General features: G+C 44.9%; 48 protein-coding genes and 1 pseudogene (1 of these 49 only partly in view). 8 read left to right on the forward strand and 41 right to left on the reverse strand.

The annotated features are described in order from the left end of the window. Positions 1–160 precede the first annotated feature (160 nt). The 11 genes and pseudogenes from MHH86_RS22340 to MHH86_RS22390 form a co-directional block, all read right to left on the reverse strand. Entirely contained in the window at positions 161–1,633 is a 1,473-nt protein-coding gene (locus MHH86_RS22340) for an amidase family protein (RefSeq protein WP_076148247.1), read from the reverse strand. Positions 1,634–1,661: 28 nt separating this feature from the next. Beyond that, positions 1,662–2,120, reverse strand: a complete 459-nt coding sequence (locus tag MHH86_RS22345; protein ID WP_036683075.1) for a GNAT family N-acetyltransferase — start codon at positions 2,118–2,120, stop codon at positions 1,662–1,664. 155 nt (positions 2,121–2,275) lie between these two features. Beyond that, on the reverse strand, positions 2,276–3,385 hold the full coding sequence (locus tag MHH86_RS22350) for a hypothetical protein (protein WP_038572617.1): 1,110 nt from the start codon (positions 3,383–3,385) through the stop codon (positions 2,276–2,278). Between the two features lie 114 nt (positions 3,386–3,499). Beyond that, positions 3,500–3,991 carry a serine hydrolase gene (locus tag MHH86_RS22355; RefSeq protein WP_340892309.1) on the reverse strand — a complete coding sequence of 164 codons (492 nt, stop codon included), beginning with the start codon at positions 3,989–3,991 and terminating at the stop codon, positions 3,500–3,502. A 35-nt stretch (positions 3,992–4,026) separates the two neighbouring features. After that, positions 4,027–4,563: pseudogene (locus MHH86_RS22360) on the reverse strand (serine hydrolase domain-containing protein); the annotation flags it as partial. Between the two features lie 202 nt (positions 4,564–4,765). Next, positions 4,766–5,950, reverse strand: a complete 1,185-nt coding sequence (locus MHH86_RS22365; RefSeq protein WP_076317224.1) for a glycosyltransferase — start codon at positions 5,948–5,950, stop codon at positions 4,766–4,768. 308 nt (positions 5,951–6,258) lie between these two features. Further along, the gene (locus MHH86_RS22370; RefSeq protein WP_051491267.1) at positions 6,259–6,699 is read right to left on the reverse strand and encodes a DUF6678 family protein; all 441 of its coding nucleotides are present in this window, start codon (positions 6,697–6,699) and stop codon (positions 6,259–6,261) included. Positions 6,700–6,821: 122 nt separating this feature from the next. Then, positions 6,822–7,265 carry a GNAT family N-acetyltransferase gene (locus MHH86_RS22375; RefSeq protein ID WP_036683081.1) on the reverse strand — a complete coding sequence of 148 codons (444 nt, stop codon included), beginning with the start codon at positions 7,263–7,265 and terminating at the stop codon, positions 6,822–6,824. A gap of 178 nt (positions 7,266–7,443) precedes the next feature. Beyond that, a complete protein-coding gene (locus MHH86_RS22380; RefSeq protein ID WP_076223596.1) occupies positions 7,444–8,298 on the reverse strand; it encodes a hypothetical protein in 855 nt (284 codons plus the stop codon). Between the two features lie 405 nt (positions 8,299–8,703). Beyond that, positions 8,704–9,486 (reverse strand): SDR family oxidoreductase, encoded by a 783-nt coding sequence (locus MHH86_RS22385; RefSeq protein WP_076296293.1) that lies wholly within the window; start codon positions 9,484–9,486, stop codon positions 8,704–8,706. Positions 9,487–9,772: 286 nt separating this feature from the next. Beyond that, positions 9,773–10,540 carry a nucleotidyltransferase domain-containing protein gene (locus MHH86_RS22390; RefSeq protein ID WP_076317223.1) on the reverse strand — a complete coding sequence of 256 codons (768 nt, stop codon included), beginning with the start codon at positions 10,538–10,540 and terminating at the stop codon, positions 9,773–9,775. 350 nt (positions 10,541–10,890) lie between these two features. Between MHH86_RS22390 and MHH86_RS22395 the strand changes: the two genes are divergently transcribed. Together MHH86_RS22395 and MHH86_RS22400 are read left to right on the forward strand one after the other, a co-directional pair. Further along, entirely contained in the window at positions 10,891–12,093 is a 1,203-nt protein-coding gene (locus tag MHH86_RS22395) for an IS110 family transposase (RefSeq protein ID WP_076121959.1), read from the forward strand. Positions 12,094–12,414: 321 nt separating this feature from the next. Continuing rightward, positions 12,415–13,680 carry an IS110 family transposase gene (locus tag MHH86_RS22400; protein ID WP_036684113.1) on the forward strand — a complete coding sequence of 422 codons (1,266 nt, stop codon included), beginning with the start codon at positions 12,415–12,417 and terminating at the stop codon, positions 13,678–13,680. A gap of 414 nt (positions 13,681–14,094) precedes the next feature. Here MHH86_RS22400 and MHH86_RS22405 read toward each other — a convergent pair whose 3' ends face one another. Next, positions 14,095–15,018, reverse strand: a complete 924-nt coding sequence (locus MHH86_RS22405; protein WP_076317236.1) for a helix-turn-helix transcriptional regulator — start codon at positions 15,016–15,018, stop codon at positions 14,095–14,097. A 318-nt stretch (positions 15,019–15,336) separates the two neighbouring features. Beyond that, positions 15,337–16,038 carry a type II CAAX endopeptidase family protein gene (locus tag MHH86_RS22410; RefSeq protein ID WP_339809626.1) on the reverse strand — a complete coding sequence of 234 codons (702 nt, stop codon included), beginning with the start codon at positions 16,036–16,038 and terminating at the stop codon, positions 15,337–15,339. A gap of 91 nt (positions 16,039–16,129) precedes the next feature. Between MHH86_RS22410 and MHH86_RS22415 the strand changes: the two genes are divergently transcribed. After that, on the forward strand, positions 16,130–16,873 hold the full coding sequence (locus MHH86_RS22415) for a MerR family transcriptional regulator (protein ID WP_038572641.1): 744 nt from the start codon (positions 16,130–16,132) through the stop codon (positions 16,871–16,873). A 49-nt stretch (positions 16,874–16,922) separates the two neighbouring features. On the opposite strand, the gene MHH86_RS22420 is transcribed toward MHH86_RS22415, so the two are convergent. Then, positions 16,923–18,095 (reverse strand): MFS transporter, encoded by a 1,173-nt coding sequence (locus MHH86_RS22420; RefSeq protein ID WP_036683107.1) that lies wholly within the window; start codon positions 18,093–18,095, stop codon positions 16,923–16,925. A gap of 183 nt (positions 18,096–18,278) precedes the next feature. Between MHH86_RS22420 and MHH86_RS22425 the strand changes: the two genes are divergently transcribed. After that, complete coding sequence (locus tag MHH86_RS22425; protein WP_339809623.1) at positions 18,279–19,139, forward strand: LysR family transcriptional regulator; 861 nt, start codon at positions 18,279–18,281, stop codon at positions 19,137–19,139. An 84-nt stretch (positions 19,140–19,223) separates the two neighbouring features. Continuing rightward, on the forward strand, positions 19,224–19,625 hold the full coding sequence (locus tag MHH86_RS22430) for a VOC family protein (RefSeq protein WP_036683113.1): 402 nt from the start codon (positions 19,224–19,226) through the stop codon (positions 19,623–19,625). A gap of 737 nt (positions 19,626–20,362) precedes the next feature. On the opposite strand, the gene MHH86_RS22435 is transcribed toward MHH86_RS22430, so the two are convergent. From MHH86_RS22435 to MHH86_RS22445, 3 genes are all read right to left on the reverse strand, one after another. After that, the gene (locus MHH86_RS22435) at positions 20,363–21,064 is read right to left on the reverse strand and encodes a YetF domain-containing protein (protein WP_036683116.1); all 702 of its coding nucleotides are present in this window, start codon (positions 21,062–21,064) and stop codon (positions 20,363–20,365) included. A 242-nt stretch (positions 21,065–21,306) separates the two neighbouring features. Then, positions 21,307–21,660 carry a VOC family protein gene (locus MHH86_RS22440; RefSeq protein ID WP_036683117.1) on the reverse strand — a complete coding sequence of 118 codons (354 nt, stop codon included), beginning with the start codon at positions 21,658–21,660 and terminating at the stop codon, positions 21,307–21,309. Positions 21,661–21,809: 149 nt separating this feature from the next. Next, positions 21,810–22,421 (reverse strand): DedA family protein, encoded by a 612-nt coding sequence (locus MHH86_RS22445; protein WP_076272182.1) that lies wholly within the window; start codon positions 22,419–22,421, stop codon positions 21,810–21,812. 54 nt (positions 22,422–22,475) lie between these two features. On the opposite strand from MHH86_RS22445, the gene MHH86_RS22450 reads away from it, so the two are divergent. Then, the gene (locus MHH86_RS22450; protein WP_339809621.1) at positions 22,476–23,921 is read left to right on the forward strand and encodes a hypothetical protein; all 1,446 of its coding nucleotides are present in this window, start codon (positions 22,476–22,478) and stop codon (positions 23,919–23,921) included. A gap of 246 nt (positions 23,922–24,167) precedes the next feature. Beyond that, positions 24,168–24,380 carry a hypothetical protein gene (locus tag MHH86_RS22455; protein WP_038572647.1) on the forward strand — a complete coding sequence of 71 codons (213 nt, stop codon included), beginning with the start codon at positions 24,168–24,170 and terminating at the stop codon, positions 24,378–24,380. A gap of 83 nt (positions 24,381–24,463) precedes the next feature. Here the strand turns inward: MHH86_RS22455 and MHH86_RS22460 are convergent, their stop codons facing one another. The 22 genes from MHH86_RS22460 to MHH86_RS22565 all read right to left on the reverse strand — a co-directional run bounded on the left by MHH86_RS22460 (position 24,464) and on the right by MHH86_RS22565 (position 52,591). Next, positions 24,464–24,775, reverse strand: coding sequence for a hypothetical protein (locus MHH86_RS22460; protein WP_036683223.1), 312 nt, complete (start codon positions 24,773–24,775; stop codon positions 24,464–24,466). 120 nt (positions 24,776–24,895) lie between these two features. Continuing rightward, positions 24,896–25,771, reverse strand: a complete 876-nt coding sequence (locus tag MHH86_RS22465; RefSeq protein ID WP_036683125.1) for a cysteine ABC transporter substrate-binding protein — start codon at positions 25,769–25,771, stop codon at positions 24,896–24,898. A gap of 19 nt (positions 25,772–25,790) precedes the next feature. Next, positions 25,791–26,546 (reverse strand): amino acid ABC transporter ATP-binding protein, encoded by a 756-nt coding sequence (locus MHH86_RS22470; protein WP_038572651.1) that lies wholly within the window; start codon positions 26,544–26,546, stop codon positions 25,791–25,793. 22 nt (positions 26,547–26,568) lie between these two features. Beyond that, positions 26,569–27,246, reverse strand: a complete 678-nt coding sequence (locus MHH86_RS22475; RefSeq protein ID WP_036683130.1) for an amino acid ABC transporter permease — start codon at positions 27,244–27,246, stop codon at positions 26,569–26,571. Next, positions 27,227–27,892, reverse strand: a complete 666-nt coding sequence (locus MHH86_RS22480; protein WP_339809618.1) for an amino acid ABC transporter permease — start codon at positions 27,890–27,892, stop codon at positions 27,227–27,229. Before MHH86_RS22480 ends, MHH86_RS22475 begins: the two co-directional genes overlap by 20 nt. A gap of 222 nt (positions 27,893–28,114) precedes the next feature. Next, positions 28,115–29,230, reverse strand: a complete 1,116-nt coding sequence (locus MHH86_RS22485) for a glycoside hydrolase family 88 protein (protein ID WP_076272186.1) — start codon at positions 29,228–29,230, stop codon at positions 28,115–28,117. Beyond that, on the reverse strand, positions 29,220–31,085 hold the full coding sequence (locus MHH86_RS22490) for a DUF2264 domain-containing protein (RefSeq protein WP_339809615.1): 1,866 nt from the start codon (positions 31,083–31,085) through the stop codon (positions 29,220–29,222). The genes MHH86_RS22485 and MHH86_RS22490 overlap by 11 nt, the downstream gene beginning before the upstream one ends. 24 nt (positions 31,086–31,109) lie before the next feature. Next, on the reverse strand, positions 31,110–32,708 hold the full coding sequence (locus MHH86_RS22495; protein ID WP_339809612.1) for a helix-turn-helix domain-containing protein: 1,599 nt from the start codon (positions 32,706–32,708) through the stop codon (positions 31,110–31,112). Then, positions 32,683–34,482 carry a sensor histidine kinase gene (locus MHH86_RS22500; protein WP_339809610.1) on the reverse strand — a complete coding sequence of 600 codons (1,800 nt, stop codon included), beginning with the start codon at positions 34,480–34,482 and terminating at the stop codon, positions 32,683–32,685. The genes MHH86_RS22495 and MHH86_RS22500 overlap by 26 nt, the downstream gene beginning before the upstream one ends. 104 nt (positions 34,483–34,586) lie before the next feature. Next, positions 34,587–35,951: an extracellular solute-binding protein gene (locus MHH86_RS22505; RefSeq protein ID WP_339809607.1), complete on the reverse strand. Its 1,365-nt coding sequence runs from the start codon at positions 35,949–35,951 to the stop codon at positions 34,587–34,589. A gap of 140 nt (positions 35,952–36,091) precedes the next feature. Continuing rightward, on the reverse strand, positions 36,092–36,874 hold the full coding sequence (locus tag MHH86_RS22510) for a carbohydrate ABC transporter permease (protein WP_052097522.1): 783 nt from the start codon (positions 36,872–36,874) through the stop codon (positions 36,092–36,094). A 63-nt stretch (positions 36,875–36,937) separates the two neighbouring features. Beyond that, positions 36,938–37,843, reverse strand: a complete 906-nt coding sequence (locus tag MHH86_RS22515; protein WP_036683142.1) for a sugar ABC transporter permease — start codon at positions 37,841–37,843, stop codon at positions 36,938–36,940. Between the two features lie 193 nt (positions 37,844–38,036). Next, on the reverse strand, positions 38,037–39,419 hold the full coding sequence (locus tag MHH86_RS22520) for an MATE family efflux transporter (RefSeq protein WP_339809603.1): 1,383 nt from the start codon (positions 39,417–39,419) through the stop codon (positions 38,037–38,039). An 18-nt stretch (positions 39,420–39,437) separates the two neighbouring features. Then, on the reverse strand, positions 39,438–39,869 hold the full coding sequence (locus MHH86_RS22525) for a MarR family transcriptional regulator (protein WP_339809600.1): 432 nt from the start codon (positions 39,867–39,869) through the stop codon (positions 39,438–39,440). 156 nt (positions 39,870–40,025) lie between these two features. After that, the gene (locus MHH86_RS22530) at positions 40,026–42,956 is read right to left on the reverse strand and encodes an insulinase family protein (protein WP_339809595.1); all 2,931 of its coding nucleotides are present in this window, start codon (positions 42,954–42,956) and stop codon (positions 40,026–40,028) included. Between the two features lie 71 nt (positions 42,957–43,027). After that, on the reverse strand, positions 43,028–45,169 hold the full coding sequence (locus MHH86_RS22535; RefSeq protein ID WP_341144576.1) for an S-layer homology domain-containing protein: 2,142 nt from the start codon (positions 45,167–45,169) through the stop codon (positions 43,028–43,030). A 167-nt stretch (positions 45,170–45,336) separates the two neighbouring features. Next, entirely contained in the window at positions 45,337–47,142 is a 1,806-nt protein-coding gene (locus MHH86_RS22540; protein ID WP_339809592.1) for a glycoside hydrolase family 20 zincin-like fold domain-containing protein, read from the reverse strand. Between the two features lie 26 nt (positions 47,143–47,168). Next, the gene (locus MHH86_RS22545) at positions 47,169–48,329 is read right to left on the reverse strand and encodes an amidohydrolase family protein (RefSeq protein ID WP_339809590.1); all 1,161 of its coding nucleotides are present in this window, start codon (positions 48,327–48,329) and stop codon (positions 47,169–47,171) included. Beyond that, positions 48,326–49,111 carry a glucosamine-6-phosphate deaminase gene (locus MHH86_RS22550; RefSeq protein ID WP_342479430.1) on the reverse strand — a complete coding sequence of 262 codons (786 nt, stop codon included), beginning with the start codon at positions 49,109–49,111 and terminating at the stop codon, positions 48,326–48,328. The genes MHH86_RS22545 and MHH86_RS22550 overlap by 4 nt, the downstream gene beginning before the upstream one ends. A gap of 37 nt (positions 49,112–49,148) precedes the next feature. Next, positions 49,149–50,711 carry an extracellular solute-binding protein gene (locus MHH86_RS22555; protein ID WP_339809584.1) on the reverse strand — a complete coding sequence of 521 codons (1,563 nt, stop codon included), beginning with the start codon at positions 50,709–50,711 and terminating at the stop codon, positions 49,149–49,151. Between the two features lie 44 nt (positions 50,712–50,755). Beyond that, positions 50,756–51,625: a carbohydrate ABC transporter permease gene (locus tag MHH86_RS22560; RefSeq protein ID WP_036683160.1), complete on the reverse strand. Its 870-nt coding sequence runs from the start codon at positions 51,623–51,625 to the stop codon at positions 50,756–50,758. A 15-nt stretch (positions 51,626–51,640) separates the two neighbouring features. Continuing rightward, complete coding sequence (locus MHH86_RS22565; protein ID WP_051491278.1) at positions 51,641–52,591, reverse strand: ABC transporter permease subunit; 951 nt, start codon at positions 52,589–52,591, stop codon at positions 51,641–51,643. Positions 52,592–52,884: 293 nt separating this feature from the next. On the opposite strand from MHH86_RS22565, the gene MHH86_RS22570 reads away from it, so the two are divergent. Beyond that, positions 52,885–55,173: an AraC family transcriptional regulator gene (locus MHH86_RS22570; RefSeq protein WP_339809581.1), complete on the forward strand. Its 2,289-nt coding sequence runs from the start codon at positions 52,885–52,887 to the stop codon at positions 55,171–55,173. Positions 55,174–55,248: 75 nt separating this feature from the next. On the opposite strand, the gene MHH86_RS22575 is transcribed toward MHH86_RS22570, so the two are convergent. Continuing rightward, positions 55,249–57,228 carry a beta-galactosidase gene (locus MHH86_RS22575; protein ID WP_342479431.1) on the reverse strand — a complete coding sequence of 660 codons (1,980 nt, stop codon included), beginning with the start codon at positions 57,226–57,228 and terminating at the stop codon, positions 55,249–55,251. A 50-nt stretch (positions 57,229–57,278) separates the two neighbouring features. After that, a protein-coding gene (locus MHH86_RS22580) for a family 43 glycosylhydrolase (RefSeq protein WP_339809577.1) crosses the window boundary here: on the reverse strand, positions 57,279–57,671 show its 3' portion. The gene runs 1,050 nt beyond the window's last position; 393 of the gene's 1,443 nt are visible here — the last part of the coding sequence; its start codon lies beyond the right edge, outside the window; it ends in the stop codon at positions 57,279–57,281.

The raw sequence follows: 57,671 nt of genomic DNA on the forward strand, positions 1-57,671 counted from the left end.
ACATTAACTACATTTTAGCAGAATTCAACTTGGGTTGTTTCTTATGGATTGCTAATCTCAAACGCTCTTTTCTTCACTTTGGTATTTTTATCCACATCAACATTTTAGCAAACATACGTTCGTTTGTAAATGCACCTTTTTCTAATTTTCAAATCATCTTTCATTTCTTTAGAGCCGGCATTTTTCTGTGTTTCGTTTGTTGTTCGAATGCAAATGCAATCCGAATGAGTGTCGGTTCACTAAATGCCGTTCCTGCAAATGTGATCCCAAAGGCTCTTCCATTCTCTTGAAAGCCTGCGGGCACTGCTATAGTTGGATAACCTGCTCTAGCACTTAAATCAGCTCCGACATAAGCAGGAAACAGGATTGCATCCAATCCATACTTTTCTAAAGCATGATCGATCCCTATATTTTGCGAATAATATAAGTCAGAGATAGACTCTACAATATATTCCGAATGATTCAACGGTTTATCTAGCTGTGATCGATAGTTCAGCATATCTTGTCCATATTTCAAAGCCTTTTCCGAATTCCGCTCGTTCCATTCAATCAATTCATTTAGGTTATGGACAGGAAGTTGAGCCGGAAGGTTATATAAGTAATTTTCAACGGAATGCTTAAATTCAAGATTCATTTTGTTATATTTCCACTCTCTATGGAACGATGGAATATCTATATCTTCTATTATGTTGGCTCCAGAATCTTTTAATTTAGCCACAGCATCATTAAATAAATGTTCATCATATTCACCCATGTCACAATAATTCTTAGGTAGAGCATTTCTAAAAACGCCTATGGTCGCTTTATTTAATCCGTCTTTATCCAAAAATGCTGTGTAGTCCATAGTAGAATATTCATTTTTCCAAGTAGCAGGATCACTTTCATCTTTTCCCGTAAGTGCATTTAATAAGATCGCAACATCTGTCACATTCCTTGCCATAGGTCCAGCTGTATCCTGAAAATATGACCATGGAATTATGCCTGATCTACTTATTAGACCTACAGTTGGCTTTAAACCAACAATCGCGTTTTGCACAGATGGACTTAAAATAGAGCCAGACGTCTCTGTCCCCACGGCTACTGTTGAAAAATTGGCTGCAACAGAAGCGGCAGAACCCGTACTGGAACCCCCCGGAAAATGATCCCCGTATGGATTTTTGGTTTGTCCTCCTATTGAGCTATACCCAGCCCACATGGATGATGACATCCCATTTGCCCATTCCGTCATATTTGTTTTTGCAAGTATAATTGCCCCAGCATCCCTTAGTTTTTGGACAAGAAAAGCATCGTTTGAGCTAACATGGTTTTCCAAAGCTAATGCGCCAGCGGTTGTATGCATTTTATCATTCGTTTCAATATTTCCTTTCAATAATACAGGCACACCATGTAAAAGACTTCGTGCTCCGCTTAATTTTCTCTCCTGATCTAATGCCTCGGCAATAAAAATCGCATCTGGATTCATTTCCATAATAGAGTTTATCATGGGACCACTCTGGTCAAACGTTGCTATCCGATACATGTAATACATAACAAGTTCCCTAGAACTAACATCCCCTCTTACCATTGCATCCTGCAGTTCGAGTATCGTTATTTCTTCACTCTTTATTTTTGCTAATTCGAAGATATGCTCCATGATAACTCCTGCTTTCCATTTGGGTCATTTATGTAATAGTGTCATGTTCATATATTTTGGTGGGCCGTCCCCACTCGAAGTTATCCAGACCTATCTCCTTAAATCCATATTTCTCATAATAAAGAATATGATCCGTCGCCAAGTAGACTTTTGCATAACCTAGTTGTCCAGCTATTTTTCTGGCATGCTCCAACAAAACGGCTCCTAGTGCTTTGCCTCTCTCACTTTCGTCAATAAACAATGGCGCAATCCAAGGTGATAAATCTTTTCGAGTTATAAATTCCTGCTCAATTAATTGATAAAACCCGATGATTACATCATGTTTCAACAGCAAAAATGTAAAAGGAACCTCCTCATCTTTTGAGATTAAACTTTCTTGTATATTGGGGAGCACAACTTGTTGTACTTTTGGCCACCGTTCTTTGACATACTCAATAAGCTCATTTTGACGAAGAGGACATTCTTGTAAGGATTTAATATCTAGCATCTAACCATCCCTTCTTGTAAAAAGAAATTCCTATACCCATGTCTGCTCTCACAATAGTCATCCACCAGCTCTCAAAAATGCATAGCAGCAAGCCCCGAGTGGGGCTTGCTGTAGGTTGTAAATACTAAAGTAGGTTATAACGCTGGTTCACTTCATTACTTAGAAACCGGTGTATAGATCAGGCAGCGCAGCGTCTTCTCGGGATAGCGCAGCTCTGCCGTGTAGGTGCTACCGTCTTTCAGTTTGACCAAGACCGCTACCACTCCGCTTTTGTCATATGCACTGTCTTTAATGATAGAGGAGCTGGTTATCGCACGGGTCTCGCCCTGCTTGTCCACCACAATGGATTTAGCGGCTTGAAGCCAGCTGGAATCCTGGCTAATCTTTTTATTTATAGCTGCTGTAATCGGAGTTCTCTTATAGGACAGATCCACTATCGTGGTATCCAGTACGGTCCCACTCTTTGCATCCACGAACGTATTATACATGAAATAGGACTTATCCTGAGCCCGCAGTGTCTCTGCCCGGTAAGGTAGAAAATTAACGAACCATTGCCCTTTCGAATCAGGAAAAGGCTTATGATATGAGGTCTGAGCCTGCAACTTAGAAAGATCCACACCGAATAGACGGCTTACGCTCTCTTTTGCTCTGCGTAGGGCTTCATCCTGACTGATGTCCTTCTTATCTGGCTGTGCCACGACAAGATTGAGGCTTACCACATAATTAAAACGGTAATTCCAGTCGATCAATTGCAGCATTTCTTCATCGGTCAGTTCGCGCTTAGGAAATACATAGGTAAATTTGCTTTGATCCAGATAAAATTCGGAGCTCCCTGATTTCAAAGGTAGCTTCTGCTTGGGCCGTAAACCATCGTACTTGTATTGATCATCCAATAACATCCGCCGCTTATTCTCCTGGTCCGTAAATTGCCGCGTAAGCTGTTCATCCTTGCCAGTGAGCCTGGCCTTCTCTGCATACTCATTAATCTGCTTAATTTCTTCAGCGGTGACTGTGCGCTCAAAATACGACTTGATCGTCGAGACTGGTGTTTTGGTTGCAACCTTAAGTACCGGGATCTGGCTGCTCGCCAGTTGAACAGCAGGCTTCTGGTTGAGTTCTTGCGTGTAGGAAACGTTCGCTTGAGACACATTCTGGTTCACTGTAGTGTAAGCGACGATTTTGGGCACTGCCAAAGCAGTCAGGGCCAGCAGACCACCGGATATCGCGATCACCCCAAGGGCTGATTTCACATCTTTACTCTTCATTTCTCATAACCTCCATAGTGTAAGTGGGCTTGACTTACATGTACTTTAAGTTACGAATGTTATAAAGTACGAAGCCCCTTGTTATGAAGTTGTAAAATCAGTTACAGACTCGTTCTAAATATTGGAGCCAAGCAACAGATCAAGGATTGGGAAGCATACACCGCCCATGTTGACATAGTCACAATTACTCATAACAGAAATAGCGATTTTTTCATCGGGAAGCAGGAACAGATTGCTTAAGAATCCAGTATCCCAGCCGGAATGTGAGAGAATACGAGAACCTTTATATTCTCCTAGAAACCAGCCCAATCCTATCTGTGCATTTTCCGGATCATAGCCCGTTTGTGCATGAGGTTTCCACATTTCATCATAGCTACCTGGCTGGAGGATTTCATTGCCGTTCCCGGCTGTTCCACCGTTTAGATGCATCGACAGATATTGGCACATATCTTCGGCATGGGTATATAAAGTGGAGCTAGGTGCATGGGCCCTGTTATATGGAAAAACACTACTAACGCAGCCACCACATTCATGGGTAGCTCCAAGCACATGAGGTGCAGCAATATAAGCTTCAACCTCCTGTTTAAGAAAAGAACTGGACTGCATTCCTGTTGGTTCAAGGATATTTTTTCCATATACTGCTCGAAGCTCATATCGCTGACTTTTGCTATCATATCTCCCAAGATCTCATATCCTATATTACTATAGGCAAATTTCTCTCCCGGTTGGCTTAACAGCTTGTGGTGACCTATCCCTTTTACATATCGTTCAAGACTTTGCTCGTCGTATTCAGGGCGATCCCACGCATAATCTTCCTCATCAGGCATACCGGAGGTATGATTCATAAGCTGTCTTATTGTTATATTTTGATACCGCTCATCCTCTAACTTAAAATATGACAGGTATTTAGTGATGGGGGCATCCAATTCTACCTTACCACGCTCAACTAATTGCATAATGGCGGTTGCTACGAAGGTTTTGGAGACAGAGGCTTGGTGAAACAAAGTGCCACGAACTACAGGATCACCCGTCGATAAATTTGCCGTCCCATATTCACCAGTAAACAGAACTTGGTTGTCCTTTACGATTCCGGCCGCTAATCCCGGAAACTTTTCATTTTCCACAAACTTGATTAGCATTTCATGCAAAATATCCTCTATCTTCTGATTCGTGTACATTTTGTCCTCCCCAATGACAATAAAGCACCATTTTCAATAAATTCACCCATACAAATAATAACATCTTATCGACCCTTTATCTGGTAATAAATAATTATAATCAAATAAACAGTCGCTTACTTGAAAAGGCAGCAATTCATTTCCCGAGCTTCCGAGCCAGCCTCCAATTAGAGGACCCACAACGCGTGGTCTTTCTACCTTGCTAATAATATCCATGAATCGTCTTCACCTGCCCTTCAACAACCATAGATTTTACGGCTGAAACAGACGGCTGCCGCAGCTTGATAACCTCTAAAGCCTCAGTAACGATAGCATCCGCAGCTGATTTCCGGGAAAAGTTCTTCATATCCTGCACCTTTTCATCCCTGTACCCCAGATGCTCCAATCTCTGAAGCTGCTCTACTAACTGCTCCTCGTTTCGGGCAATCTCTATTAAATTGTGTTCAGACAACCATTCTGCATTGCCTGCCTCCTGACCTGGGAGCGGACGATAGACAATTACAGGAAGTGCTAGAGCCATCGCCTCAGTCAAGGTAATCCCCCCTGCTTTGGTCAACAGACAGGAGGATATGCACATTAGCTCCTGCATTTCTTCTGTATAACCCTGTATGTGAACCCGAGGATTCTCTTGAAAAAGCTCTTCCGTAGCCATCTGGAGCTTATGATTATTCCCGCACAATACCATTACATCGAAGTTTGATTGCTGCAGCGCCCTTATTATTAAATGGTTAATATCACTCAACACGCCGTAAGCCCCTGCCGCAAGTAATAGATAATGTCGATTTCCATCTAGTCCATGCTTACGTAAAAGGCCTTCACGTTCCTGAGTCTGTTCAAAAGCTTCACGAATCGGAATCCCGCTAACCACAAGCTTTTCTTCAGCAATACCTAATGACATCAGTTCTGCTTTCATACTTTCCGTAGCAATAAAATACTTCGAGGTTTGTGGATGAAGCCACCTGCCATGAACCACATAATCCGTCATGACAGTGAAAAGGGGGATTCGTCTTCCCTTTGTTGATGCAAGCTCAGCAGCGGCCAAATAGGGAAAGGTATGAATGATAATATCCGGTCCAATCTCGTCGATGATCCTTTGCACTTTCCGCTTGCCCATAGAATGAATCCATTTACCCATGAACTGGTCTGGTTTAATCTTGCTCGTCAACTTGTACACTAATCCATAAAATTCTTGAGTATAACCTGTGCTGTTCAGATAGAATCTGCGGGACAGCTCATTCAGACTAGGGTAGACTGCAGCGAAAAGATCCAAGGTAACAATCCGGCTGATCCCTCTACGTCTAAAAGAATGATCAATTGCTTCTGCTACTTTGATATGCCCGTCTCCAAATGCCGAAGTTACAATAAGTACTTTAGGATCTGTGTTCATGAGAAAGCTCCTTTTTCGCTTGGCCTTCTCTAACTCTAACTCTGAATCGTAAACAGATAGTGATGAGATCCTCAACTGAATATTAACTTCATGATTTTCTATAGAGCGAAGCAAACGAAGAAATCCGCAGAAAAAAACACAGTGCATCAACCTCCAGTAACGATAGGATTAATGTTCTGTGTTTAGTTAAAGGCCAACTGTGTCCGAAAGCATCTTCGAACGTGTAATATGATCAAATTAAATGAAAGTTGGTGTCTGAGTAAATAAAGTTTTAGACTGCCGCTGGTTTATTGAACTAACGTGTCCCGTTAGCTCAATTGATTACCTTTGAAAAGTGAGTCTGTATTTGATATATATCCATAAATGAAAAATGTATTATTTTCTTCTCTATACGGAATTCTTAATTCATGTAAAATCGAAAGAAATTCTTTACTTATGTCAATTAATTCAGGAGGAAGCAGATTCCCCTTGTGCTTCTGATACCTTGGTCTAACCCGTATCCATTCTACAGAAAAAAAAGGTGAAAGTCCTTCTATCCAATCCCCTAAATACCAGACGTCGTTTTCGAAGTTCTCTGGATAAAGTATATCGTCTAATACATACTTAGCTTGATATGGAGGGGTAAAAGGTAGTTTATTTAGTACATCACTTTGTAAGTTTCCCCACTTAGTGTCATTCATAACTGAACATAATTGTTTCTGTGTAATAACTTCATGTACCCTTTTTTTAAAATCCTGTTCAAAACCCACAATTAAAAATCCTCCTGAATAACAACATAAATCCCACGCTGACCTGCCCGTGTGTCGTTATTGAGTTATCGTTATCCGTTAACTTAATACAAAATGGCTGCTCGGCTATTACATATTCAAAATTAGTCAAGTTTAATAATCTTATCAAAGCAGTATGAATCTTTGTCATAGCCACTATGCACATAGAAAGCATGGGCGTCGGTTCGCTTAAATCCGCTACATAAAATAATACTTGATATTTCCATTTCTTTAGCGTAATTTTCAGTGTATCTTAGTAGTTCTGTACCTATCCCACTATGCTGTAATTCCTTTTTAACAGCAAGCCCTTGAATATGTAGATAACCATTCGAAGACCCTACGGATAACGCCTGAACTATAGTGACAAAACCAACCACATCATTTTCAAATAATGCAACGAATGTTTTGTAATTTCCAGCCTTATTCATGTTTTCCATAGTAACTCGAAAGTTTTCAATATTAACATTGCGAACGCCAAGTACATCATTCCATAAAAAAACAACTTCAGTATAATCATTTGCTACAACTTCTCGTATTTTAATTTCCATCCCCCCCTTTATAGAAATATTCAAGCAAAGGATTCGACAATTGATGAAGCAATCCTGCCCGTAACTTTAACAAATAAAAGAGGAGCATTGTCATGGCAATGCTCCTCAGCTATCGTTTCCCGTAAGCTTTATAGATTGCCTCTTTTTCAGCCTGCAATCATTAGAATCCATTCTCTCATTAGTTTGTTGTTTTATAATATTCTGATAAAATGCCCTCTAAAACTTGCTTATAATCATTTTTATTATAAGAAGAGTTATCAACTTTTATCTTGGTAATGTTTAATCTGTTAAAAATTTCTTCTTCCAGTTCCCTTCTTGCTTTAAGAACCTGCAGTGTTCCATCTAACCCTTTATAATTTTGTTCTTTTCCATACCCTTGGTTCGTGTAATATTCAATAAATCCCTCTGACCATTCCTGAGGTCTTTCCTTTACAGCCTTTCTGAAAGAATGATCAAGATCATTCTGCTGTACATATATCAACAATGGATTCAATCGCTCTACAATTGTTGCCAGTTCAATAACATAACTTATAACGTCTTCCTTCTTCGCACCATGTTTAATCATGCCTATAGTTACAGGGTTTTGTATAAAACAACAATCAAAAACAAAGGTGTCTGCGCCATACAAAACACGATCCGCAAACTTCTTCCATCTTTCTGTTATCAGTTTCCTATTTTGATCTAGCGGCAATTCATAAATATCATGTTTAAAAACTGCGTGATGCAATTCATCTGGAAAACTTGACCAGACTTCATTTTTTATTTTCCGATATTCCAGGAAGTAATCGTTACCTTGTTTAATCATTAGATTACTCAACAAATCTTTAAACTTTTTATGGGTATTCAATAATTCATCGCATTCGGTTTTCTTAAAGAAAGCGACTCCATCATAATCAGCAGGATGTTCCAGATTTCCTTCTAAAAAAAGCTGGGATGTAATGTTCACTTCCGTAAGAATTTCATGAACTTGCTGAGCAGTTGTTGTTTTACCAGATCCTGGCATTCCCTCAATCAAGACTAACTTCGATCGCATAACAAAGTTCCTCCACTCGCTAGTAGAAGGATAAACAGGTAGGAATCAATAGAGATGCTGTTATGCTGTTTCCCACGAATAAAAGCGGATACCATCAGGTATCCGCAGGATGGGTATATGATACACCTTTTCCTGCATACCCTATAAGATTAAAGAAAAGCATACCTAATAAAATAGTGTAGTCACTATTTCAGGCATCCTTTCAAATTGTTAATCTTTACAGAGTATTCCACATGATAAGTTTATGCTCCTTTGTTTGCATCTCTATTGTTTAGATTAACAGTAAGCATAGGTAAATACAATCAGGGACTTTCTAAACAATCCTGCCTGTTAGCTTAATAAAAAGAGCAGGATACCGAAGCACCTGCTTATCAAAGTAATGTATTATTCAACTATCGTTCTCCGTTAGTTGAATCCACCCGTGGAATGTAAAACTTGGCCGGTAATCCACTCCCCATCATCGCTGGCTAAGAATGCAACCAGACGAGCTGCATCCTTAGGCAATCCTACTCTACCTGTTACAAATTGCTTAGATAACTGCTGTCGTAGGTCAGGAGTCATCCAGCCGGTGTCTGTGGGTCCAGGATTTATCGCATTTACGGTGATGCCTTTCGGTCCCACCTCTGCTGCAAAAGTTCGTGTGAAAGCATCTATTGCCCCTTTCGTTGTGGCATAAGAGATTTCACCAGCCATGGGACCTAGTGATTGGCCCGATGTCATATTAATAACTCGACCACCTGCCGATTGCGTAAACCGTCTAGCGAATTCCACACTAAGCATAGTTACCGCCCTAACATTAATTGCGTAGTGTGCATCCAAAGACTCTGGGGTAATCGTGGTTAAGTCATCGTTAACCGAATAACAAGCATTGTTAACAAGAATGGAAGGTTCTCCCAGCTTCTGCTCAACGTTATTTAATAAATCCACAAAGCTTTCAGGTACAGAAAGATCCATCATTAGGTGTTCGCAACGAACGCCCATGGAACGTATTTCCTCACAAAGTTGCTTTTGCTCCTCGTTATTGCTACCCCAGGGCATCTGTTGATCGTAACTAACCCAGTGTGTAAAAAATACATCAGCGCCTAGATAGGCCAACTCTTTGCATACTGCAGCACCGATTCCTGTGCTGCGACTTGCACCTGTTACTATTGCGATTCGACCTGTTAATCTGCCAAGTGTAGTATTCATGGGTCTTTTCTCTCCTTTTTATTTTGAAGTCGCATTAAACTGCGGTGACTATTGTGCAAATCTGCCCGTTACTTCAATGAAAACAGCAGGCTACCGTAGCGCCTGCTCATTAACGTGTATTATTCAACTAAAGTTCCCGTTAGCTCAATAGTCATATGTTTTAATTAGAGTCGCTGCTTATAGTTGTGAGGCTTGCCAAACACCTAACGCAGTGACGTCCCGACGGGCTTAGGGGGCTGGATGTGGTCACTCGCTTCTCAGAGTGACCCGGAGCGTCAATATGGTGTTAGCCGAAGGAAGTTCTGGAAGCAGCCATTGCATTTAAGACGTTCTCAAAATAGCTACATACTTCATCTGCAATTCCCAGAAACTCTTCAACAAGTACATTACTATCCAAGTAACAAGCATACAGATAATCAACTAAAGCGGAGTCAATCTCACAATAGTTTAATAGGGCATCCTTCATCTTAATAATGTCATCTTGCCATACACCTGTATCTTCTAAAACCAAAGAGTATAATGCACGAATTAATCTCTTAGAGTAACCTTTAATATATCTAGTTTTCATTGTGTTATCACTAGCATTAGAAAGTAAACTATGTATACGATCTATTTCCTCCTTGGTCTCTGTATTTAAGTCTAAAATGAACTCTGGAGAAATAATTATCGGTGGTACTTTTTCACCAACGTCATGACCATATATGCAAACACAAATTATCTTTACCCAAAAACCCCACTCATTTGGTTTACTTAATACATCGTCAATCGAGCAAATTATCGTATCAATCTTAGTTACTATTGGATATTCTTCCAAAAGCCTGTCTTTAATATTTGACAATCTTTCGTAATCAATATCTTTGGGATTTACACATACAATAGTAAAGTCTGCATCTGACTTAAAAGGTTTAGCAGTTCCTTTTGGAATCGAGCCACACATATAAATGCTATGAATCTTACCTTTGAATTCGGTAAGTATATTATCTATATACTTATCAACAAAATCCTTATATTCACTTTGTATTTCAATTCTATTTATAACTTTTTCTAATATCATATAGACTCCTCCTAAACTAAGAACTTCTTTCGGCTAACGCCTTTTTGCGAACTTCGTAAATTCGTCATGACTTAAGTTATTCGCGAAATCATTCAACTATCCTGCCCGTTCGTATTATGAGGTCACCAGATCTTTCTGGTCGACCTTTTTTTGTATGGTCGTAAGATAGCGGTAGCCGGGGATCGAACGTTTCTGCCCGTGGGACTTGGATCCCGAGAGCTATTCTGTTCATCCCCCTACTTGTTCAACCATGGTTAGGCTGGTTGGGACGTTGATCCCGTATCACATGCGATAGTGTGGAAGACAAGAAGGTTAGGGGTTGCCGGTGAAAATACTACAGGAGTGATGTCATGAATCCAGTCATTGGTTTGGATGTGTCCAAGGGAGAGAGCCATGCACAAGCTTTTTTAGACCGTGGAGTACCTCATGGGAAGATCTTTAAATTTAATCATGATCTAGAGGGATTATCGTCTTTTCTTAATTATGTTAGAGCAGTGGAATCAGCTGCTGGGGTGAGCCCTTGCATTGTAATGGAGGCAACAGGTCATTATCATAGCCCTGTTGTTCAGTTTCTGGATGAGCACCAGTATCTATACATCGTCATTAATCCGTTAATCTCATATGAGGCCAAAAAAACTAATTTAAGACGGGTCAAGACGGATGCTGCTGATGCCTATCAACTTGGGGCACTGTTCTATAAAGAAGAGTTTGAACCCATCAAAAAACGGGGTCAGCATCTCATGAATTTACGCTATCTAACACGACAGTATGAATCCCTAACGGGTATGTATGTTCAAGCAAAACTACAATTCCAGGCCATTCTGGATCAAGTTTTTCCCGAATACCATGGCGTGTTTGGTGACCTTTATTCGAAAGTTTCACTTCGATTTCTAGCCTTACACCCGACGTCTAAAGAAGTCCTGGGTATGACTGTGGAAGAGATTACAACAACAATCCAACGTCTTACTGGACGCGGAAGATCCGTCTCATGGTGTTTGGAACGCGCTCAAATCCTAGCGGCTGCAGCAAGGCGAAATCCCTTTAAGGAGACGGCTTTTCCAAGTCATTTGATCTCCATGCAGCTGCTCATCAAATTACTTCTTCAATACCAGGACCATCTATCAGACCTTGATAAATCGATAGAGACCCTGGCTGAAGAGTTACTTGAATATGATTTAATCCAATCGATACCCGGTATCGGCACGAAAATTGCTGCAACAATTTTGGCTGAGATTGGAGAAATCGATCGGTTCGATCACGCAAAGAAGCTGGTGGCCTTTGCTGGTGTTGATCCCAGTGTATTTGCTTCAGGTAAGTTTGTGGCAACCCAAAATCGAATCACGAAACATGGCTCGAGAAGGCTTCGTACAGCCCTGTATCAAGCTGTGCGCTGTGGTATTCGTAGTAATAGAAACAAGAAATTAAGAGCTTACTACGATAAAAAGCGTGCGGAAGGAAAGCTGTTCAAAGTAGCGGTAATTGCTTGTGTAAACAAACTCATCCACTGGATTTTTGCCATCTTAACTTCAAAAGAAGCATTTCGTCTAGAATGAGCAGCATGAAATAGAAAAAGATGAAATATATTCCTGTGCCGAAGGGGACGGTTATTTGTCATATCTTTTTTTAAGTATACCACTTCAGGAATCGGCCATTAATAATTAAATATTGACAAGCTATTAGCTGGAATAGTTGAACATAGGCAGCCGATCCATTGACCGACTGCCTGTGTGTCGTTATTGAGTTATCGTTTCACGTTAGAATTCCTGTAAACTGAATAATTTGGAGTTTGAACAAAAACGAGCGCCTCGGTAACATGGGAGTTGGATACGGGTCTACAGCCCTTTTAATCTCACCATTTAGGAGGTCGCTCTACTATGAAGTTTAAAGCTCAAGACAAGCAAAATCAACTCATTGAAAACATTACCGTTCATCATTTGGTCATTGGCGTAGACATCGCCCAAGAAGTCCATGTGGCCCGCGCGGTCAGCTTTCGTGGGATTGCTTTGGGAACTCCGCTCGAATTCGGTAACCATCGTGAAGGGTTCGATCTGTTCGAACGCTGGATCCAAGATCTACTCAAATCCTACAAACTTAGCAGCGTCATAGTTGGTATGGAACCCACTGGCCACTACTGGTTTAGCCTGGCACGTTGGCTCCTCGATCAAGGCATGGAGCCCGTTCTGGTTAATCCTCATCTCGTCAAAAAGAACAAGGAAAACCGAGATAATACACCGTCTAAAAGTGACCATAAAGATGCGCTTGTCATAGCAGACATGGTCAAAAACGGGTACTACTCCCCTGTTCGTTTTCATCCCGAAGATTACGAGGAACTACGTATTCTAATGGCGAACCGAGAGACGGTTACCAAGCGCCTCAACGCTGCGGTTAATCAGATTCATCGCTGGGTAGACATTGTTTTCCCTGAACTTCGTCAGGTTTTTAAAATCCTCACTTGCACCAGTGCAATCGCAACACTCCGACTCTTCCCCTTGCCAAAAGAGATCCGTCTGTTAAATACGGAACAGGTCCTTGCCGGTTGGAAGCAATATGTAAAGCGTCATGCTGGAGTTAAACGTGCTGAGCTACTCATTTCACTTGCGAAATCCAGTGTGGGTGCCACTCAGGCACTCCACGCATACAAGCTCCATCTTGGGCAATTGCTCGAAGAATATGACCTGGCCCAGCGCCAGCTTGAACAAATTGAGCATGAGCTCCGCCTCATTCTTAAGCGTATTCCTTATGCACAGAAGCTCCTTGAAATACGAGGCATCTATGTTACGAATCTAGCTGGTGTACTCGGTGAGGCTGGTGATCTAAGCGGATATACGCACGGAAATGCTTTACTGCGTCATGCTGGGTTAAATCTAGCTGAAGCTAGCTCCGGGAAATGGCGAGGAAAGATGGTGCTCAGCAAACGAGGCCGGCCACGTTTACGTCATTTTCTTTATCTCATGACAATGAGTATGGTTATGACAAATCCGGAGATACGAGCGGCACATCGTTATAATGTAGAGGAAAAGAAACTGAAGAAGATGAAATCCATTATGAAATTAATCGGTAAAGTAGCGAGAATGCTAGTCGCATTGGCTAAAAGCAGTACCGCTTACGAACCGATCAAGGTATTCCCACAAGCAGCATAAAACCAATTAATCCTCATCGACTCATGCATTCGCAGGATAACAAGAAGCACGGAGTATCGGGAGACGTTACGCAAAAGGGCTCGGACCCGTTCCGTTAGAAAGACCGACCTCCACCCCTTAGTTAGATGTGACGAAGGAATGAAAGGGCTATGACCCGTTGAGACATGGGAGTGAGAATCGCTAGGGCGAAGTGGAGACGTGCATATAATGGAACAATATGGGTGATCCTTATTCACCCTTATTTACGCATGCCCAATTCCCCATCTCCCAGCCACCGGCTCCTTCATCATCCTCTTCATCACTTTAACTACAGGATGAAATCCTGCGAATTCATGAGTCTGAGTGAGGAAACTGAATCATTTCGAGGGAGCTTAACGCCATTGCCTATGCATCACCAATCTCCGATATACGTGTCTACTTTACTTTATTTAATAAGTTTGTCACCATTCTGCTCAATGTCCCTTGATCAACGAAAGGAGCAAGGCTTGCCAGCAGATCTGGGCTAAGATGTTCAGCTTCGACTCCACTAATTAACTTCTCGAGATTTTCCCTGTCCAGAAAAGGTACGAGGCTAATGATCCGGTTCGCATCAATAGTGCCATCTGCAACCCGGTCTACCAAGCGGCTTAACGTTTCTCTGCTAATAAAGGGTGCCAACCCTTGAACGGAATTCCAGCTCAAGCTACCCTCTTCTGCTTGTTGTACCAACCGATCTACATGTTCTTTTTCAAGAAATGGGGCAATTCCAACAAGATTGTGCACTTCTAAGGAACCGTCAATTGATTTATCTACCAGTCGGCTTAATGTGTCGCTGCTGACGAACGGAGCGAGTCCAGTAATGGTATTCCACACAATTTCGCCCTCTTCTGCCTGACGAACCAGTTCATCCAATGTATCTGTTCCAAGGAACGGAGCCAGCCGCATGATCATGTCTAACTTAAGGACGCTGCTGTCTAATCGTTCTGTAACCTTATGCAGAGCACTTGCTTTTACAAACGGCGCTACTTCTACAAGCTCTTCCACCTCCACCTCACCGGTATTGACCATCTCTGCAACTTGGTCCGGCCTGTTCTCTGCGATCTCCTCAACGATCGTTCCGAGGTGCGGGTGCTCCCGATTTTCTGCGTTGTCTCCTGCATTTAAAATGTCGTCTACCGTTTTGCCGAATAACCTCGCAAACTGCGGAAGCGTTCCGATATCCGGTAGCGAGTCGCCCCGTTCCCATTTAGATACCGCTTGATGACTTACATTCAGTTGGTCGGCAAGTTCTAATTGGGTCAAATCCTGGTCTTTGCGAAGCTTCGAAATATAAGCTCCAATTTTACGCAAGTCGAGCATTGTATACCTCCAATAAAACAAAATGTACAGTGCGCACTGTCGAAAACAGCATAGCATTTCCTCAAACGCAATCCTATCAAGCGGTGGTTGAATTATCCCAGGCGCTTTATTCAACTGCCGGTAGAATTGTCCACTTTTGTCACTTTCATTTATAGGTTTTTTTCTACAAATCATTTCCATTATCCTACCCGCTAGTTGAATTACACCCAGGCCTTTGGTCAGTACCGAAGTCTTAAATACGTTGCTCTCTCGTCCAATTAATGCAGAAACCCTGAGGCTCATCAGCGCTCATCGTTTATACATAATATAATCATCACTCTAACTCATCGCTGTTAACAACACCGCAATCGTATTAAACACACCGTGAACGATCATACCAGGCACGACCGATCCCGTACGTTCATAGGTCCATGCAAGGACAACTCCACTAATAAAATTCACGGGCATGGCATTCATAGTGGGAAAATGTGCAAGCGTAAAGATTAGCGAACTAATCACAATCGCCCAGCTCATACTAACACGAGTCCGTAACCAACGATATACAAATCCACGGTAAAATATCTCCTCATAAAATGGTGACACGATCCCTGCCGACACAATACCAATAATTATAGTAAATAGAGTGACATTTTGCTTCAGACTCTCTGTTTTGCTATTGTCCACCGTATTCCCAAGAAAACTAGTGAGATAGAGAGTCACCACACTGAATACGATAAGAATTAGTGTCCACAGCGCAATCCTCCACCAATCTTTCGCAGAAAATCTCTTTACTCCTACCTCAGTCCAAGGCATTTTCTTCGGTCGTAAAGCAATAAAATATAAACCTAACAAAAGTACAATTGCTATGGTAAGCCCTGTAAGAGTCCCTGAATAAAGAGTATTCCCCAACCATTGCTCATACATTGACTGTACCGCATATTTGATAACGAATATAACGAATACAAATTCAAGCGCAAGTAAAGCAATAAACTCACGCCATGTCCACTGATCAATCTTCTTCCACATTTCCGTGCTGGTCATCCTTAATCCCTCAATCCTCTGTGATATAATTTAATGATAATAGGTGACGTTACGTCACCTGCAAGCATTATTTTTGGGAGGAAAAAGAACCATGAATAGATGGACAACAGGACAAATATCCAAACAGCGGAACATTTCGGTTCGAACCCTACGTTATTACGATCAGATCGGTCTACTTACACCGAGTTATAAGGAAGATAACGGCCGCCGTTATTATTCAGAAGAAGATTTATTCACTCTCGAAAAGATAACGTTGCTTAAATCACTATCACTACCGCTTGAAGACATTCAAAATGTAATGGACAAGCTATCCTTTCGTCATATTCTAATCGCACATCATAATCATCTTCAGGAGCAGCTTGCTTCTCTTCAGGGCAGTATTGCAAATACTACTTCTTTGATCAACATGATTGATCTAGAAGGTACACTCTCCTGGGATCGGGTTTCTCATCTGGTCCAGAACGTACAACCCATTTCTAAACAATGGATCGATTACTTCAACGATGACGAAAGTACCTTTCTACAAAATGCACTACCCAATCTCAGCAGTAATGACCAGACCACTCAGCAATATGCCTCTTTGCTGCGCCGGATTGAGTGGTGCATACAACAATCTGTTCCACCTGAATCTGATGAAGGTTATTCCATTGCCTGTGAGTTAATAAAGCTATCACACGAAACCTTTAATGGAGACGAGGAATTGATGGAGAAGTTTTGGGAAGTGAGGAAGCTCCCTACATCAGAGTCAGGACTATATCCCGTTTCCGACGAAGCGCTGAACTTTGTGGAGCTTAGCATTGCTCACGCTCTAGAAAAAGAGACGGAACAGAAATAGGAGATTTCATCATATTGATAGATTTCTTTATACACCAGGTTGCGGTTTATCATAACTCGCTGGAGAACTTTTTTTTATTTCCTATAGCCATTTGAACGATAATCTGAAGCACGATGATTACAGCCAATCCATAAAATGCTTGAACGAAGCTGCCTGTTGCATCGTGCAGCCAGCCAATGGCTAGCGGCCCAAGCGCTCCGAGAATGTAGCCACCAGATTGGGTCATTGCGGACCAGCTACTGGCTTCTTGAGCACTGCTTGTTTCATCAATGGGCAACATCAGTGCAATCGGGAACAGCCCACCCGCTCCAATACCGAGCGGAATCGCCGCGAGCCAGGGGCTAACGGTTAGGTTCAGCATCAGGACACCCATCAACTCCAATAATGCACACCCGACAAGCCAGAATACACGTCTTTGGTAACGATGTACAAGCATGGGAATGAACAACGTAGAGGGCAGCGATATCAATGTAAATAAAGTTTGGATTTTGCCGGCCGTCTCTTGACTATACCCCTGGCTTTGGATTGCTGGTGCAAGCCAAGCGGTCAATGAATAGAAGATCGCTGCCATCAGCCCGAAGAATAATGTCAGCACCCAGGCACGTTTGTTGTTCACCGGAAGTGGTGCATTAAGTACACTGGAGATTTTACCGGATTGTCGATCTGCGTGCGCAGACCAGGCTAATCTCAACCATATCGGCAATGCAATGGCTGCGAGTAATGCCCATACAGCCAACGAGCCTCTCCACGAACCACCCAGCGTATGCTGTAGCGGAACCGATAGTCCCACACTAATGCTGGCCCCCATCACCATCGCTGTAGAGTAAATACCCACCATGGATGCCACTCGGTCAGGGAAGTACTGCTTAATGAAGCTGGACAACAGCGGCCCTGCCAATGCAATCCCTACACCGGACAGAAAAGAAGTGAACATCATCAAAGGAGTTGTACCAACAAACCATCGTAATCCCGTACCTAACCCAATGAGGATTAAAGCCAGAACAATTGCACCCTCATTTCCCCACCTTCTGCTTAATCGTACGGAAAACGGAGCAAATATACCCATACATAATACCGGAAGTGTGGTTAACAGACTGGCGGTAATCCCGCTTATACCAAGATCATTCTGAATGGTGCTCATGAGAGGAGAAATGGATGTAATGGGTGGCCGTAAATTCAGTGAAGCCAGAATAAGCGCCAAGACGATATAAAAAAGTTTCATTATGAATCACCTCATGGTAGTAGTATCGATGCATTCACCCATGATCCTATTTGTTAATAACAGATCTTTGGATGGTGCACGATTAAGTATAGAATCATTAGAATGATTGAACAATACTATAGTTTCTATTAAAATGATTACAAAAACCAATGATTAGAGGTCATTCATATGGAGATTCGTCAGATGGAAAACTTCATTGCTGTGTGTGAGGAGCTTCATTTTACACGAGCAGCTGAGAAGCTTGGCATATCTCAGCCTACGTTGAGTCAACAAATACGCGCGCTCGAGGATGAACTCGGAGTTCCCTTATTTGACCGAGTCGGCAAAAAGATTGTGATGACTCAGGCCGGAAATCTCTTTCTGGAGCACTGTGTACAGATGATTCGGCATTTACAGAATACCCAGGATGCGTTAGCTGAATTACGCAATGATCAACGAGGGCGGTTGGTAATTGGTGTTCTCCCTTCCGATCTGGACTATCGGCTCACCCCATTACTCGTGAATTTTCATACGCGATTCCCTAAGGTGCAGCTGAAGGTTATCTCTTCGATCTACGTCTTGAATCAAGTACTGGATAATGAAGTAGACATCGGGATCGAGATCATTTCCGCTCCTGATGACCGGCTTGTACGCATTCCTTTGTGCAGTGAAGAATATGTACTTGTCGTTTCCGAGAAACATGATTGGGCTGAACGAAGCACAATTGGAATCCAGGAACTGCGTAATATCCAAACTGTAATGTTCCCCGAAGGATTTACAGGCAGAGAATTGGTTGATGGCTATTGCCGTAAATATGGCTTCAGCTTAAATACGATCATGGAGACCAGTTCGGCAACTTCCATTATTAGCTTGGTTAAAGCCAACGTCGGAGGAACATTGCTGCCTTATCCTCTGATCCAAGCGATGAATGAACCAACACTACGCTGCATCCGAATTACAGACGATCCGCCATATCGTCACTTTGAGATCATTCATCGTTCCGACCGTTTTCTGACAAAATCGGCCAGGGCATTTATTGAGAAAACTATCGAGTATTTCAATTAAAGGTGAGTTGCGAAAGAGATCGCTTCTGCTGCCAGAAGTAGAGTATAGTAGGAAGAGTTGAAAATATATTAGGAGGCTACAGCCATGTCACAGGAGATTTGGATTAACCTGCCAGTCAAAGATGTTGAGAGGTCAACTGCCTTTTTCAATGAGATTGGATTCCAAGCGGTGAGTGTTGGTAACGAGAGAGCCAAGCTTGTTATAGGCCAAACAACAATTCTGCTGTTTCCGGATGCGGCGTTTGAGAAATTCACAGGTTCAAAGACCGCAGATACTTCCCATAGCGCTGAAGTAATATTCTCCATTGGTGCTGAAAGCAGAGAAGAAGTAGATGCCTTTATCCAAAAAGCAGAGTCTGCCGGAGGAAACATCTTTGGCAAGCCAAGTGAAACTGACGGCTGGATGTACGGCGCAGGATTTGCCGACCTGGACGGTCACCGCTGGAATCTGCTGTACATGGATGAGAGCAAAATGCCAAAACGCTAATATAAAAACGCAGGTCACCTGCATATTTGAACTAACCTTCCGTTAGCTAAACAAAGGCAGCCGCTCCATTGACTGGCTGCCTTTGTGTCGTAATTGAGTTTTTTAGGAGTGAAATTTGAAGCGAAAAGCCAACACCGACAAATCCAAGATATGGTGTAAAAATTTTGCTTATACGTTGATGAAAAGAGCTGGGAACGGAATGAATAAAGAAAATAGGGACTTCGCTGAACGAGTTCGATGATTTAGCTGGTCAACTGTACCTGAACATTGAATCAAAGTGGACTATATTTGATTCAGTTCCCTCTCAATACCCTAGTAATGAAAGTCAAATTGCAGATGTCTCAGAGGAAGAAAAGTACAGTCAAATAATAAAGCTGAGACGTGAAAAAATTACAGATATAAAATTGGGAGACGTTACTCCACATTTAATTATAAACTTGGAATCAGGAAGCCTATTATTTGTTAATGGTTTTCATGAGAAGTATGAATGTTGGCAGGTGGGAGTAGAATTTGATAATTGGCTGGTTGTTGCATGTCCAATGAATGGAATTGCTACATGGACCTCAAATAAATTTGAATAACAAAAAACACTCCATTGTCAGGAGTGTTTTTTGCTTTATATACTGATATACATTTTGTGGTCAAACTGTACTTTGTATTTGGAAGCATTACGGTGAACCGTATTATATATTCAAATTTCATGGCTACGCGATTACACTTTCGGAGGAAACATACGTTTATGGACCCTCAACCACATGTACCTGCACTGTAAGCTTACTATCTACGGTTGCCAAGATGACATTGTTCAATAAGTGGGGCTGTATTACCGTTTCCAGCCATTCGCGGTTTTTGCCGATTTCGCGTAACAGTGCATGTTCAATGTGGCCATCCACAATAATCGGTTTGGTCAGGTTAAATGGTTGTGTGGCCAACTTCAGATCAGCCGGAGTTACAGGCTGATAAGCCGTATTTACGAAGACAGAAAGAGTACCGCCTGGCTCCCATGAAGCAAAGGCAACCTTCGAGATATCCTCTACGCTCGACTTTCTCAGCTCTGCATACAAAAAATCAATAGGTAACTTTGCCTTCGATAGGTTCCGGTAATTAAGCTTCCCTTCCTGAATAAGAGTAATCGCTGGAGGATCGAAAAATTGTTTTAACAGTGGGATCTTTAAACTGAGCCAGATCGCGACTATGTATAGGATCACGAGCGAAAGAGTCGTAATCATGGAACCCTTCAGGCCAAGTTGCTCGTCCGACAGTGGATGCGCAATAATATTTCCCAGCGTCAGCGCGATGATGAAATCAAGAAACCTAAGCTGCGATATTGAACGCTGACCCATCATTTTGGCAGCAATTATAAGGAATACAAATCCGACAATCGAGCGTAAAATCCACCCTATTGCCGACAATGACTCTTGGCTCTTAAAAAAATCCACGCGCTCTTTTCCTCCGTTATCTTATTTTCCATTAATTAGGTTGCCCTATCTCTACCCAAGACATACAATTCGTAGCAACACTCTATGTAATGTTAGTTTTTTGTATCAGCGACATTACGCTCTACTGCCCGTTAGTTGAACAAAGGCAGCCGATCCCCTGACCGGCTGCCCCTATGTCATCATTTAGCTATCGCTATTCGACAGTTTAACAATCAAGATTTCTGCACGCCGTGACCACTCTTCTAATGTCTATGTGCAAGAATATTAATAAGTTTGCCAAACGGGTCGCGGACATAGAATCGCCGAACGCCCCAAGGCTCATCAACAGGCCCATATTCTATCGGAAATCCAGCTTTCTTCATGCTTTCAAATGTAGCATCGACATCATCGACTTCAATTGATAGATCAGGCGTAGGCGTTTCTGAGCCACCCTGTGAGGCAAAACTAATCTGAATGCTCATCTCCTCGTCTAAACCATAAGTTCTAATCCAACCATGATCCATCATTAAATCAAGACCGAGCACATCCTCATAGAAGCATTTAGCTGCCGTGATATCCTTCGTGTTTATATTGGCGACGATTCGTTTGACCTTCATTTCAAACCTCCCAGACATAAGTAGATTAATCTTGAATATAGAATACATTCAACATATAACAGTTAATTCTAGCACCGACGTTCCTAACCTTAATTTATCCATAATAAGCTGTGAGGCTCACCGAGCAGAAAACACCCGAAGAGTTGGCATTAAGTCTGGTTACGAAATCTCCGTACTAACCATCTCAACACAAGAAGCACCACGATTCCGCAAATGGTATAACTGATTGGGCGAATAAATTGCTCCACGATACCCCAGTTGTCACCTAAGCGGTATCCCAGATAGATCAAAGCTAAGTTCCACGGGATACAGCCGAGTGCTGTAAATGTTATGAATCTCCAAGCTTTCATTCCAGCAATCCCTGCGGGCAGTGAGATAAAAGTACGAATAAAGGGCAACATACGAGTAAAAAATACGGTACTCTCGCCATAACGCCCGAACCAACGCTCCGATTGCTCCAAATGATGCTCATTCAGGAGAATATATTTTCCGTATTTCTCTAATAACCGGCGTCCACCAGCCTTACCAATATAATAGGCAATGATGGAACCCAGTAGGTTTCCGAATATCCCAGCAACAGCAACTTCCATAAAAGTAAGCGAACCTTGCGCAATCAGCCAGCCACCGCTGAGCATAATCACTTCGCTGGGAATGGGAATACAGGCACTCTCTAGAATCATCCCTAACCATATGCCCCAAATGCCCATAGAATTAACAAGGTGAAGCGCGGATTCAGATATCCACGCAAATAGTTGATGCATGAGTGTTCACTCCGCTTCATAAATTTTCTATTATATAAGAAAGGAAACAAAATAATGGTGAAATTCAATATACACAAACTATTGTACGGCATATTCGTTATAGCCGCTATCTTGCTGATGTTCCCTAAATTTTCTTACAATGATCCCGATACCTTCTGGCATATAGAGCTAGGACAATATATGATCGAGCACGGACAAGTTCTACATCATGCCATACATACTTTTTACGGAAATAAGCTGCCCTACGTCCCTCATGAATTCGGATTCCAGCTGCTCGTTGCCCCGCTTTATGCAGCGTTTGGATGGCCGGGTGTGTATATTTTGACCGCTGTATGCTTGTTCTTTTTAGTGCTCGGATTGCTTCGGCTGGGTAAGGTTTCACGCAAAGAACTGGGACTTCCGGAAGACCATGTTCTCCTGCTCCCTTTTGTGCTGCTAATTTCTTGCTGGATTTATTATAATTATTTCAAAGGCCGTCCACAGATGATCTCTTCGTTTATGATTGTCTGGTTTTTCGTATATTTGCGTGAATATCAAATGAGTGCTCAAAAGAAATATGCCGCTGCGATGATTGCCCTTTCTATTGGCATTGCCAATTTCCATGCAGGAGTATGGCTTGTAATTGCTGTATTTACAGGGATGGCCTTGCTTGAATCATTGATCCAAAAAACGCTGAATGAGCGTAAAATTATAGTCTTCGGTCTCATCTGGTTAGTTGGCATTCTAAATCCAGGCGGCGTAAAAAGCCTCTTGTTTATTTTGACAGTAACGAAAAAGAACTTTAACCTGCTGATTAATGAATGGCAGCCGATTCGGTTCAATAGCTTGGATAATTTGCCCATTCTACTGTTGCTTTTGTTCTTTGCCTGCACACTTCCTTTTGCACTCCAGCGTAAACCGTTCCGTTTTTTTCTTATGCTTGGGATTCTATACCTCGGTGTATCAAACTTCAAGCAAAACCTGTTTATGTGGCTGTTCATTCCCTATTTTGCGGCTGTATTTTTTGATGCGCTTCCTGAGTTCACCAAAACAGGTATTCTAGTCCGACAAAGTACATTACGAGGGTTACTGGCAGTTGGTCTGCTGCTAAACATTGCTTATCTATTCCTTGTACCACCAGTTATTGACGCTAAAAAATATCCTGTAGATGAAATGGACTATATTCTGCAGCATACACCTGAAGGTACACGTCCCAAAGTTCTCGCCCACTACGGTTCATCCGGCTATGTCATGTTCCGAGGGGGAGCTGTGTTATGTGATGGCAGACAAGATCCCTTCGTGACAAAAGATTCTCTTGGCGTATTGGGTTGGACTGCTTTTGAACGCTCGATGCACGGATTCTCTGAATACCTTCCCGAGATCGTTAATTACGATCATCCCGATTATGTAATTACGAGCAAAAAGGTCTCATATAAGCTACTCAAGGAATGGACACAAAAATTCGGTCAGCCCGTATTTACAGGGACCTATGGCAGTGTCTTCTCGTTTATCCCAGAGTGATGATCCAGCTCGTTAATTCCTCACTCTGTAGAACGCAAAAAAAACGCTGACCTGAGGCAATCTAGCCAATAGTCACCGATCCGCAATTAAGTATTCTGATTAATAACATCCACATGGTAAGGATATACATAATTACGACAAATAAGAAAAATAAGTTAGTAAAATATCAAATCTAGCGTTGATTGTTCCGAAATTGTATAGTATTTTATGGAAGAAAGGTAATTTAAAAGAAGGGAGGAATTAAAAATGGACAAGATGTGTATGGAAATGATGATGAACATGTGTATGGATGATATGATGTCTAAGATGAACTGTATGAAGATGGGCATGGAAAAAATGTCTGAAATGGGCATGATGGATATGAACATGGATATGATGATGAAAAAAATGCAGGACTGCGATGAAATGATGACTATGTGTATGACAATGATGCGCGAAGGAATGCAAATGTCTAAGTAGCCTATAGACCATCGTAAGTTTGGCAGAGCAGACTAACTGCATGCCTTTTTTTATTTTCTTTTTTATCACAATGTGGGCTTAAATTATATCCTGATATATCTACTCTGAATCTTCTTCGATAGATTAATCCGTTCCTGCTTTAACTCCCAGATTTTCTCTTTCCACCGATACTGCTCTACTGGATCCACACTTTCTCTCAGCTTATTAAATAAATCCATTAATATTGCATTTATATCGTCGAATTGAATCCACAGCTCGTTCACACTTTGTTCTGTTGTCTCAGCATGAGAAGCCTTACTCAGCTTATTCAAACGGTCTATGATGTCAGCTTGCCACTGTCCATCGTTAATTGCTTTGGCGTAGTTTAGAAGATCCAGATAATCATCGACAGACATTTTCACCGACTCCTTATTCTTTGTATACCCAGTATTATACTCGGCATTATAGAAATTGCAATAGTCTATCAGCAGAAAAGGCATCTTCTCAGATGCCCCCGCAATGTTATTCCTAATCTGTTACTGGATTTTCCCGCCTTCAACAACAAGCTCATCGGTATATCCTTCACCGTAAATTTCATTTAAGGTTTCTTTATAGGCTTGATGGATAAATTGTTCTTTACCAAGGGTATCAAGTTCTGTATTAATCCAGTCCAATAATTCCTTATTCCCCTTTGCCACTGCTGGAGCAATTGTATCCTGACCCCCGAAAGCAGGAATGCTGACCGTAAATCCAGGATTCGATTTAGCCCAGGCAATGAGTTCTGTATTATCGTTAGCAATTGCCGCCCCCCGACCATCTTTAAGCGCTGCAAAAATCTCGGTGTACTGATCAAATTTGAGCAATTCAATATCCGGATATTCTTTGGTAAAATAGGTTTCCGCTGTCGTACCTTTAGCTACAATGAGCTTTTGCTTGTTCCCTTTTAATTGATCAATGGAAGTGATTGGAGCACTGTCTGGGGATACGATCCCAAAGGATAATTTCATGTACGGATTAGCAAAATCCACTTTTTCTTTTCTTTCCTCGGTGACCGTAAAGTTAGCCATAATGATATCAACCTTACCCGATTCAAGATAAGCCACGCGGCTGGCAGCATCAACTAACACAAATTCAACCTTCGATTCATCCCCCAGCAGATCCTTGGCAAAGCGTTTGGCAATATACACATCAAACCCTTGGTTTTTACCCTCAGCGTCCACATAACCAAAAGGTGGTTTGTCTGCAAATACGCCGATCTTAATCTTCCCTTTCTTCTTTAGCTGTTCAATAGAAGTGAATTTAGAAGATGCTGAGTTTCCATTGTTATCCGAACTATTGCCGCAAGCAGCCAATCCCATCAATAATATACTTACACCTACCAGCATCGTTAGCCATTTCAAACTTTTCTTCATTTCTCTTCCTCTCCTATTTCTATAATTTTTCGTACTGAAATATATCCAGAAAATGCTGGGCACGTTCTGTCGCAGGGTGGGTAAAAAATTGTTGCGGGGCAGCGATCTCACATATCTTGCCTTGATCCATAAACACGATCCGATCCCCAACCGATCTGGCAAACCCCATTTCATGAGTCACGATGATCATCGTCATTCCTTGCTGAGCAAGCCCTAAGATCACATCAAGCACTTCCCGAACCATTTCCGGATCCAAGGATGCCGTCACTTCATCAAATAACATAATCTCCGGATTCATACATAAAGCTCTTACTATAGCTATTCTCTGCTTTTGTCCACCGGAAAGCTGCCGTGGATAGTCAAGTTTACGCTCAAGCAGCCCAACCCGCTCTAAGAGCTGTTCCGCTTGCTGCGTTGCTTCTTTGAGCTCTCTCTTTTGTACTTTCAGAGGACCTAAAAGAATGTTATCCATAACCGTCATATGCGGGAATAACTCATAATTTTGAAAGACCATTCCGATATGCTGCCTAACTTCACGCCAATCTACAGCAGCCCCCGCAAGGTTCTGCCCACGATATTGTATCGCCCCTTCCTGAACCGGCTCCAAACCGTTAAGACAACGCAGGAACGTACTTTTTCCACAGCCAGAGGGACCGAGAATAACGATTACTTCTCCTTTTGCCACCTGCAATTCAATGCCGTCCAGAACCTTTCGCTCTCCAAAATATTTGTGTAATTGTGTAACCTCCAGCAGGAGTTCTCCGGAATCTGCCATTACAACCGTTCCTTCCTAAGCCTTAATTTTGCCATCTGCTTTCAACTTTTTTCGAAAGTCTGGATAACGGAAAACATACAGAAAAATATAATATAAAGATAAAGCCGTATACCCAGAAGGAAGCGGTGGGCGCTTTTATCACGCCGAGTTCAATAATCTGCTGCCCGATCTTTACCACCTCAATCACTCCAATCAGCACCACCAGTGATGTTGTCTTGATCATTCGTGTGGCAAGATTAATCATTCCCGGCAGCATTCTGCGTACAGCCTGCGGAATCAAAATATGCCGATAAAGTTGACTGCTGCTCAGACCTAGCGCCCTGGCAGATTCCACCTGATGTTTTGGCATAGATTGCAAAGCTCCACGAACAAGATCCCCAATCTCCGCAGCTCCCCATAAGCTGAACACCAATATAGAGGTAGCCTCCCCGCTGATATCGATATGAAGTAATGGAGAGAAACTGAAATGTACTACATACAGCCACACTAGAATCGGAATAATTCTAAAGGTCTCCAAATAAAGACGTAATATAAACCTTAAAGGCCTCGATCCCAGCGTCCGGAGCAATCCCATAAGGATACCTAATAACGTACCGATTCCAATAGAGAGGAATGAAATTTCAATCGTTACAAGTAAGCCCCCTAATAATCGTTCGAAATTAGAACCTTCAAAAAGCACCTCAATCCCCGAATTCTGCATATCTCACCTTCCTTTCCACCCAAGTCAATAAAAGCGATAAGGGCAGGACTAACACAAAATAGGCGAGTACCAGAAGGAGCAGAGACTCCGCTGTTTTGTAATGCATGCCGATCAAGTCTTTTGCCACATTCATCAAATCCATTAAAGCAATGGCACCTACAATAGAGGTCTCCTTCAGAAGAAAGATCGCATTTGCCCCTAAAGAAGGAATACTTATCGCAAAGGCTTGGGGAAAAATAACATATCTGATCAGCTGCAGCTTAGACAGTCCAATGCTCTGACCTGATTCAATCTGCGATTGGCTAACTGCCTCGAACCCACCACGAAAAGCCTCCGTCATATAGCTCCCGCCCAAAAATGTCATGCCTACAATCGCACAGGTCATCTCACTAAAGTGAATTCCGATCTTAGGTAAGCCATAGTAAAGAAAAAAGAGCTGCACAAGTAAAGGGGTGTTCCGTGAAAGCTCAATGTAGATCTTAATAACATCACTAACGATTTTGACTTTATAGTACAAGACGATACTGAACAGTAAGCCAATAAGGAGTGAGAAGACAATAGCTAACAACGCTAGCTTCACTGTCAGCCACATCGCCTCACTATAAAGCGGCAAACTCTCATAGATAAACTTCCAGTCTAAATTCATATCTGAGTAACCCGATCCCCTTTTCTTAATTTCTAATAATTATCAAAATCTTACATTAAACCTTACGTGTGGTGATATGATTTTATTCATACTATTCCAAGTAAATAACTACGTTTTAAATTTCTTGTATAGTAGTCCACAAAAAAAAGAAAACCGCTAAGAGATTAGTCTTAGCAGTTTCCTTTTTCTATAGGCTAAACCTTTCCACATTCTAACATCCCACTACCAATAGCCTCGGATGCCAGTCTGCAAGCGGATCAACGCTTCCAAATAATAATAATCTCCCCAAATCATATGACCATCAGGCACACGTCCACCTCTCACATGATAAGAACCATGCTCTAAAAGTCCCTCTGCTTCCGGATTTCCAGATGTCGCATAATGTTCCACTAGGGATTTCATGCTACGGTGTAAAGCAACTTCATAAATGGCCCGGTCCGGATCATCTACGCCTAGGTGATCGAGCAGTTCCAAAAGACCGGCCGCAGCAATCGCCGAAGCCGAGCTGTCGCGAGGGGTATCCGCTCCCACTGGCACATCGAAATCCCAATAAGCCACACTGTCCTCCGGTAGATGGCTGATAAAATAATCCGCTAGGCTCTTAGAGGTCTTAAGAAAATCCTCATTCTGCGTATAGCGATACGCCAGAGCAAAACCGTATATTCCCCAAGCTTGACCCCGTGTCCAGGTCGATCCGTCCTCATAACCTTGATGTGTTCCTCCACGAATTGCATTTCCGGTAGCCGGATCAAAATAAAAAGTATGGTAAGAGGAGGCATCCCCACGCACAAGAAATTTCCGGCTCTTAAACGCATGTTCGAGCGCTATTTCATAATAGCGCTTATCTCCTGTTTCCTCCGCTGCCCAGAACAATAGAGGTAAATTCATCAAGCAGTCAATAATAATACGTCCCGCATTCTCCGGGTCACTCTCCAGTCCCCAGGCCTGAAGAATCCCTGCTGGTTCACGCCAGCGCTTGCACAGCGTGTCCGCAGCTTGCAGGCCGACAGCTCGCGCCGCTTCGCTGCCCGTTATTTTCCACTCCGCTACTGCAGTCAGTGTATACAAGAAACCAATATCATGATGGTCCAGGGCAATGTGCTGATCCAGACGATGCTTGAAGTCCCCTAACCAAGAGGCTGCCGCCTCCTTATAGCATGAATCCTTACTATATTCATAAGCAAGCCACATCATCCCAACATAGAAACCCTCTATCCAGTCGTCGTTGTCTCCCCATTCGTACTGTTGCCCCTCAGCGATATGAGGCAGTTTGCCCGGATGGTTAGCAATATTGCTCCCAACTTTGTGAATCGCATCCTCAATAGCCTTATTCCACATCTTTGTTTCTCCCTTCCCTTAAATCAACAGTATGCAAAAGTGTATCGTTACTAGGTTCGTATACAGCAACCCTTCCGTCCGAGTGCCATTGAATAAGCGGTGGTGAAGAAAGACTTGCCTGGTTCTCCGGAGTATTCGTCGCTCCGAAGACAGCAGATATCAATACTTGATCTCCCGGTTCCAGTCTGGAGCACAAGCTCGGAAGAAGTGTCCGCGGCTTCAGCAGATTGGTATTCGGCTCGGGATGTACGCACTCTCCCCGATCAAAGCCGCTTAGCCTATGTATGGCACTGATTCCCCAGGGCAGCTGCACCGAAACAGCAGTGTTTGATACCTTAATGGTTTCCCGTTCACTGTGCGAGAAGCCAGCTGACTGGCCAATGGCAAATCCACCCTCCGCTACATCCAGCCGCCGGGCAGTATGAATGCTGTGAACACGAACATGCCATAGACCTGCCGGAATAATCCATGTCTCCACGTGTACATCACTCCAGGGATGCCAGCGGGAATATACATAGCTGTCTCCGATTTCCCAGGTCTCGCAGAATCTGCGTACCCGATAGTGTTCATCACATTCGCATAGTGCGAGTGTAGAATCGTAAGCGCCTTGAACCAACCCGTAACCCGCTTTCGGGACACTAAAGCCAAACAGAGTGGAATATGCAAATTTAGAATATTTGGCTGCGCTATGGGCCATATCAAAGTTAGCCATCTGGCCAGAGGTATAGGCAATAACATGCCGATTTGCTTCCGGGCGACTCACTAGCATACGCGCCTCTTGGAGAGCCCGTACCTCTTTCAAAATAGGCAGCGGCTCTTCCTCCGCCTGCCAAAAAGGATGATCATCTGGCAAGGCAAGAATAAGCATAGCTTTAAAGGCCCAATACGGAGATCCGGGGGCGTTGTAGCTCTCTGTCATGACTAGATTCGGATAAGCATATCCGATGCTAAGCAGTCCGTCTAATCCCATAATAGGTTGTTCAAACCACCAACGAAAATGACGCATAATGATTCCTTTAAGAACGCCATATGAAAAAGGAACCACTTCTGCATACACCAGCGCACTCCAGAAAGAAACCTGTGCAAAACGATAGGTCAGGCTACGACCAAAAGGAAGTGCACTTCCGTCCTCAGCGAACCAATAAATGAAATCCTCGGCAAATCGTGCGGATCTTTCCCGATAAACAGCAGCTCTCTGAGGATCATCATCCGCCATCAGCTTAGCGTATATCAGCGTATAATAATGCATAGCAAAAGCAATATAATAATCCCTCTGATCGGTCAATCCATCGGAATACCAACCGTCACCAAGATAGTAATTATCGATCTGCGCTAGATAATCATCCATTATGCTCTGATCATAAGGTAATCCGACTTTCTTGAAGCCCACATTCACAAGAACCGTGAACATCAGCCAGTTATTCGGATTGGAACGATCCACATGATTAATCTGATTCAGCCAGTTATATACATTCATTTTCTGCGTGTCGCTCAGCGGCTCCCACATTTTATGTGGTGCAAGAGCAAGCCCCAATCCCAACACGGCCTGCTCTACCATACGCTGATCTTTGGTAGTAAATCGCCCCCAATATTCTTCATGCTCCGGGTCTGTTCCGTTGATGATCCCTTCCAGAAACATCGGCCAAAGTGCACTTTCCCCTCCACCGCTGGCATGGGGAACAAGGCCCCATAGAGGACGGGCGAAAGCTTCCATAAGCGCCGTAGCCTCATTGTAAATCGATCCTGTAGCGCCCATATTAATTCCTGCACAACCAGAGGTAAATCTGCTCTCCAGTGGAGTATATAGTTCATTTAGGAACATCTGTAATTCATTTCTAGTGCCCTTTATTTCCACAGCAATGTTTCCTCCTGTCCACACTTAATGCCAAGCCGCATATTCACTAGGCCTCATGCCCATTTCCCGTTTAAACAGCTTGATGAAATAACTTTTGTTGGCATATCCCAGATACTCGGAGATCTCTTCCACTGTCTTTTCAGATTGGTTAAGCAGCTCCTTTGCCTTCTGAAGCTTTAGCATATTTACATATTCAATGAAGTTCTGGTTTGTTTCCCGTTTGAATAAGCGGCTGAAATAACTGGCATTTAAGTTAAGGCGGCCTGCCATGTCCTCCAGTGTTATTTTCTCTGTCACATGACTAATCACGAACTGCTGGGCTTTGATGACCTCACTCCGTTTAGACTTGATGGAGAACATACTTATTTTCCGCGCTAATTCCTCTAAGTACTGCACCAGCCATTGTTCCAAATGCTCCAGAGTTTCAATGTCACCAACCACGCTAAATAGCTTTTCTTCGGTTATAGGCAATGGAGATTGCAGAAGCTGTTTCGTCTTCATCTGCAAGTCCATCAGCAAGCGAAGCACACATTCCTTGACTTCATTCGGATGGAATTTTTGCGAGGCCACCCATTCTCTCCATTCCTTTACATGAACGCGAAGCTCCGTGTTCCTGTTCAAGGCAATATCATCATTGATAACAGCGTATAAGGTTCCATATTCAGCATAAATATCTTCTCCGGAAAAGCAGACTTCTTCAAAACGGTGGATTCCCGCCGCAGGGAGATAAAAGCGCTGTATTTTCTCCCTCAGCATCCGCTGCAATGTTCCGCGAATTTCCTCAGGACTGCGCGCCTCAGCGCCAAATAAGCAAGAGACAGAGAGTTTAAGATATTTCTGAACCGCAGAGGCTGCATTTTGAATGGAGTGATAGATTGCCTGGTGATCTTTGGAAGGCTGGTCGCTACAAAAGAGAATGACAATCTCCTTATGGCTGTATCTCGAAATAAACAGACTGTGATCAGCCTCAAGCACTTCCTGCATAATATTCTCAACCGCAAAAGAAATCGTATATTCACTCATCCGGCGCACCCTTGAAGCTTCCTCTGGACGGTCAATTACAATAACCAGCGGGATATAGTTTTTGGCATGGATCATAATTCCGTTTGAGCGGGCCTGCTCGATCCAAGTCCCCTTGTCCCAGGATTGATACAAGGTATCTTTTAGAAACTTTTCCTTCAGCGCGGCGCGATTTTGAGACTGCTTTTGCTTATAAACCAGCATCTCCGTATGCTGCTGCCTATTCAGTCCCACTTCCGCCACAAGGGTTCTAATCGCTTGCTGTAACTGCTCAATATCCAGTGATTCCTTTAAAATATATTCTCCTACGTTTAATTTCAGCGCTTGCTGGGCGTATTTGAATTCGTTGTGGCAGGAGAGAATAATCGCACGGATTCCGGGCTGCACAGCTCTGAATAGCTCCAGCATCTCCAGCCCGTTCATCTTGGGCATGCCAATATCGGTAATAATGAGATCTGGTGGACTCTGCTGTGCTTTTTCCCAAGCCTCGAGACCGCTATAATAACATCCGGTGAGTTCAATACCGAGCTCGCTCCAAGGTACGGCCTGCGACAAATAACGGATAACCGGATAGTCATCATCCACCAATATTGCCGTCAGCATTCTCCACACCCACCTTTCCGTAATTCAGAGGAAACTCCAGACAAATCTCCGTGCCCACATCAGGTTCACTTTGAATATTCAGCTTAAAAGAAGCGCCATAAATCATACTGAGGCGTTGGGCCACATTGCGTAAACCTATGCCGGAGAACCCTTTTCTGTCCTCCTCTGTAATTTGTTCGCTGCTGTATGCGGTTTCACGAAGTCTTGTTAAATTTTCCGGTGACATCCCGATCCCATTATCCTTAATGGTGATAACCAAGCTTCCCGTAGTTGCAACAATACGAGCTTCAATAAAAATCTCGCCACCAAACTGCTCGAAGCCATGGATGATGGCATTCTCGATCATGGGCTGAATCATAAATCGAGGCACCAGTGCTTCAGCGCTCCCGTCCGCTAAATTCATTTCCAGCCTGACCTGATTGGCATGGCGGAAATTCATTAAAGTGACATAATGCGATATCGTATCTGTCTCCTCACAAAGCGGGATAAACTCATTGTCCCTGTTAAAGGTCATACGGAGCAAAGACGACAGCGAACCAATCAACTCAGCATTCTCCCGATCGCCTTGCATCAGAATATTTAAGCGAATCGAATTCAGCAGATTAAACATAAAATGTGGATTGATCTGCGCTTGTAGCATCTCTAGTTCGGCTTTTCTTTTTCCCGTCTGTTCATAAGTGATTTGTTCAATCATAGACTCGATCCGATCCAGCATCTGGTCAATGGTGCGGGCGAGCTGTGCTGCCTCATTATTCCCTCGAATGAACGAACGTTCATCTAACTGACCACGACCTATTCGCTTTACAAAAGCGCTTAATTTTACGATAGGCTGAGTCAGCTTTGAGATTAGAACGGTTAAGAGAACGGAAAACAAGGTAAAGAAAAGAATCTGCACCGCCAGGCTGATAAATAAAATCTGCTTATTTTTTGACAAGGCTGCCTTCAGCGGGATAATGCTGACCATCCGCCATTTGTTGCTGCTCAGCTCCTGATCAACATATAAAAACTTTTCTCCGTCGATTTCCACAGTGTCAAGCTCGCCATCCTTTTTCAACCACGTCATCGTCTCTCCGATTCGGGCCTTATCAGCATGGGAAACTACAGTTCCCTTGTCATCCAAAAGCATCATCTCTTTATCATTATCGTTATTTAGATAAGGACGGAGCTTGCGCTCATTGATATTAATAATTAAATATCCGATGGTACTGCTAGAGGTCGATTGAATCGGCCTTGCAATGGTTACCCAATCAGCTGAGCCTTTATCAGAATAATTGTAGTACGTATCGTGCTCCGCTCTCCAATAAGTCGAGATGGGTTGAATTTGTTTCAGCAACGATGTCCAATTCTTGTTGTAGAAATTTTTCGGGTTAAAGTCACTGTAAGGATAGCTGGTATAAATAAGACCATTTTTTCCGATTAACGTCACCTTCAAATATTCTGTTAAAACAAACATATCATCCAGCATCCGCGACATACGGTTATACTGAATGATCTGCTTTGGTGCACGGAGCGACTCTGAATCGGCAGACATCATCTGCCTGATCTCGCTGTTCTGGAGCACAAAGTTGGACTGTTCCAGTGTCTGTTCAAATATGGCATTCATATTGGCGCTGGCTGCATTTAAAGATTCTCTTGCGCTACCAACCGCTTTCTCCAGAATGAGATCCCGGGTCAAATAATCAGTAACCATGTAAATGCAGATCAGCGGGATCAGGACGCAGATCAGCGATGACCAGACAAGTTTCTTACGGAGGGATTGATGCTTTCTAAACACGGATTACAGGCCCCACATCTGTTTGAATTTGGAGCAGGAGGCAGAAATGCTTTCCTGCCCCCACATTATAAGCCCCCTTTGAAAAGCGTACAATCAGCCTCCGCTTACTTTCCGCTATTGTTCTGAACAACTTCCGTTATTTTTTTATCGATATTGGCAACTGTGACATCCAGATCCTGTTGGCCTAGGAGATACATCTCCGCTTCTGGAATAACGTTGTTCTTAGCTTCATCCGCATATTTAGCCGGAACTTGCGTTGCACCAGGTGTCGAGTTCTCCATCGTATATTTCAGAGAATCGACATCAATCTTAGAGGCATCCTTAGAACCACTCACAATTGTATCCACTAATTTGTTCGTATCCGATTTGGCCCAGCCAGAGAAAACGCGTCCACCGATTTCAAGTCCTTCTGAGGTATACCAGCGCACAAAGGTATAGGCAGCCTCCTTATGCTTGGATTTAGCGGCTATTCCCATGTAGGTCGGCTGTACGGGTGAGTAGTGTTTGCTCTCACTCTCAAGTCGGGGAATCGGCGCAAACGCGGTAACAAAGGTTGCCGGAATGGCATCCGTTCCACCCGATTCCGCAACCATCCAGTCGCCCATCGGAAGCATCGCTGCTAAACCGTTAAAATACTGATTCCGGTAAGCTAGTTTTTGCGAAATAATATCCTCATAAGGAGTGGCACTCTTATCTTCGTACATCATTTTCTTCATCATCTGCAGATTAGCCTTAAATTGCGGGTCAAGTGCATTGGAGGTTCCATCAGCTTTTAGAAAAGTATTATCCGTAGACTTGCTCATCAGTTGGAGCTGGAAATAATCCGGCCAATTATGCAGATACGCGCCAAAACGTTTCGTTGCGCCCTCGCCCTTGGTCAATTTCTTGGCATACTCTTCGAAATCCGCCCATGTCCAATCTGTCGGAACCGGAAGGCCTGCTTCATCTAACATTTCTTTGTTAAGGAGCACGAACCAGCGCTGCATGGAAGACGGTAACGCATAGATTTTGCCATTGACCGTAGTGTCCACCAGATATTCATCTGCGAGCTTATAACCTTCCTTCTGAATATAGTCATCCATCGGTTCCAATAACCCGATATCTGCACGCTGTGAATAGTTGGTATAAGGCAGTTCGACAATATCCAGCGGATCGCTCGCAGCCGCCATCAAATCCAGCTTCTGCATAGAGGCAACCGAATCACCTTTTTCATTCAGCAAATCTACTTCCACATGAATATCGGGATGCGTCTTCTCAAACTCCGTGATAATCGTGCTCCATTTCGCTTTGGCTTCTGTCTGCCAGGTGCTCAGCTTCAGGGTAACCTTCTCTGCTGCAGGCTTTGAATTTCCACCAGCATCGGGTGCATTAGTCGCTCCTGCATTATTGGTTTTCGCATTTCCGCCGCAAGCGGCCAATGATAACGCCATCGATGTGATGATGAATGCAGATAATAATTTCTTTTTCATTTAGACCCTCCTATAAATGTGTTGGGCATCACTCGCTTAATAACCAGTGACTATGTAACTGCTTACAAGAACATCCTAACATGCAGGATTGACGAGGAAAGTTCTCATATTCTACCGAAGAGAAACTATTTTGACTTTTATTATCCTTTCACACCTCCGAGGGCAATTCCCTCAATAACCTGCTTCTGTCCGAGTGCAAAAATGATGAGCAACGGCAGAATTGCAGATACCGCACCAGCCATCATGAGTGAATAGACATCCCCGTATTGATCCCCGAACAACCGGATCCCCAGCTGAATCGTAAACAACTCTTTAGATTTCAAAAAAATGAGTGGATATTGATAGTCGTTCCAGGTCCAAATAAAGCGCAAAATAGCATAAGTAGCTACAGCGGGACGGATCAGCGGAAAGGCAATCTGTAGAAAAGAGCGAAAATGCCCTGCTCCATCCATCCGCGCCGATTCAAGATACTCGTTGTTTACCCCCATAAAAAATTGCTTGAGCATAAACGCTCCAATAATACTAAAGCTGTTAATCAGGATCAATCCCAAATGTGTGTCAATTAAATTCAGCCAGTTAAACAGTAGAAACTGTGGAACCAACGAAGCCTGCGGAGGAACCATATAAAGTGCCAATACAACTATAAACATCGCATCCCTGCCCGGAAAACGCAGCTTGGAGAACCCATAAGCAGCAAGTGCGCATATCAGCACATTAATTATAGTCGTAGCCAGCGTAATATAAATGGAATTTCCATAATAGCGAGCGAAGTCACCCGACCATACCTGTTTATAATTTTCAATGAGGTTCCACTGCTGTGGCAACCATTGAATCGGAAAGTTAAACACATCTTTCTCCAGCTTAAAGGAAGTGGATAACATCCATAGGAACGGTAAAAGAAATGCGATACCTAGCAGTCCCATGGCGATGGTCCAGAAGGTTCTGGATAGAAGCTCTTTTTTCACTGTAATTTCTCCTTTCCGCCTTTAATAGTTGACCCATTTTTTTTGCGCCAACATCTGCAAGGCTGTAATGATCAGGCAAATAAGGAACAGAACGAGTGCCATGCTAGAGGCGTAACCTGTCTTCAGCTGATTGAAGGCTGTATCATATAACTCGTAGACGATAACGGTCGTGGAGTTAGCCGGTCCACCCTGGGTCAATACTTGTATCAGATCAAAGATTTTAAATGAGCCGATAACCCCTGTTACCAGCAGGAAAAAGGTAGTTGGCGAAATGCAGGGAACCGTGATGTTGCGGAATTTGCGCCAGACGTTGGCACCATCAATATCAGCTGCTTCATAAAGATCCTTTGGAATACTCTGTAAACCTGCAATAAAAATAATAATGTTGTAACCGAGCTGAATCCAGACTTGAATCAACATCAGCGACGGCAGAGCATAATGGATATCAGCTAACCATTTGGGTGGGTTGTTCCACCCCAGTGACATCAGGAATTGATTGACGGGTCCCAGCGAAGGGTGAAACATAACCTGCCAAACCATAGCGATGGCTACTACACTGGAGATATAAGGAAGGAAATAAATCACTTTAAACAAATCCTTCAGAAAAACCTGTTTATCAATCAGGATAGCCAGCAGCAGGGCAACGATGATCGTAACCGGTACTGTGATAATAAAGAGCAAATTGTTCAGCAAGCTTTTCATAAAAGCATCATCATGAAACAGCCTGATGAAATTATCCACGCCCGCGAACTTAATCCCCCCTAACCCAGCCACAAAGTTCCAGTCCGTGAAGCTTAACAGCAGTGAGCCCAGCACCGGGATCAACGTCAAGATGATCAGCCCAAGCATAAGCGGTGCAACGAATAGATACCCCGCCATCGCTTCGCGTGTGTCCATGTTAAGATGAAACCTTTTTTTGCGTATCATAGTTCTCCTCCTTTACTTATCCATAATTGTAGAAAAAGTAAGCAGTCATCATAAGAACTAGAATTGTTCATTTTGGAACGAATTTTACCGATCCAGCAGTTTTATATTCCTTTTGCACAACGCAAAAAAAAAGCGCGAGCTAAGCTCCCGCAGCAAACAAAATCCATATTGAGTTTTACATAAAGCAATCGCGTTATCCCGGCGTAACCTCTACAGCGCCTTTTCCATCCCCGCCCGCACTATTCAGTTTTTTCCGAAAAATCATAAACAAAACCACACCCATCACACTCGTTATTACCTCAGTCACAGTCATCGACCAAATCACACCGTGCAGGCCAAAAATAGAATGCAATACGATAATCATCGGTATAAATAATACACCTTGGCTTATTGCCATAATAGTAGTGGGTGTGCCTTGCCCCGTTGCTTGAAAAATGCTCATAAATAATCCTGTAAATCCATTAAATAAAGCGGAGATCAGCATAGCTGCCAAAATATAAGTTCCCATGCTTAACACAGAAGGATCGCCTGAGAACCAATGAAGAATCGTTCCTCTAAACACATATACTAGACTCACAAAAACAACTGCAATGCCGCCTATATATGCAAAAGCGTATTTGATGCTGGATTTAAGTCTCTCCGTATTTTTACTAGCAAAGTTAAAAGCAAATAGCGGAATCAATCCCAAAAATAAACCCATCGATAAAAATTCTGGAATCTGCACAATTCTTAAAGCCACACCAAATCCGGCGACCACACTCTCCCCATATTGAATGGAATAGTTATTTAACAAAAGCGTGCTGACAATTAAAAAACTGGCTTGCAATAGCTCGGCTGTACCTATTTTATAAACCTCAAGCTGATCTCGTACAGATATCTTAAAATGCTTCAAAAATCCTCTTAAATGCTCACTTTTCGTTTCCAAAAAGTAAATATAATAAATAGCAGAGCCCAAATTTGCTAAAACCATAGCCAAAGCAGCCCCGGCAACATGCCAATTCAGCACGAGAATAAATATAGGATCAAAAATCAAACTTAAAGCCGTACTGATAAAAATACCATACATTGATTCCTTCGAGGCCCCTTCCGAACGGACCAGTTGTTCCAATGCAAAATTAAGCACAACAGCAAATCCGCCTGCAAAAAGAGTGAGCGCGTAAGACTTCGTAAAGTCTAAGGTAGCAGCATCTGCACCAAGCATTCGCGTGATCGGATTAATAGCTAACCAAGCGATGAGCGCGATAAGAAGCCCCACTACAATACTCCCGTAAAAAGTATATCCGGCAACCTTTTTCCCTTTTTCCGTCTCTTTTTGCCCCGCCAAGCGGGTTACAAATGTTCCTCCGCCTACCCCCAATACATTTCCAAAAGCCATTAAAAAGGTAAAAATAGGCAGGCCCAGCGTGATTGCGGTCAGCATACTTGTATTGTGCAATAAGCCGATGAAGTAAGCATTGATTACATTATAAATAGTACCCACAGACATCCCAATCATCATGGGAATCGATAAATGAGCGATCGCTTTTTTCATGGGCGCCGACTCTAAATAATATTGATTTGAGAACTCATTTGTCATAAGTGAACCTCCGAACGTTTATAAACTTGAACTAACTTTTTGAAGTAAAGACTTTAGGGTTGCAGTTTCTTCCGGACTAAGCGTCTTAGTAATGCTTGCTTCTACCTCAGAGAAAATCTCATTGAACTCTTCCACTAAAAGAGCACCTTTTTCCAATACAAAAATACTCTTTTGACGTTCATCATTTTCAGGAGTGACACGCTGGATATACCCTTTCTTCTCCAACCCCTGAAGCATACTGGTGATGCTCGCCCCCTTCCTGTTAAAGACCTCCGCTAAATCCTTCTGAATAACCCCTTCTGCTTGATTCTCAAAAATATAGCCGATCATGCGGCCTTGTTGTGAGTTCAGACCTAACTCATTTAACCTGGTGTCAGCTGTACCTTTTATTTTTATCCCAATCTCTCGTATTAAATTAGAAAATGGTGTGTCTACAACGGGTTTGTTCATTGTTATTTCCTCCTCTTGCGGATTAGTTAGAACTCTAAGTAACATCATTATCATAATAGTTAGAGCTCTAACTGTCAAGGTTCTAACTAAATACAAAAAAACTCCTCTCCAGCACTTGTCGGCAGACAGGTACTGAAGAGGCGTTTATAGAGAAAATTACATTACTAGTTCTTCTAGGTTTCCGAATAAGACTTTTTTCGATTCCAACTTGGAGGCATTGCCGACAACTGTGAAATAATTTTGTTCCGTCACAGCCTTAAGCAAATCGGCATACTGTCTGATGTCTTCCGGTGTGGTCGACAAGATTTCATCCCGTTCCTGCTGCAGCTCGGCCCCGGTTACCTGCTCAAAATAATGCCGGTCCGCCCGCCGTCCCTGAGCGCTTGGGCTCAGCGGCTGGTCCAGCATGGATAGGGTGCCGATAACTGCTTTGGTCATCTCGTCGGCATCCGCTTCATATCCTTCGGTGAATCGGTACGCCTGATCATAAACCTCCAGCGTCTCCTGCAAATTGGGATCACGGTAGGAAGTGAACATCAATATCCCATCTCTGCGCAGCATCAGGCTTCCGCCATAAGCTCCGCCCTTCACGCGCACGGCATTCCACAGATAGGTGAGGCTCATGATTTTTTTGAGCACCTGCATTTTGCCGGAATACGTAAATCCCAGCTTGTTGAAGTCGTAGCCTTTAACCACATATTGCACCTGGCTGGAAGACATAAAACCTTCATTATCCGCATGCCCCTGCGCCGTAATCTTAGGTTTATTCACCACTGGCCGATCCTGAATATCCAGCTTCGCTACATTAGCGGCAAATTCTTCATACAAATCAGGGGTACCCGTCACGCTGATGATTAAATTCTGTTTATTGAATAAAACCGCACAGATATCCTTCAGCGTGTCTGCCACCTCAGCTCCCTGCTGATCGATCTTCTCGGCAAGCTCACGGATAAAGCGGTAATAGGCCACACCACCCTGTTGTTCCTGATACGCTCCCATGTCCGAAAAATAAGACATCAGGCGGCTGGCCGCAATTTCATTGCCTTTTTGATTCAGAACTGATTCCATCTGCGAAGCTTCCCGGCGCACGATTTCCTGCAGCTTCGTCAGATTATCAAGCGCGCTGGTATAGAGCAGCTCGCGCAGCAGATCCAGCGATTCGCCAATATGCCCCGCCATCACCTTAACCTGCGCAGTGAATTTAGGCTGATAACTGGCTCCAGTATCTTTTGCAGCGCCAAAGATCTCATTTTTGAAATGAATGCCTCCGGTTTTGATCCCAATTTCACTAGTGAGCTCTTCAATGCTGTAAGAAGCTGTCTCCATTTGGCCCAATACCTCTGCCAGCAGCACAAGATAAGGAATTTGCTCAGGAGCCACAACACTCGTATCCCAATAAAACTTGCAATACGCAATCTTTTGAGTAGATACGTCATGATGGATCAGCTTTAGACCCTCAAGGTTATATTCATGGGATGGCACCTGAGGTTCAGCACTGCGGTTAATGTCCTGTAGAGATAAACTTGGCAGCTTCTGCAAATCCTCGGCAGCATCTGCACGGCCTTGCCGCGCCAGAAGATGCTGTGTACTCTGCACAAGCTGCTCCAGCTGGTCTGGTTGCTGTGATGATTTGTATTCACTTAATTGACGCTGGGTGCTCGCTTCCTTGTCGGCTGCAATCGTCTTGGACGGGTTCAGCACCACCAGACTGCAATGATCACTATTCAGTAAGTAGACCTCAATCAGATTCTCAAAATAACGATCCGTTATTTTTTCCCGAATGGTAGTGAATACCTCTTCATAAAGCATATGAGTAGACGGCTGACCGTCATAGAGCCAGGACTTCATCACTTCGATATTGTAAGTAAGTCCCTTTGGATATCGGCTAAAGTCCGCTTCCCGCAGTTCAAATTCCTTGCTGTTGACCGCCGCCAGCACCAGCTTCTCATCCAGCCCGTTCTTAACCAAGCTGCTTAATGTGGTCTTCACCAGCTCCACGAAGGCATCTTTGGCGGAGGCGTTCGAATGTGTCAGGGTAATGCCAAGCAGCGGCTGAACCATACTGTCGGAATAAAAAGCAAAGGCATCTTTACCCAGACCGCTTTCCAGCAGGGCTTGCTTAAGCGGAGCTGCATTGCTGTCCATCAGCATGCTTTTCAAAATATCAAAAGCCAGATTCAGTTCCCGATCCGTAGAGGTTCCAATTACATAGTTCAGACTCAAATAAGTTTTGTCGTCGGCCGTTTCTGCTTCCAGAATCGGATAATCCGCTACCAGCTCCGTCATTCCGGTAGGCTGTTGTAGGGGAATGGAGGTATCAAAGCTGTTTTTTTCATAACGGCTAAGGTATTCCTGGTCTATAAATTGCAGCTTCTCTTCAATAGAGACGTCTCCGTACAGATAAAAATAACTGTTGGACGGGTGATAATAATTGCTGTGCGCCTTAAGGAATTGCTCATACGTAAGCGCAGGAATCTCCTGCGGATCTCCACCTGAAGAATGGCGGTAAATCGTGTCTGGATACAACGACTTTTTGATCCTGTCCATCAGCACTGTAAACGGCGAGGAATAGGAACCCTTCATCTCGTTGTAAACCACGCCTTTATAGATCAACTCGTCTTCTGTTTGCTGAAGCTCGTAATGCCAGCCCTCTTGCTCAAAAATCTCCTTTTGCTTATAAATATTCGGCTGAAATACACTATCCAGGTAGACCTCCATCAGATTGGAGAAATCCTGCTCATTCCGGCTCGCCACCGGATACATCGTCTTATCCCCAAACGTAAATGCGTTCAGGAATGTCTGCATCGAGCCCTTTAGCAATTCTACAAAAGGTTCCTTCACCGGATATTTCTCCGAACCACATAATACAGAATGCTCCAAAATATGAAAGACCCCTGTACTATCTTCAGGAGGGGTCCTGAAGCTCACGCTGAATACCTTGTTGTCATCCTGATTCTGCACGAAAAGCAGCCTGGCGCCGCTCTTCAGATGTTCCATCGTGAATACGGCGGAATCGATCTCCCGGATAAATTCCTCATTAACGACCTGAAATCCATAATATATGTTGCCTGTGATCAAGCGGCTCATAGATTTGCCTCCTCTGCACTGGATGTGATAACTCTATCTGAAGCTTATCATATCCCTGGACGTTTATTCCATTAATAGAAGGCTTCCGGGATTAATTTCTGCAGTCTGACTAAAATTGCCGCTGCCTGCTCACGCACCAGAATCTGCTTAGGATCGAAACGGCCCCCGCTGCCGGTCATTACTTCATGTTCATTCACGGCCTGAATCGCCTGGAGGCTCGCCTCTGACAAACTGGAAGTATCGGCAAACTTCACACGGTCCGGGCTGCCGTACGTAGACAACCGGGCAGCTTTGGTTATCATATCCGCCGCTTCTTCCCGCGTAATACCGCGGTCCGGTTCGAACTTGCCGGCTGAAGAGCTGATAATGCCCAGCTCCTCAGCCTTGGCGATGGTACCGCTGTACCATTTGTCCGCCGGAACATCCTTAAAGCTAGAAGTGGCCTTGGCATCGGGGAACTCATGCAATAGCCGCAACAGCAGGGTCAGAAATTCAGCCCGGGTCAGCTTCTGCTTAGGAGCCAGCACATTTCCGCTGGCACTCACGCCCTGAATATATCCGCTGCTGAGCGCTGTTGCGATATCCAAACGTGCCCAAGCTGCGACTTTATTGGCATCCGTAAAGCTGGCCAATTCCGGGGAAGAGACATGCAGCGCAAACGTCCGTTTGGAAAGTGCTGGAGCGGCATCTTTACGGTATTTGGTGACTTGCACAGGATAGACACCGGGCTTCATCCCGGCAAAAGACACCTTTCCCGTGCTGTCAGCCACTACGCTTTTTCCTTGAAGTGTCACTGTAGCGCCGAAAGCCGGAAGACCGCCCAGCTGACCGTTTGACTTGGTGATATGGAGGGAAAACGGCATATTGGCGCTTGCGTATCCACCCATTTCCTGGCCGTTTTTATCTTTCCACTTCACTTCCATCCGGTCAAGCAGTTCTGTGCCGTCCGCGTAGTAAACGAGCAGCTGATCCCCATTGCCTATCGTCAGTCTGTACGGGCTATTCTCAGGATACATCCATGCACTGCCCCCGCTGAATACAGCAATCTTCCATTCTCCGCGTCCATTGTATCGCCCGTTCTGAATCCCTTCTATAGCTGTGAAGGCAGGTTTAGCTGCATCCGCATTCAACTTATACGCTAAACCCTTTGCCTGTAAAAAGGCTGCCGCTGCCTTCACAGCATCTCCGCCAACAATATGCCCCCCGGCAAGGGTGCCACCGGGTCCTTCGACCTGAATCGTTGCCCGGTCAAGTCCAGCATGATGTAGTCCGCTATACAGCATGCCAGCCTGCTTGGACAGCAGCTTATAGGAAGTCAAGGCAAGGTAGGCTTGCACAGTAGCGGGACTATCGTTTCCTCCGCCTGCTGTCTGCGCAAAGCCGCCACCCGGAAGCTTCCGCGCCAGCAAATGGTCCAGCAACGAGGCTCCGCCTTCCTTGGTGAAATCTGCTGCATCAACTCCCTGCGAGGATAAAGCAACAATCACCTGCGCTGTCGTCGTAGTTTTACCATCGAATCCTCCGTCTAGCTGCTGCTTGCTCTTAAGCCACTGCAAAGCCTTCTCAATCGGCTGAGCAGTTTGTTCTGAACTCACTTCCGAAGCAAGTGCCGTCAGTACCCAGGCAGTAGCTACCAGATCTCCTTGCTTCTGTCCGGCCAGCGGCCAGCTGCCATCCGCTAGCTGCATATCAAGCAGCTGATAAAACAGCAAATCGGGGTAACGGTTTGTCCGCTCCAATGAATTTGAAATGGAGTTCTTCGAGGTAATATAGGCGGCTGCTACCGCTGCTGCCCCTTCCGAATCAATTCCGTCATGGTTCATCAGGAATGGATAAAGATCAATACCCGCGATGTTGTTGATGTTGCCCCCCGCAGCACTGTAAGCCAACGCTGTTCGAGTTAGCTCTGCCACCTTGGTGAACTTGCCCCGCTGTTCCAGAATCTTATCGGCAGTCTGCTCCAGATATCCCTTGGGCAGACTGCGCCCATTCTTGAAGAAACCTACGGCTGCTTCGTCCGGGAATGGCTGTATCGTAAGCAGCACATTCTGCGCCCCTTCCAAGGTACTCTGCATCTCCGCTGTGAATACCGCGGTTGTCTTTTGTGCCGGAGACGGCTCCGCCATTACCCTGCCACTCAGCAAAACAAGCAAAATACATAATGCGGTAAGTGTAACCTTCCTTATCGTCCTGTTTATGGGTGTTGCTCTCATATTCATTCTCCTCCAATGTAGTTTGCTAGAACTTTATAAGGTTAGACGCAGCGAAATGGGATTTTGTTCCTGACTATGTTTCAATATACATTTTTATCCAGATAAGAATAACAAAAGACCGCACAGCTACCCGCTTACACGGTAGCCGTACGATCTTTTCAAAACCTTTATTCAGCCTGACCAAACCCCAGCTCACGGTATAATGTCTGCTCCAGATAATCGTGAAGATAGAACCGGGATTTCACAAAATGCTCCGCCATATCGGATGGCTGGTAACGCTCCAAAACCGCTTTCATGCGAGGCAAAACGTTCTCACGTCCACGGCGATTTCTCATGTAATTGTTCAGCAGCGAATGCCATTCCGCATCGTCTCCCGGATAGAGCTCCCAGCGGTAGACATATTTGTGGATCGCCCGCGAACGGTCCGTCGCCGCTTCAAAATCATGCATAATGGCAATCAGCTCTGCTTCATCCTTATGATCCTTCACCTTGTCCAGCAGCTTCCAGATAACATCATAATAATCTTCCAGCTGATAATTCCCGAGCTGAGCATGACCTGTTCTAGGATCAATGCCATGAAACCGCTCCATGAATCGATCGATAAATGTTGAGGCGTCCGCTTTGCGGTTCCAGGCCAAATCGGCGTGCAGCAGCATCGGATACCACGTTGTCTCGAAGATACCATAAGGAACGCCAAGGCTGAACGGCCCCGTCCAGTTCGTGGCGACGATGCAACCGAGGTCCAGCTTCTCCGCTGTCTCCGCCCATTGGAGCAGATTATCCGTCCGGTTCAATAGTACCGGATAATTCTGATGTTCAGCCCAGTCAAAGCTGCGAACCGCCGGTGCTCCCATAACCTCGATACCTAGTGACCTGAATTTATCCGCAAGAGAGGAAACCTCAGCTTCGATATTACGTCCGTTGTATATCCAGATCATCGCCGCACTCCGCTTATCCAGCTTTGCCAGTTCTTCCGGCGGGCATTTGTCCAGCATGTCATGCCAGAAAATCGCTTTTTTACCACGGCTGGCTGTAAATTCAATCAAAGTGTTCAAAAAAGCGATAAACGCCCGCTCCCGTACCCCTCCGAACAACGTTTTACAGCGTTCGCATTCACATAAGCTGTACACCTCGTCGCAGCCGAGGTGAATATAACGGGAATCAGGATGGGCATCCATCATCCCCTGTAACAGATCGGTAATCAGCTCGAAGGATTCCGGATGCGACGGGCAGATCTCCCCGAGGGATAACTCCGTTTCGCGCAAGTGCCGCCAGGTGTCGTGGCGGAGCACATACTCCAGATGCCCAAAACTCTGCTGCAGCGGAATGATCTCAATAAAATTTTCATGGGCTGTGCGTTTCAGCTCCTCTAGCTGTGTGAGGCTTAATGAATGCTGTGGATGCACGAATTCCGGGTACTTCTGGAACGGGAATTTATCTTCGTATTCAATCAGAACCGCATTCGTTTTATACCGGGCAAAATCCGCCAAATACGATAGCAGCAGCTCTGGCTTGGAAAATGTCTGGCGAAGATCAAAGTTCATCGCCCGCAAAGTAGTGTCAGGCCAGTCCGCGATAGACACGGCAGGAACTTCCCCTACTGACTTACGCAGTTGTAGTAACGTTTGCAGCCCGTAAAACAGACCCAGCGCATCCAGTGCACGGATTACCACCCGGCGCTCCGACACCTCCAGCCTGTACCCTTCCGCCCGGCCGTTAAGCAATTTCAGATCCACTTCATCTGGCTGTGCTCCTTCCGTTTCTGGCTGCGAGAGACTCTGAAGAATAAGTGAATATCCTTTTCCCGAGATAACATGTGTACATTCCAGCTCCGGAAACGAGCGGCGGCAATGAACCACCAGTCTCGGATCATGCCGCTCCATGTAGAGGCTCAGACTTACACCCTCGCTGAACAGAAAAGCTTCGCCCTCTTTCACTTGGATCTGCTTCGGTTGCGGTATCAAGCTCTGCATCGTTCTCCTCCTAATCTTTGCTGTAATTAATTACTGCAAGCCCTGCTATGACCCTTTTTCCAGCATTCCAGCACGGTAAGTGTCCTGTCTTCATAGCAGAAGCTCACGAGATCGGCAGGCGCTCCAGCCCTTAGCCCTATCGCCTGTTCCAGCCCCAGCAGTGTGGCCGGATGAGCAGAAGCACAATCCCAGGCTTCATCCAGCCGGGCTAATCCAGCCTCCGCAAGATAGGCTACCTGATCTGGAAGCATCATGGCGGAACCTGCAAGCAGCTGCTGATTGCCAGCCAGATGCAGCCGCCCTTCTGCTGTTAATACAACCTCTCCACCAATGTGCAGGTGATAAGTTCCCGGCGGCATTCCGCTCAGTGATACAGCATCGCTGACCAAGATGGTGCGGCTGCGCTTCATCCGTAGGATTACTTTCAACAGAGCAGGTGGTAAATGTTGGCCATCTGCAATCATACAGCCGTATAGTTCATCCGCCGCCAGCTGCTCCCACAAATAGTTGGGATGACGGGGCAGCGTCAGATGTGTGCCATTGCCGAGATGCGTAGACATCACCGCTCCTGCGGCAACCGCCTCCCTTATCTGTTCGGGAGAAGCTGCTGTATGCCCGATGGAAACAAGGATGCCTGATTCGCTGCACCGGGCGATAAATGCAGCGGCGTTTGGCCATTCCGGGGAGACGGTGAGGATACGGATAAGCCCTTCAGCCGCTTCCTGCCAGCGGCACAACATATCCCAATCCGGCGGGCCAATATGTTCCCTTGAATGGGCGCCGCGTGGACCCTCTTCTGCTGATAGAAAAGGACCTTCCAGATGAATTCCTACAATCCCCCCAGCATCTTCCGGATACAGCGAAGCGGCTTCCGCAATGGCGGAGACCGCTTGAGCCAGCGCTTCTTTGCCATTAGTAATCAGAGTTGGACAATAGCTGGTTACCCCGTTTCCTAGCAGAAGTCGGGACAGTTCCAATACCGTAGCAGGCTGCAAAGGCAACGTGTTGAGATCCAGCCCCCAACCCCCGTTCACTTGCAGATCCACCAACCCGGGTGCCAGCCAGGGCCAATCGGCCATGGCTGGACTCTCCGCAAGTTCGGTGACCGAAGTGATTTGCCCGTGCTCGACACTCACCTCAACCGGCAGCCCAGTCTTGTAGTGCTTTCCTTTAATTGACACGTTCATAGGCCGAAGGCAGCCCGATCCGTGAACATCGTGATCTCCGGATGGGTTCGCAGAATAGTAGCTGGACATGCCGTGCTGATCGAATCATGGAGCGCCGCCTGTAAAGCATTGCGTTTGGACACCCCAGGAACAATTCCGTACAGGTGACGGCCAGCCAGCAAGGCTGGTACCGTAAGCGTCAGCGCATGGGTTGGCACCTCGTCCAGCCCGGTAAAACAACCGTCATTCACCTGCTGGCGGCGGCAGGCTTCCTCCAGTTCGACTGCTTTGACCAACTGCGGGTCGGTAAAATTAGCAACTGGCGGATCATTAAACGCGATATGCCCGTTTTCCCCGATCCCGAGGCAAACGATATCAATAGGAGCCTCGCTCAACAGGGCCGAATATCTCTGGCATTCCTGCACCACATCAGCGAGACCATCCAGCAGTTCTACCCGGCCAGGGTTAACCCGACTATATAGCCGATCTGTCAAAAAACGGCCGAAACGCTGGGGAGCCGAAGCCGCAAGGCCAATGTATTCATCCATATGAAAAGCATTGACCCGGGACCAATCAATTCCCTGCTCCCGCACCAGCCCCTCGTAAAGTTCATTTTGCGAAGGTGCGGCAGCAAACACGATTCGGACCTGACGCGCGGAATCTTGAAGCAAAGTTCTAATTTTCTGCGCAACCTGCGATGCCGCCGCAGCGCCCATTAGGCTACGATCTTCATAAACCTGAACGGACATCTGCTCTACTTTGTGTGTCTCTAACGGTTTAATGATGTCATTCATCCCGTTCATCCTTTCCGGGCAACTATTGTCCTTGGCACCAGACAGATTAATTCCCGTTTAACTGAATGTTCTGAACACGCTCGTAAGCTTCCTTATAAGTGCTCAACAACTTATCCACGCCGAGATTGTTCATCTCCTCCACATATTTGTCCCAGTCGGCCAGCTTTCGGGAGCCGGTTACAAACTTGGCAAAGCTTTCATCGCGGTGTTTTTGGATCGCCTGGCCGGTAATCGCAATAATTTCATTCTCTTTCTCCGTAAATGCAGGACGCGGCTGCATCATGGACGGATCATATTTCGTTGCTTCTTCAAAGGCATACTTCAAATTGTCTGAGAACAACGACAGATGTGAGCCAAAGTCGATCCATGTGTACGTTCCGCTAGTCTGAAGTCCTGTCTGCTTCCGCATTTCGATCACATCGTTGTACTCTGGTTTGAACTTAATCGTGTCGCCTTCCTTCACATACGTCTCGCCCTCCACGCCCCAGCTGCTGAGCGTACGTCCCTCTTCGGAATAGAAAAAGTCCATATAGCTCATCACATCATCGATGTTCTTTGAGGTTGATGCCACGGTTAGGCCACCTTCCATATAATGAAAATACGGGTTCAGTTGCTTGCCGCCGGCAATGCCCGCTGGAGGAGCCATAAACTGCATGTTGAAGTCCGGATTTTCTTGCTGCATCGCATTGTTGAAAAAATCGATCCGGCTGATGTAATCAATGGTCACAAACGATTTGCCCGTGGACACCATGTCCTGCCATTGCTTAGTTTGCAGAGATAGAAAGTCAGGCGGAATCAGCCCTTCGTCATAAAATATTTTCCACATGCCAACCATTTCCTTGTAACTATCTTCCGTAGGCCCAAAAAGCCACTCTTTTTTATCAAAATCATAATAAGCCCCTTCACCTGTCCCGTAATTCACAGTCATATTGGCATTCATTTCATCAGGAATTTGACCGTAACGGATCGAGAGCGGATAGCTGTCCGGATATTTCGCCTTCAAGGTTTTTAGAGCTGTATGCAGCTCCTCATATGTGGCTGGTGCCTGGATTCCTTCTTTGTCAAAAATGTCTTTACGGTATAACCAGATCATGCGATTCGTCTCGCCAAAGCCCTGATTCGGGAACATATACATTTTGCCATCAGCAGACAGTGCAGCCTTCGCTTCCTCTGGATACTGCTTTACCCAGGCGGTCAGATTCGGCATTTTGTCCATATACTCCATCAAATCCACCAACGCACCCTGTTGCCCGAATTTATTCGATTCTTTGCGGTTAGGCATATACATCAGATCCGGCATTGCCTTCGAGGCAATCGCCAGGTTCAAGCTCTCTTCAAGCTTCCCTGAAGGGGTCTGCACCTCGAGTGTGACACCGGTTTTCTCCTTCAGCCAGCTCCAAATGGGCCAGCTTTTCGAATAAGGGAACGTAGCATTGTTGTCTAAGAGCGCAGTGAAGGTTTTTTCCGTTTTGGACGAATCAGTAGGTGAAGCGGTACTGCTGCCCTGAGTATTACTCTGCGGCGAGGTGTCATTGCCCCCTCCGCTGCAGCCAGTTACTACGGTTGCTGCAATTACCAGTGGCAGCAGTACAGATTTCCATTTGTTCATTACGATCTCTCCCTTATTCTGAATTTGTGACGGTTCCACCCACCTCAGCCTTTAACCGCGCCAATCATGGCCCCCTTAACGAAATACTTCTGCACAAATGGATACACAATCAGAATCGGAAGCGTCGAGACCATAATCGTCGCGTACTTCAGCGATTCTTCTATCACCATGTTGTCACCTCCAATGCTAGTAACATCTCCCGAGCTAGCACTGCCAGCCAGCACCAGATTGCGCAGCAGCACTTGCAGCGGGAACAAATCCGGTGAGCGCAAGTAGAGCAGCGGGTAAATAAAGTTATTCCACATGCCAACCGCGTAAAAGAGTGCTATGGTGGCGAAGGAAGCCTTGGAAAGCGGAACAATAATACGGATAAATATGCCGATATCATTCAGTCCGTCGATGCGGCCTGACTCCTCCAGCTCTTTAGGAATGCCGGAGAAAAAGGTCCGCATCAGAATCAGATTCCAAGTGCTAACCGCCCCCGGCAGCACCATGCCCCATACGGTATCGACCAGATCCAGGGAGCGAACCACGAGGAACGTAGGAATCATCCCTCCACTGAAAAACATCGTCACCACAATCAACAGGGTGAAGCTCTTGCGCAGCGCCATATCACTGCGTGAGAGTGCATAGGCACCCGTGGAGGTGACCACCAACGAGATAAAGGTGCCAAGCACGGTGTAAATGAGTGTATTTTTGTAAGCCACCCAGATTTGCGAATCTCCGAGTACAAGCTTATACATATTCAGGTTAAAACCCTTAGGCCAGAAAGAAACTGTATTCTTCATGACATGCACATCACTACTGAGAGAGACAGCGAGCATATGCAGGAACGGATAAAGCGTGACCACCACAACCACGAGAAGGATAAAAGTGCTCACGACATTAAACCAGGATAAACGGGGTGATCTCATCACCACACCTCTTTTCTACCATAAACTTGTCTCGCTTACACGACGGCTGATGTAATTTGCTGTATAGATGAAGATCAAGCTAATCACGCCCATGAAGAGATCAATAGAAGCGCCATAGCTGAAGTTCCCCTGCACCATACCCACCCTATAGACATAAGTACTGATAATATCCGCTGTGTCGTAGATCGCCGGGTTCTGCATCAGGAACACCTTCTCGAAGCCAATCTCGAGCACTTTACCGATATTAAGAATCAAGGTGATCACGATGGCGGGTGAAATGCCGGGCAAGGTGACATGCCATATTTTACGCATGCGGCTGGCTCCGTCCATATCAGCAGCTTCATACAGCTGCGGGTCGATAGCGGTCAACGCGGCCAAGTAGATAATGGTCTCCCAGCCGATATGCTGCCAGATCTCCGACAGGACATAAATACCGCGGAACAATCCAGGTTCGTTCATGAAATTGATCGGTCCAATCCCTATGGCACCAAGCAGATTATTAATCAGCCCTCCGGTTGGGGATAAAAACATGATCACCATACTGGCTACAATGACATTTGAGATAAAATGCGGAAGATAGCTGACGGTCTGCACAACACGTTTGAAAGCAGCCTTGCGCACCTCATTAAGCAGAATCGCCAGTAGAATTGGTGCCGGGAAGCCGAAAAACAGCTTATATAAACCAAGCAGAAAAGTATTTTTCATCAGCGGCCAAAAATCGGGATTCTCAATAAACATCCTGTAATATTTGAGTCCCACCCAATCGCTGGCCCAAATTCCTTTAAAAAGATTGTAATCCTTGAAAGTGATAACTAATCCAAACATCGGTGCATAGCGGAAGATCAAATAATACAACAGGCACGGCAGGAACAGCAGCCAGAGCGCCTTGTTTTTATTCCACGTTCGAAGGATTCCCGCTTTGTGGCGTTGAGGTCGTTGGGGTCGCCGGTGCACTTTCTTTCGCATTTTGTCCTGCACTACGCTAGCTTGAGCCATATGCATGTCTCCTCTTGTTAAAATGATCATAAATCATATAGATGTCAGATTACTTCCCCCTTTTTTCTGGGATTTATCTCCGAATTATAGCTGCATTTCTTTGGAAAGCGCTATCTACATGTTATATAACATTTCGCCTTAACTGCGGATTTCCATAGAATAGCGTACAAATCAGCAAAATTGCATATTGTTGGTGTTAGCTTTTTGCCGCTATGATAGAATTAATCCAATTCATTTACGGGTGCATCCAAAGGGGGCTACATATGAAGGGATCCGTTACAGGCAAATTTGCGCTGAATGCCCTGTTCGTTAAGCTGATGCTAAGCTTCCTCAGTGTCATCTTGATTTTGGCATCATTTAATCTGTTCTCCCATCTGTATTTAAGTGGAAAAATCTATAAGGAGATGATCCGTCAAAATGAGCTTGGACTCGCACAAACGGTCGAAGGCTACGAAAATCATTTCCGGTTGACCCAGAACATGATTCTTGCCCTCACCCAATCCGATTCATGGACCGCCAATCTGGGCATTTTAAGCCACCTCAAAGAGAACCGTCGATATGATATCCCGGCAGAAGTGACATCGGATCTCTCAACTTTGTATGCTAATCCTTTTCTGCATATCGAAAATTTCATTCTTTATTTTAAAAAGGAAAATTATGTACTGGAGAGGGAGGGCCTAAGCAGCGCCGCAGATATGTTCGGTAAATACTACTTCAGTGCAGAATACCCTCCGGAGTACTGGAGCCGGCAAACGATGGACAATCAATTTTTAAAAGTCATGCCCGCCGTAACCTTTACCGAGAAAACTATACATTCCACCCGTACGCTCGGAAGGTTAATGCCAGTGCTGGTCAAAGCGATTCCTTATGAGGAAGTGTATGGGATTGTCATGCTGAATCCGCAGCTGATGCAGGATACCTACGGTGATGCCGGCAATACCCCATTCTATATTCTGGATGCACAAGATAATTTATTGTTCTCTACATCAGATGTTAAACTGCAAACAAGCCAGCTTCCGGAAAGTAGCAATGCCCATGAGCGGGTCGGAGATCAATATTACTTCTATGAAAAAGGTAAACAAACCGGATTCACCTATATCCGAGTGACCGAGGTGGCGGCTATTGCCGCGGAAATGCGTGGTATGCAGCTATTGCTGGCTGTGTTACTCTCTGCGGCAGTACTGATCAGTGTTCTCTCATCCCTGATCTTCAGCCATCGGCTTAACCAGCCGCTCCAGCGCCTGATTGGTGCCTTGGACCGTAAAGCGGGCAGCCGGCCAGAAAAATTGAGCAGTGTGAAGGAATTCGCCATTATCGGCGACCGCCTGAGCTCCATTTTGGAGAATAACCGATTCATCCAGACCGATCTTGATCATAAGAACTCACTGGTACGCCAATATGCCTACACTCATAAAGTGAAAAATATCCCGCTGAGTAAAAGTCTTGCGGAGCTTGAAGATGTCCGGCAATCCGAACTACCCTATGCCTCCATTCTGTTCAAGGTCAGCTTCAAAACCTTGCCGGACGAATTTGAGAAACACACACTGATGTTATGGAAACTAATCCAAACCTTGATCACCGGAGGTGAAAGCGACAGCGTCGCACTCCAGCCGGAGCAGGATCAGCTCTTGCTGCTCCTGTTCAACCCCGGACCGCAGAGCAGTTTTCTGCAGGCTCTTGATACACTGAAAGAACTGCTGGATTCGGAGACATCCTTATACCTGACTATTGCTGTAAGTCCGGTATATTCAGGCGAAACCTCATTTACCGATGCCTACAATAATCTATCGATGTTGTTAAATGAGCGTAGATTGAACGGGGAAACACAAATTATCGTAGAACCTAGAGCCTCGTCCGCCAAATCCTTTCATTTAAAGGTGACCCACGGAGAGGAGCTGCACAATCTGCTGCAGTCTGGCAATGAGGAGGCTGTATTCGTTTGGCTGGATCGTCAGCTGGAGCAGCTGCAGCACAAGGACGCAGCGGCGGCGGATTTTCGGGCATTTGCCTTGGGAGCAGCGGAACAGACGAGCAAAACGGTGACGAAGCTGAATCTGCCCCAAGCGGAAGCGGAGCGTCTCTTACCACCCCGACTAGAGCCATTTAACGCTTTCCACTCAATGGATCAATACAAGGAATGGCTGCGTGATCTGGTTCGTCCTGTGCTCGTGGTCATCAGTAACCGCTCGGAGTCGCGCGACCCCATTATCAGCTTTGTGCTGGATTACTTAGACAAACATTACGGCGAGGACATCAACCTCAACCTAGTAGCAGACAAGTTGAATTTAACTCCAGGTTACCTGTCCAGCATTTTTAAAGAGAAAACAAACATCAACTTCAGTGAATATCTGAACAATCTGCGGATTGAGCGGGCCAAAGAGCTGCTAATGAATCTGGAACTGCGGATTCAGGATATCGCGCTTCAGGTTGGTTATCAGAACGTAAATTCCTTCATCCGTATGTTCAAACGTTGTGCCGGAATAACTCCGGGGGAATACCGCAAGCGCTATTCCCGTGATGATTCACTCCCCTCCTCCGGCCTTGGCTTATAAAGGGGCTACATTGCAGAGGAGAGGACAAAAAAGGCCCCCATTGGCTAGGGGCCTTTTTGTTGTAAAGATTTGCAATCAGAATCCCGTTTTCGGAATCTCTATTGGCACAATATTATAGGGTGCTGTCCTCCCCGTCCGCACCTGATACATCTGGTCATGGGCCTTTTTCGCTGCTTGCACGAAAGGTTCATATGGACGGTTGCAGACATCCACTACGCCGATTTGATAGTTTTCTCCGTCATAACGTCCAAGCACAGGCTGATCATTCCATTGAAAATAATGAACTCCGATCAGCTGCGGGATGGCTGCCCCCTGCTCTACATAATAACGGTAAGCTTCACCGCGCTCCTTCTGAGTTGCCACCGCACGGATCCCATAAGCCAACATGCCGCCTTCAGCCGCACCAAAATGATATTCCCCAATCATGACTGGTTTGTTCAGTCGTCCGCTGATCTGGGCGATCTGTTCCTTGTCAGGACTGAACTGATAGCAATTCATAGAGAATACATCAAACCATTCGCAGCCCTCCAGCACTTCATCACTGCCAACCCAGGCATAACGCATTCCCAAATTCAGATGATTCGGATCCGTCTGCTTGCAAAGACGGGCTGGCACTTCTACATACCGCCGGATCATGATCCGGTTGAACAGGTTATAATCCACTTCTCGGGCAGAAGTGAGATTATCCCCGGTTACATTCACATTCGATACATCGTATAAATCCTCGAATTCTTCAAAAACGCTATCCCACGCCATGTTTAATTGCTCCACTGTTTTGTACTTTCCTGCAAGGCAGCGAATGAATTCCTTCTTACTGGCATAACGGACCGGAGATTTCAGCATCTGCCCGGTCAAATTCAACCCATCCACGAATGCCCAATGCGGCTCATTGCGCATGAAATAACCGACCATTCTCTGGTCTTCCCTTAATGGAAGAAGCTGCTCCGCAAAGCTCCCGGCATTCCGCTCATACTCCGGGCTAAACACATCCGGGAAGTCCCGGAAAATAGATTGCTCCGTCATAGGAAAGTCCACTAGAGGATAAACATACGGAAGCTGAGATTCCTTAATGAAAAGATCATTGGACCAGTTACCGATGGTGTTGAATCCCCATTGTTGTAAGCGGAAATTCGTCATAGCCACCCAGTTAGAACGCCACTCCGCCCCAAAAGCAGTGATCAGATTAGCAATCTCGAAGCTGAATTCCTCGCCATCCTGTGACCAAGCTTCTTGATAGATTCCTTCCCGCTCCGGCAACGAGGGTATCAAGTGTTCCATGCCAGTTACATGCATAGAACAGGCTGGACCCACACAGTCCATCCCCGTACTAAACAGGGCATAACCCTCTGGATCAACGAACCACCAGCGGCTGCCGTCAAACTCCGTGCGGAAATATCCAGTTTCCGCAAATCTTAGCGCCCTACAACCCCCGTACCTGCTGAGGTCACCTCCACTGTGATCAACTTGTGCCGCAAGTTGCCGCTCTGCGCGCAGCCGTTCCGTCAACGCTTCTGCATCAACCGTTTTCCCTGGCCAATCCCTTCCCTTTAATTGGCCCAGATCATCTATATATGGTTGCTGTTCATACTCAAAGGCAGGCTCAGTTAAACTTAGAGCCAAGCCACTAATTTGCACAGCTCTACTTGTTGTTGAAGGGAGAGTAGCGATAGAGAATCGGGTGATATGCTTGCGATCGATGCCTGCATCTCCCCGCAGTACTGTCTGCATCACACCCGGATAACGGGGAAGGAACAACTTCTCCCCATTTAAATGAATCAAGGGTAAACAAATTTTCGTACGCACACCAGGTAAAATTCCTACATGATAAGTAATGACGCGATGATCCCGATCATAAAAACTGAATAACAGCACCAGAACATCATGGCTTTCATGGTAAACCTCCGCATTAACGAAACCATAATCGCACCAAGCGGCGGATTCCAGCTGCCCTGGCTGAAGCTCAAATCCACCACCTTCTGGTGTAGTGATTAACTGAAACGCCTCAGAGGAAGTCGCAGTAAGTTGTGTATGAGGGGCACTTTTAAACCATTCCATAGGGAAGGAGACAGATAAACTCATCGGTATACCTCTTTTCTCTAAACTGTTTACCTTACTGAAATCAGTTGAAAAAGCTGCGGGTCTGCACCTATACGGGGATCATGGCAGCGTTTGGATTCAAGAAACACACAACCCCAGCCCCCATGCTGTTCTCCTGCTACGGTAAGAACTCTTCCGTCATTGCTCCCAATAGTCAGTGAACCTGCTTCTGTCTCTGTAAGCAACCATATAAACTGATCTTCGTTGTCCCGAATAGGCTCCAGCAGCAAGGAATTCAACGGGCCAATAGATAAGACCTTTACATTGTTTCGAATTCTTGCCCTGCCCTTCTCCCCGTATTCAACCGTCCATCTCTGCTGCTGATCTTCATACGAAATCGTACGGACTTCGACGTTCAGGGTCTCCTCATGTTCAATAGATTGATTTCCCGCCGCCAGATA

The sequence above is a fragment of the Paenibacillus sp. FSL F4-0097 genome (assembly GCF_038593125.1).
GTDB lineage: Bacteria > Bacillota > Bacilli > Paenibacillales > Paenibacillaceae > Paenibacillus_AQ > Paenibacillus_AQ odorifer.

What these genes read in the sequence shown, in the direction of transcription:
- MHH86_RS22340 (WP_076148247.1), bottom strand. Translation starts at nt 1,633, where the DNA reads ATGGAGCATATCTTCGAATTAGCAAAAATAAAGAGTGAAGAAATAACG.
- MHH86_RS22345 (WP_036683075.1), bottom strand. Translation starts at nt 2,120, where the DNA reads ATGCTAGATATTAAATCCTTACAAGAATGTCCTCTTCGTCAAAATGAG.
- MHH86_RS22350 (WP_038572617.1), bottom strand. Translation starts at nt 3,385, where the DNA reads ATGAAGAGTAAAGATGTGAAATCAGCCCTTGGGGTGATCGCGATATCC.
- MHH86_RS22355 (WP_340892309.1), bottom strand. Translation starts at nt 3,991, where the DNA reads ATGCAGTCCAGTTCTTTTCTTAAACAGGAGGTTGAAGCTTATATTGCT.
- MHH86_RS22365 (WP_076317224.1), bottom strand. Translation starts at nt 5,950, where the DNA reads ATGAACACAGATCCTAAAGTACTTATTGTAACTTCGGCATTTGGAGAC.
- MHH86_RS22375 (WP_036683081.1), bottom strand. Translation starts at nt 7,265, where the DNA reads ATGGAAATTAAAATACGAGAAGTTGTAGCAAATGATTATACTGAAGTT.
- MHH86_RS22380 (WP_076223596.1), bottom strand. Translation starts at nt 8,298, where the DNA reads ATGCGATCGAAGTTAGTCTTGATTGAGGGAATGCCAGGATCTGGTAAA.
- MHH86_RS22385 (WP_076296293.1), bottom strand. Translation starts at nt 9,486, where the DNA reads ATGAATACTACACTTGGCAGATTAACAGGTCGAATCGCAATAGTAACA.
- MHH86_RS22390 (WP_076317223.1), bottom strand. Translation starts at nt 10,540, where the DNA reads ATGATATTAGAAAAAGTTATAAATAGAATTGAAATACAAAGTGAATAT.
- MHH86_RS22395 (WP_076121959.1), top strand. Translation starts at nt 10,891, where the DNA reads ATGAATCCAGTCATTGGTTTGGATGTGTCCAAGGGAGAGAGCCATGCA.
- MHH86_RS22400 (WP_036684113.1), top strand. Translation starts at nt 12,415, where the DNA reads ATGAAGTTTAAAGCTCAAGACAAGCAAAATCAACTCATTGAAAACATT.
- MHH86_RS22405 (WP_076317236.1), bottom strand. Translation starts at nt 15,018, where the DNA reads ATGCTCGACTTGCGTAAAATTGGAGCTTATATTTCGAAGCTTCGCAAA.
- MHH86_RS22410 (WP_339809626.1), bottom strand. Translation starts at nt 16,038, where the DNA reads ATGACCAGCACGGAAATGTGGAAGAAGATTGATCAGTGGACATGGCGT.
- MHH86_RS22415 (WP_038572641.1), top strand. Translation starts at nt 16,130, where the DNA reads ATGAATAGATGGACAACAGGACAAATATCCAAACAGCGGAACATTTCG.
- MHH86_RS22420 (WP_036683107.1), bottom strand. Translation starts at nt 18,095, where the DNA reads ATGAAACTTTTTTATATCGTCTTGGCGCTTATTCTGGCTTCACTGAAT.
- MHH86_RS22425 (WP_339809623.1), top strand. Translation starts at nt 18,279, where the DNA reads ATGGAAAACTTCATTGCTGTGTGTGAGGAGCTTCATTTTACACGAGCA.
- MHH86_RS22430 (WP_036683113.1), top strand. Translation starts at nt 19,224, where the DNA reads ATGTCACAGGAGATTTGGATTAACCTGCCAGTCAAAGATGTTGAGAGG.
- MHH86_RS22440 (WP_036683117.1), bottom strand. Translation starts at nt 21,660, where the DNA reads ATGAAGGTCAAACGAATCGTCGCCAATATAAACACGAAGGATATCACG.
- MHH86_RS22445 (WP_076272182.1), bottom strand. Translation starts at nt 22,421, where the DNA reads ATGCATCAACTATTTGCGTGGATATCTGAATCCGCGCTTCACCTTGTT.
- MHH86_RS22450 (WP_339809621.1), top strand. Translation starts at nt 22,476, where the DNA reads ATGGTGAAATTCAATATACACAAACTATTGTACGGCATATTCGTTATA.
- MHH86_RS22455 (WP_038572647.1), top strand. Translation starts at nt 24,168, where the DNA reads ATGGACAAGATGTGTATGGAAATGATGATGAACATGTGTATGGATGAT.
- MHH86_RS22460 (WP_036683223.1), bottom strand. Translation starts at nt 24,775, where the DNA reads ATGTCTGTCGATGATTATCTGGATCTTCTAAACTACGCCAAAGCAATT.
- MHH86_RS22465 (WP_036683125.1), bottom strand. Translation starts at nt 25,771, where the DNA reads ATGAAGAAAAGTTTGAAATGGCTAACGATGCTGGTAGGTGTAAGTATA.
- MHH86_RS22470 (WP_038572651.1), bottom strand. Translation starts at nt 26,546, where the DNA reads ATGGCAGATTCCGGAGAACTCCTGCTGGAGGTTACACAATTACACAAA.
- MHH86_RS22475 (WP_036683130.1), bottom strand. Translation starts at nt 27,246, where the DNA reads ATGCAGAATTCGGGGATTGAGGTGCTTTTTGAAGGTTCTAATTTCGAA.
- MHH86_RS22480 (WP_339809618.1), bottom strand. Translation starts at nt 27,892, where the DNA reads ATGAATTTAGACTGGAAGTTTATCTATGAGAGTTTGCCGCTTTATAGT.
- MHH86_RS22485 (WP_076272186.1), bottom strand. Translation starts at nt 29,230, where the DNA reads ATGTGGAATAAGGCTATTGAGGATGCGATTCACAAAGTTGGGAGCAAT.
- MHH86_RS22495 (WP_339809612.1), bottom strand. Translation starts at nt 32,708, where the DNA reads ATGCTGACGGCAATATTGGTGGATGATGACTATCCGGTTATCCGTTAT.
- MHH86_RS22505 (WP_339809607.1), bottom strand. Translation starts at nt 35,951, where the DNA reads ATGAAAAAGAAATTATTATCTGCATTCATCATCACATCGATGGCGTTA.
- MHH86_RS22510 (WP_052097522.1), bottom strand. Translation starts at nt 36,874, where the DNA reads ATGGGACTGCTAGGTATCGCATTTCTTTTACCGTTCCTATGGATGTTA.
- MHH86_RS22515 (WP_036683142.1), bottom strand. Translation starts at nt 37,843, where the DNA reads ATGATACGCAAAAAAAGGTTTCATCTTAACATGGACACACGCGAAGCG.
- MHH86_RS22520 (WP_339809603.1), bottom strand. Translation starts at nt 39,419, where the DNA reads ATGACAAATGAGTTCTCAAATCAATATTATTTAGAGTCGGCGCCCATG.
- MHH86_RS22525 (WP_339809600.1), bottom strand. Translation starts at nt 39,869, where the DNA reads ATGAACAAACCCGTTGTAGACACACCATTTTCTAATTTAATACGAGAG.
- MHH86_RS22530 (WP_339809595.1), bottom strand. Translation starts at nt 42,956, where the DNA reads ATGAGCCGCTTGATCACAGGCAACATATATTATGGATTTCAGGTCGTT.
- MHH86_RS22535 (WP_341144576.1), bottom strand. Translation starts at nt 45,169, where the DNA reads ATGAGAGCAACACCCATAAACAGGACGATAAGGAAGGTTACACTTACC.
- MHH86_RS22540 (WP_339809592.1), bottom strand. Translation starts at nt 47,142, where the DNA reads ATGCAGAGCTTGATACCGCAACCGAAGCAGATCCAAGTGAAAGAGGGC.
- MHH86_RS22545 (WP_339809590.1), bottom strand. Translation starts at nt 48,329, where the DNA reads ATGAACGTGTCAATTAAAGGAAAGCACTACAAGACTGGGCTGCCGGTT.
- MHH86_RS22550 (WP_342479430.1), bottom strand. Translation starts at nt 49,111, where the DNA reads ATGAACGGGATGAATGACATCATTAAACCGTTAGAGACACACAAAGTA.
- MHH86_RS22555 (WP_339809584.1), bottom strand. Translation starts at nt 50,711, where the DNA reads ATGAACAAATGGAAATCTGTACTGCTGCCACTGGTAATTGCAGCAACC.
- MHH86_RS22560 (WP_036683160.1), bottom strand. Translation starts at nt 51,625, where the DNA reads ATGAGATCACCCCGTTTATCCTGGTTTAATGTCGTGAGCACTTTTATC.
- MHH86_RS22565 (WP_051491278.1), bottom strand. Translation starts at nt 52,591, where the DNA reads ATGCGAAAGAAAGTGCACCGGCGACCCCAACGACCTCAACGCCACAAA.
- MHH86_RS22570 (WP_339809581.1), top strand. Translation starts at nt 52,885, where the DNA reads ATGAAGGGATCCGTTACAGGCAAATTTGCGCTGAATGCCCTGTTCGTT.
- MHH86_RS22575 (WP_342479431.1), bottom strand. Translation starts at nt 57,228, where the DNA reads ATGGAATGGTTTAAAAGTGCCCCTCATACACAACTTACTGCGACTTCC.